This window comes from Micromonospora sp. NPDC023644 (assembly GCF_040640115.1).
In the GTDB taxonomy this organism is placed as follows: Bacteria; Actinomycetota; Actinomycetes; order Mycobacteriales; family Micromonosporaceae; genus Micromonospora.
Genome location: NZ_JBFABA010000001.1, coordinates 169931 through 224949 on the forward strand (window position 1 = coordinate 169931; position 55019 = coordinate 224949).

The following is a 55019-nucleotide window of genomic DNA, read 5'->3' on the forward strand; positions in this document are numbered from 1 at the left end:
GTCCGCTCCATCCGGCTGGCCTGCACGCACGGCCTCTTCTCCAGCGGCGCGTTGCGGCGGCTGAGCGAGCAGGAGGGCGTGCTGGAGATCGTCTGCACCAACACGGTGCCGATTCCCGCCGACAAGCGGGTGCCGAAGCTGGAGATCCTCTCGGTGGCGCCGGCCCTGGCCGAGGCGATGCGCCGGATCCACAACGGCGAATCGGTGAGCGCCCTCTTCGCCTGACCCGCCGCCGACCCGCCCCGCGTGCGTCCGCGCGCGGGGTCAGTCGCGGCGGTGGCGGCCGGTGTGCTGGGGGGCCGCGACGGCGGTGCTGATGCGGACCGTCGTGCCGCGCGCGCCGGTCTCGACGTCCATGCTGTCGCTCAGCTCCCGGGCCAGCCAGAGGCCCCACCCGCCGGCGGTGTCGGCGGCGGGGCGGCTCCGGTCGCCCAGCCGCTGCGTGCTGATTCCCTGCCCGTGGTCGGACACCTCGCAGAACAGCTGCCCCGACTGGCACCAGAGCCGCAGCCAGCCCCGGCCGCCGCCGTGCCGGACCGCGTTGGTGATCAGTTCGTTGACCGCCAGCACGAAGTCGTCCAAACGCTGCCCGGTCAGCCCCGCCGCATGCGCGCAGGAGGTGACCGAGTGTCGAAGCTCGGTCACCTGGGCCTGCTCGAAGGCCTCGGCGATGAGGAGGGAAGGTTCGATGGGCACAACCGTACGCTGTGCTCCGGGTTCCGCATTCGTCATGGCCCCGTCCCGACAGCGGATCGCGGAAGTTTTCGCGGCTTTTTCACCGTACGTCAGGGTTTCCCGGGGCGCATCCGCCGGGCCGCCGGCCGTCCTGGCTGTTGTGGCATCGTGACGGGCGTGCCGACGCCGCCCGGTGGTTTCGAGGTCCCGCTCTGGCGGGCCATCGCCGTGTTCCGGGTGGCCTCCCTGGCGTACGTCTGCGTGCTGGCGCTCCGGGACGCCGACCGGTACGCCCACCCGCTCGCGGCCGGCGGCCTGGTCCTGCTGATGGCGGCCTGGACCGGCGTGACCGCCGTCGGCTACGCCGACCCGGCCCGCCGGGGCTGGCCGCTGCTCCTGGCGGACCTGGGGGTCGTCCTCGGCATCATGCTGGCCACCCCCTGGGTGATCGGGCGGACGGCGCTCGCCGCCGGCGTGCCCACCCTCGCGGTGGCCTGGCTGGCCGGCCCGGTGCTGGCCTGGGCCGTCTCCGGCGGCCGGCGCCGGGGCACGGTCGCCGCCCTGGTGCTCGGCGCGGCGGACCTCGCCACCCGCGAACGGATCGGCGAGTCCTCGCTCACCGGGGTGATCCTGCTGCTGCTCGCGGGGGTGGTGGTCGGGCACGTCGCCCGGCTGGCCGTGACCGTCGAGGAGCGGCTGCACCGGGCGGTGGAGCTGGAGGCCGCCACCCGGGAGCGGGAGCGGCTGGCCCGGGACATCCACGACTCCGTGCTCCAGGTGCTCGCGCTGGTGCAGCGGCGCGGCGCCCACCTGGACGGCGAGGCCGGGGAACTGGCCCGGCTCGCCGGGGAGCAGGAGGCTGCGCTACGCGCCCTGATCGGCGGCGCCGCCCCGGTCGGGGTCGCCGCCGACGGCGGGCCGGTGGACCTGCGCGGGCTGCTCGGCCGGTACGCCTCGGCGACGGTCTCGCTGTCCGCGCCGGCCACCCCGGTGCCGCTGCCCGGACGGGTCGCCCACGAACTGGCCGCCGCGGCCGCCGCCGCCCTGGACAACGTGGCCCGGCACACGGACGGGCGGGCCTGGGTGCTCGTCGAGGACGAGGGGGCGACGGTGACCGTGTCGATCCGCGACGAGGGGCCGGGGTTTCCGGACGGCCGGCTGGAGCAGGCCGCCGCCGAGGGCCGGCTCGGCGTCGCCCGGTCGATCCGGGGCCGCCTCGCCGACCTCGGCGGCACGGTGCGGATCACCTCCGCGCCGGGCGTCGGCACGGAGCTGGAACTGACCGTTTCGAGGGAGGTGCTCCTGTGACAGGCGTACGGGTGATGGTGGTGGACGACCACCCGATGTGGCGCGAGGGGGTGGCCCGGGATCTCACCGAGGCCGGTCACCTCGTCGTCGCCGCCAGCGGGGAGGGTCGGCAGGCGGTCCGGGTCGCCGCCGCCGCCCGGCCGGACGTGGTGATCCTCGACCTGCAACTGCCGGACGTCTCGGGGGTGGAGGTGATCCACGGGTTGCGTGCCGTGCTGCCGGAGGTGCGGGTGCTGATGCTCTCGGCCAGCGGCGAGCAGCAGAGCGTGCTGGACGCGGTGAAGGCGGGCGCCACCGGTTACCTGGTCAAGTCGGCCGCCCCGGCGGAGTTCCTGGAGGCGGTGCGCCGCACGGCGGCGGGGGAGCCGGTCTTCACGCCCGGCCTGGCGGGGCTGGTCCTCGGCGAGTTCCGACGGCTCGCGGCCGACCCGGACGGCGCCGACCCCGGCAGTGGCCGGGACGCCCGGGGCGCGGGCCCGGCGCCCCGGCTCACCGACCGGGAGACCGAGGTGCTGCGCCTGGTCGCCAAGGGGATGTCCTACAAGCAGATCGCCGAGCGGCTCGGCCTGGCCCACCGCACGGTGCAGAACCACGTGCAGAACACGCTGGGCAAGCTCCAGCTGCACAACCGGGTCGAGCTGACCCGGTACGCGATCGAACGGGGCCTGGACGACTGAGCGGCCGCCGGGGAACCGCCCCCGAAGGGTTCCCCGATGGCCCCGGGCCGGTTCAGACCGAGTGCGGCGGGCGCGTCTCGTGGATGGCCAGCTCCTCGGCGCTCGCGCCGCCGCCGGCCGAACCGGCGTCGTACGCCACCGAGTCGGTCTCCTGGTCGGTGTGCGCCCCCTCGTCCGGCTCGACGAGCCGGCCGACCTGGCCGTCGGCGACGCTGCCGAGCTTGCCGTGGTCGTAGAGGGAGACCGGCGAGTCGGGGTCGGAGGTGGGACCGGGGTCGATCACGTCCGCGTCGAGCTGGGCCTGCGCCGCGGCCTCCTCGCTGTCGGCCTCGGCGGCGATGTCCGGGTCGACGGGGCCGGCGAGCGGGTCGTCGGCCGGGCGTTCGTGCTGCTCCCGGTCGAGCTTGTAGTCCAGCGACTCGCCGTCGAGCTGCTCCTCGGCGGTGGTCCCGTACCGGTCCACCGCGACCGGCGTCCGGTCGCCCGGCAACTGCGCGGGCTCCGGGCCGTCCGCCTCGCGCCCGGTCAGGACGTCGTCGTTGGCGGTCGAGTCGTCGTCGGCGGTGTCGGGCAGGCCCTCCGCCTCGGGGTCGGACACGGGGGTCGGGTACTCGTCGTCGCGCATGGCAGATCACTACCCACTGCCCTCCCGGCATAACCGGTGCCGCCCGTGGCCATCCGGGCGGAAGGGGTGCAACGGGGGACGTCGGGGCAGGAACGGGGCGGCGGTCAGCCCTGCCGGGCCGCGTCCTCGGTGTCCAGCACGCACCAGACGACCTTGCCGTCCGGCACCGGACTGCTGCCCCAGCTGTCGGCGACGGCGTCGATCAGCAGCAGGCCGCGTCCGCCCGCGGTGTCCAGCGGGGCCGGCCCGGTGAACGCCGGCTGCCGGGGCGAGTGGTCGCGTACCGCCAGGTGCAGGGTGCTGTCCCGGGGCGCCAGGCGGACCGTCATCGCGGTGCGCGCGTGGGCGACCACGTTGTTCACCATCTCGGTGACGGCGATGCAGGCCGGCTCGACCAGCTCGTGCAGGCCCCAGCGCCCGCACCCCTGGGCCACGAGGTGCCGGGCCTGCCGGGCGGCCTCGACGACGGGGGGAAGGTCGGCCTCGACCACCGCGGCCAGCGGCGCTGCGGCCAGCCCGGCCATCGCCCCGTCCAGGGTCGGCCAGGCCGGCACCCCCGCGACGGCGCCGGTCGGATCGCAGAGCAGCAGCTCGGCGGCGGGCCAGTCGCGCACCTCCCGGCGCACCTCGGCGAAGACGTCCCCGGCCGCCGGGTCGGCCACCCGCAGGCCAGTGAGGTCGGCCACCACCGGGCCGGGCCGGTCGCAGAGCCGGGCGAGCAGGCCGTCGCGTACGGTGTCGACGCCACAGCGGTCGAGCACCCCGGTCACCCGGACCACCCCGCTGGCCTCGTCCGTCTCCACCCGGCAGCGCACGTCGGTCGCCATGATCGGCCCATTGTGCACCGCCTGCCCCGACCGCGCACCCGACCGCTCGACGCCCGGCATCAGCGGTCCGTCCGCGCCCGGCGGGTCATCGCGGCGACCGTGCCGACGGCGGTCCCCGCCGCCGCCAGCCCGAAGGCGGCGGTCATCCGGACCAGGTGCCGCCGCCGGCCGTGCCAGCCGCCCTCGCGCCGGGCGGCCGCGTTGGCGTGGAAGACGTTGCCGGTGCTCTCCGGCCGCGCGGCGGGGCCGAACTGGGTGCGGTGCGCGTACCAGCCGAGGACCCGCTCGGCGAGCGCCGGGGCGAGCCGCCACTGCAGGCCGATCAGCCGGGCGGCCCCGCCGGCGTACGCCTCGCGGCGGGGGCGGCGCAGCAGCCGGATGATCGTCTCGGCGACCACCTCCGGCGGGTAGACCGGCGGCGGCGGCACCAGTTCCCGGCCGCTGTGGTTGGCGGCGTGCCGGAAGAACGGGGTGTCGATGGTGGCCGGCAGCACCGTGCAGATCGAGATGTCGCCCCGCCCGGTCACCCGCAGCTCCTGACGGACCGTGTCGGCCAGGCCGCGGATGCCGTGCTTCGCGGCGTTGTACGCCGACTGGTAGGGCATCGCCACCTCGGCCAGCACCGAGGCGTTGTTGACCAGCACCCCGCCGCCCGCCGCGCTCAGATGGGGCAGGGCGGCCCGGGTGCCGTACGCGGCGCCGAGCAGGTTCACCTCCAGCACCCGCCGGAACTCCTCCACCGGGATCTCGTCGAAGAGCCCGACCGCGCCGACCGCGGCGTTGTTGACCCAGCCGTCGATCCGGCCGAACTCGGCGACCGCGCGGGCGGCGAGCCGCTCGACGGCCGCCGGGTCGGTCACGTCGGTCGGCACCACCAGCGCCCGCCCGCCCAGCTCACGGCACCGCACGGCGACCTCCTCCAGGGCTGCCTCGCTCCGGGCGGCCAGCACGACGGCGGTGCCGCGCCGGGCGAGGGCGTAGGCGGTGGCCGTACCGATGCCGCTGGAGGCACCGGTGAGCACGACGGAGGCGTCGGCGAGGCTGCGGGTGAGTGGCATTCTTCGCCCGTACCCCCGTCAGCAGGGGTCATGCGACCGGCGCCGGTCGGATAGTCGTGGCCCGGGGCACGGGGTCTCGGCGTCCCTCGACAGTTGCCGTCGCGCAAGCACCCGCCCCGCTCTTCCCGATCTGCCAGGTTTCGGCTCCCGGGGGTTCGGTTAATGGGACCCTCTGACCGAGGACCACCGCTTGAGAAGATCGCATGGAGGTGACCCATGCGCGTCGGCCTCGTCTGCGCGCACGCCGGCCCACCCAGGGGCGCCGCCGGCCTGACCGTCGGCACCCACCAGCACGTCGCCCGGGTCGCCGCCGAACTCGCCGCGCGGGGCCACGACGTGCGGGTGTACGAACGCCGCGACGACCCGGGCCTGCCGGAGACGGCGACGGTCGACGGCTACCGGGTGGAGCGGGCGCCGATCGGCCCGGCCGCCCCGCTGCCGACCGCCGAGCTGGTCCCGCACGTGTCCGCGTTCGGCGCCTGGCTGGCCGACCGGTGGGCGGGCGAGTGGCGCCCCGAGGTGGTGCACGGGCACTACTGGGTCGGCGGGCTGGCCGCCGCGCACGCGGTCCGCGAGACGGACGTCCCGGTGGTGCAGACGTTCCACTCCCTCGGCGTCGAGCAGCTGCGCCACCTCGGCCGGCAGTACGACGGGCCGGGGGAGCGGATCCCGCTGGAGCGGGCGCTGACCCGGGCGGTGGACATCGCGGTGGCCCAGTGCAACGACGAGGTCGACGAGCTGACCCGGATGGGGCTGCAACGCGCCTCCGTGGCGATGGTGCCGGCCGGCGTCGACACCGCGCAGTTCCATCCCGAGGGTGAGGCCGCCCCCCGCGACCGGCGGGCCCGGATCCTCTCCGTCGGCGGACTGTCGGCCGGGCACGGCCAGGAGGACCTGATCCGGGCCATGCGGCTGGTCGGCGACGCCGAGCTGGTGATCGCCGGGGGCCCGCCCGTCGGGCAGCTCGCCAACCACGCCGAGGCCCGGCGGCTGCGCGAGCTGGCCGAGCGGAGCGGGGTGGCCGAGCAGGTGAAGCTGGTGGGCGCGGTGCCGCACGACCAGATGGCCACCTGGTACCGCTCGGCGGACGTGGTCGCCTGCACCCCGCACTACTCCTCCGCCGGCCGGGTGTCGCTGGAGGCGATGGCCTGCGGGGTGCCGGTGGTCGGCTACTCCATGGGCGGGATCGCCGACGCGGTGGTCGACGAGGTCACCGGCCGGTTGGTGCCGCCGGGCGACGTCCGCGCGCTGGGCGTGACGCTGCGCCGGCTGCTCGCCGACAACGCCGGGCGGTTCGCGTACGGGCACGCCGCGGTGGACCGGGTGCGGTGCAGCTACACCTGGGAGCGGACGGCGGGCGCGCTGGAGCGCCTCTACGAGCGCGTGGTCAGCCGCCGCAAGCCGGTCGAGGCGGCCTGACGGGCGGTCGGGTCGAGGCGGCCTGCCTGCCGGGCCTGCCTGCCTGCCGGGCCTGCCTGCCGGGCCGGCCTGCCTGCCGGGCCGGCCTGCCTGCCGGGCCGGCCTGCCTGCCGGGCCGGCCTGCCTGCCGGGCCTGCCGGGTCGAGGCGGCCTGAGCGCCGGCCGCCCTCAGAGCGGGCGGCCGGGCGCTCCCGCGCCGACCATGCCCCGGTCCCGTTCCCCGGCGACCGCGTGGTGGTGCTGGGGCTCGGCGTACCGGGTGAGACCGATGACCGCCGCGAGGGTGACCAGGAACCCGACGGCGGCGAGCCACTCCCGCCCGGGCCAGATCTTGTCGTTGAGCAGCAGCAGGCCGACGATCGCGGCGGGCACCGCCCCGGCGGCGTCCATCGCCGCCACGGCGGCCGTGGTCGAGCCGCGCTGCATGGCCAGGCCGAGCAGCAGCTGGCCGACGATCGAGTGGACGATCAGCAGGTAGAGCAGCGGGTCCTGGACGAACGCCTCCGGCGTCGGGGCGGAGGCGAGGGGCCGGGCGGCCACCGCGGCGGCGGAGAACGCCAGCCCGGCCAGCGCGCCGAGCGCCACCGAGCCGGGCGCCCCGTGCAGGCGTACCGCGAAGAAGCCGATCACGGCGATCACGCCGAGCGCCACCGCCAGGGCGATCAGGCCGGCGGTGCCGAGCGGCTTGGCCGGCGCGGGCTCGGCGGAGAGCACCAGCGCGGTGATCCCGGCGAACAGCAGCACCAGCAGGGCCACCTCGGCGGCCGGCAACCGCCACTTCAGCACCAGGACGCCGAGCAGGGCGGTGACCCCCAGCCCGGCGGCGACGCTGGACTGGACCAGGAAGAGCGGCAGGTCCCGGCGGGCGAGCAGGGCCAGCACGAAACCGGCCATCTGGCAGCCGAGCCCGACCAGGTAGGTGCGGTGACCCGCCAGCCGCAGCAGCAGGCCCGGGTCGAAGGTGTGGTGCACGGTGGTGCGGGCGGCGGCCACCGACTGGAGCAGGTTGGCGACGCCGTACGCGACGATCATGGCCGCAAGGAAGCACCAACCGGAGGAGACCACCTGGCGAGGATAGAGGCTGCCGGAGGTCAGTGCTCGGTTGGCCGACCCAGCCGGGCGAGGATGTCGGCGTGCAGCGCGCCGTTGCTGGCCACGGCGCTGCTCTCGGTGCCGACGTCGCCGGAGGGGGCGGGCCGGCCGGCCAGGTCGGTGAACGTCCCGCCCGCCTCGGTGACGATCGGCACCAGCGCGGCGACGTCCCACAGCGACAGCTCCGGCTCCACCATCACGTCCAGCGCGCCCTCGGCCAGCAGCATGTAGCCGTAGAAGTCGCCGTACGCCCGGCTGCGCCAGGTGTCCCGCATGAGCTGGAGCATCGCGTCCAGCCGGCCGGTGGACTCCCACCCGGTCAGCGACGAGTAGCAGAAGCTCGCGTCCGCGAGGTCCCGGACCGCGGAGACCCGGATCGGTGCGCCGCCGGCGGCGTCCGGCCCCGCGTACGCGCCCTCGCCGAGCGCGCCCCACCAGCGGCGGCCGAGCGCCGGCGCGGAGACCAGCCCGGCGACCGGCCGGTCGGACTCCAGCAGCGCGATCAGGGTGGCCCACACCGGCACGCCGCGGATGAAGTTCTTCGTGCCGTCGATCGGGTCGACCACCCAGCGCCGGCCGCCCGGGCCGCTGGCGGGCTCCTCGCCGTACTCCTCGCCGAGCAGGCCGTCGGCGGGCCGGTGGGTGGCCAGCAGCGCCCGGATCTCCCGCTCCACCGCGGTGTCCGCGTCGGAGACCGGGGTCAGGTCGGGTTTCGCCTCGACCCGCAGGTCGAGCGCGCGGAACCGGGCCGTGGAGACGGCGTCGGCGGCGTCGGCGAGCAGGTGGGCGAGGGCGATGTCGTCGGCGTAACCGGGCATGCCCAAACGGTAGCGGCGACCGGTTCAGGACCCCGCGAGCGGGTCGCCGGGATTCCGCTGGTCGGGCTCCCGCGTGTCGCCCTCACCCGACCGGGAGGCCAGCAGCCGGCGGTACGAGGCCAGCCGGCGCGCGTCGGCCTTGCCGGCGGCGACCCAGGCGTCCAGCCCGCAGGCGGTCTCGTCGGGCGTGTGCGGGCAGTTGGCGGGGCAGTCCACCGTCCCCTCGACCAGGTCGGGGAAGCCGTGCAGCAGGCTGTCGGCGGAGACGTGCGCCAGCCCGAAGCTGCGCACCCCGGGGGTGTCGACGATCCAGCCGGCGGCGGCTCCGGGCCGCGGCGCGGCGGCGGCCGCGCCTGGTCGGCGTCGCCGTGAGTCGTCGTCGCGGTCGGGCAGCCGGGGCAGTCGCAGCGCGACCGCGCTCGTGGAGGTGTGCCGGCCCCGGCCGATCGCGCTGACCGTGCCGACCGCCCGGGCGGCGTCCGGCACGAGGCGGTTGACCAGCGTCGACTTGCCCACCCCGGAGTGCCCCACCATGACCGAGATCCGTCCGGCGAGCAGGCTGCGCAGGGCGTCGAGGTCGGAATCCGGGCGGATCAGCACGTACGGCAGCTCCAGCTCGGCGTAGTAGCCGAGCACCGCCTCGGGGCCGGCCAGGTCGGCCTTGGTGAGGCAGAGCAGCGGCTCGATGCCGGCGTCGTACGCGGCCACCAGGCACCGGTCGATGAAGCCGGTGCGCGGTGGCGGGTCGGCCAGCGCGCTGACGATGACCAGCTGGTCGGCGTTGGCGACGACCACCCGCTCCAGCCGCCCCTCGGCGGTCGTTTCGTCGTCGTCGGCGGTGCGCCGCAGCACCGACGTGCGCTCGGCGATCCGGACGATGCGGGCCAGCGCCCCGGCCGCGCCGGAGGTGTCCCCGACCAGGCCGACGCGGTCGCCGACCACCACCGACTTGCGCCCCAGCTCCCTGGCCCGCATCGCGGTGACCAGGGGCGTGTCCGGCCCGGCGTCGGGCGGCACGCAGGTGTAGCGGCCCCGGTCGACGGCGATCACGAAGCCGTCCACCGCGTCGGAGTGTTGGGGTCGGGTACGGGTACGCGGGCGCGACGACCTGCCGGGACGGACCCGGACGTCGTCCTCGTCGTACTCCCGCCGTCTGGTCGTCAGGACCCGCCCCCCGTCGTGTCAGCTCTTGCCGGTCACCATCGCCGACCATAGTGCCGGAAACTCGGGCATGGTCTTCGAGGTGCACGCCACGTCGCTCAACTCGATGCCGGGAACGGCCAGCCCGGCCACCGCGGCGGCGTGCGCCATCCGGTGGTCGTGGTAGGTCTCGAACACCCCGCCGTGCAGCGGCCGGGGTCGGATCTCCAGCCCGTCGGGGGACTCGGTGATGTCGGCGCCGAGCGCGGCGAACTCCCGCGCCAGCGCGGTCAGCCGGTCGGTCTCGTGGCCGCGGATGTGGCCGACGCCGGTGAACACCGACGGCGAGTCGGCGAGCATGGCCAGCGCGGTCAGCGCCGGGGTCAGCTCGCTGACGTCGGAGAGGTCGGCGGTCAGGCCGTGCACCGCGCCGGTGCCGCGGACCGTCAGCCCGGCGGTGGAGAGGGTCACCTCGCCACCCATCCGCTGGAGCAGCGAGCGGAGCTGCTCGACGGGCTGGGCGCTGCTGCGCGGCCAGCCCTGGAGGGTCACCTCCCCGCCGGTGACCAGGGCGGCGGCGAAGAACGGCACGGCGCCCGACAGGTCGGGCTCGATCTCCCAGCCGCGCCCCGCCAGCGGGCCCGGCTCGACCACCCACACGTCGGGGGTGCCGTCGTCGACCGCCGCGCCGGCGGCCCGGAGCATCTGCACCGTCATCCGCAGGTGCGGCGCGGAGGGCACCGGCGGGCCCACGTGCCGGACCACGACGCCCCGGTCGAAGCGCGGCGCGGCCAGCAGCAGCCCGGAGACCAGCTGGCTGGACGCGGAGGCGTCGATCACCACCTCGCCGCCGGCCACCCGCCCGGCGCCGAGCACGGTCAGCGGCAGGCTGCCGGTGGCGGGGGCGTCCACGCGGGCGCCGAGGGAGCGCAGCGCCCCGATCAGCGGGCCGAGGGGCCGGGTGCGGGCCTGCGGGTCACCGTCGAAGGTGATCCGCCCGTCGGCCAGGCCGGCCACCGGCGGGACGAAGCGCATCACGGTGCCGGCCAGGCCCACGTCGACGTGCGCGGGGCCGACCAGCGGGTGGGGGCGGACCAGCCAGCGCTCGTCGTCGCTGATCGACATGTGCGCGCCCATCGCGCGCAGCCCGGCGGCCATCAGCTCGGTGTCCCGCGCGCGCAGCGGCCCGGCCAGGGTCGAGGGGCCGCCGGCCAGCGCGCTCAGCACCAGGGCGCGCGCGGTCATCGACTTGGACCCGGGCAGGCGCAGCGTCGCCGCGACCGGATCGGAGGCGGTCGGAGCGGTCCACGGCTGCGGCGGCCGGGTCGCGATCAGGTTCCCCACGCCTACATTCTGCCGCGTCCGACGGCCGGTGACGCCGGCCGGCACGCGTCCTCCCGGTCAGCGGGACAGCCGGGCGGCGCGCGGCGGGTTAGCGTGTGCGGCATGTGCGGGAGGTACGCGACGACCCGGAGCGCGGGCGACCTGAGCGCGCTGTTCGAGTCCCTTGACGAAACCGACGGCCGGGTCGACCCCGACCACAACGTCGCGCCCACGGATCCCGTGCCGTTGGTGCGGGTCAGCCCGGAGGGCCACCGCGCGCTGTCGGTGGGCCGCTGGGGGCTCGTCCCCTCCTGGTCCCGGTCGCCTGCGGGGGCCGCCCGCATGATCAACGCCCGCGCCGAGACGGTCGCCACCAGCCGGGCGTACGCCGGGGCCTTCGCCCGCCGCCGCTGCCTCGTCCCCGCCGACGGCTGGTACGAGTGGGTCCGCGGGGCGGACGGGCGCAAGCAGCCCTACTACATGACCCCGCTGGACGGCTCGGTGCTCGCCTTCGCCGGCATCTGGTCGGTCTGGGACGGCTCCGGCGGTCCGCTGCTGACCTTCAGCGTGCTCACCACCGCCGCGCTGGGCGAGCTGGCCGAGGTGCACGACCGGATGCCGCTGCTGCTGCCCCGCGAGCGCTGGGGGGCGTGGCTGGCGCCGACCGACGAGCCGGAGGGCCTGCTCGCGCCGCCCCCGTCCGACTGGCTCGCGACGCTGGAGATCCGCCCGGTGGGGACGGCCGTGGGGGACGTGCGCAACGACGGGCCGCGGTTGACCGAGCGGGTGCCGCTCGCCCGGGCCGCCGCGTCGGAGGAGATGACGCTTTTCTGACAGTCCGACACATTGTCGGGTGTGATTTGCCAGAGTTGCGGGCGAAACGTCGCACCGTTGTTCACCCATATTCGCCGTGAAGTCTTGTCCCGGTGTCCGGAAGTGCGATACAACACAGCGCCGGTAGTGGGTGTCGATTCGCACGGGGCGAACGACGCGCACCGATCTTGCCGGTCCCACGGGGGAGGTGGGTGGATGACACGGGCACGTATGCCCCGCCCGCACGAGGTGGCCGCCGCACGACGAGATCCGCGGCTGTTGCGGGCGTTGCGGGAGCGGCGACAGGACGAGGCGTGGCGAACCAGAGGAACCTGCCAGAACGTCGACCCGGAAACGTTCTTTCCGGCGCCGAACGAACCGGCTGACGCGGCCGTCGCGCTCTGCCGGAGCTGTGACGTGCAGGGCTCCTGTCTGGCCTGGGCGCTGGACGTGGGTGACTGCCACGGCGTCTGGGGCGGCACCACGCCGCGCGAACGGCGGGCGATGCTGGTCGCCTGGCGCGACGAGGTGCAACCGGATCCGGAGGCCGCCGGCGAGGCGGGTCCGCCGGTCCGCGACCGGCTGCTCACCCTGGTGCCGCTGAGCTGACCGTCGACTGAAGACCGGTCGCAGCCGGCCCGCCGCGTCGGCGGGCCGGCTGCCCGTCGTGCCCTTATCGGCCAGGTCGAGGTCGCCGAGGCCCGGGCAGGCCGCAGAATGGGCCGATGCCGCAGGACGACGACCTCTCCACCCCGCGCGGGCCCGCCCGGGTCGACACCGACCTGCCGGCGGGGGCGCCGAGCGCCCTGCTGGTACTCGGCCACGGCGCGGGCGGTGACGTCGACGCCCCCGACCTGTGCGCGCTGCGGGACGCGGCGGTCGGCGCCGGGCTGGTGGTGGCCCGGGTGACCCAGCCGTACCGCGTCGCCGGGCGGCGCGCGCCGGCCCCGGCGGGGCACCTCGACGAGGCGTGGAGCGCCGTGCTCGCCGTGCTGCGGGAGCGGCATCCCGGCGTACCCCTGCTGGTGGGCGGGCGGTCCAGCGGCGCGCGGGTGGCGTGCCGCACCGCGTCGGCGGTGGGCGCCGCCGGGGTTGTCGCGCTCGCGTTCCCGCTGCATCCGCCGGGCCGCCCGGAGCGGTCGCGGGCGGCGGAGTTGGCGACCGGCCTGCCGACCCTCGTGGTCAACGGCGACCGTGACCCGTTCGGGGTGCCGGAGCCGGGGCCGGGGGTGCACGTGGTGACCCGCCCGGGGGAGCGGCACGACCTGCGGGGGGACCCGGCCGGCACGGCCGCGGTGGTGCGCGACTGGCTGCGCGGGCAGGGCTGGGCGCGCGGCTGAGCGCCGCCCCGTCGCCCGCACCGCCCCTCGTCCCCACGCCCGGATCGGTGCTGGCCGCGGCCAGGATCGGTGCCTGACCCGGCCCGGCGCGGGTGTGGGCGCGTGCCCAGCGGACGGCGGCGGGCGCTCCGGCGGGCCGTGTCCGGTGGCCGCGGCGGGTCGTTGCATCGGATGGCGCCGGACGCCCGGTTCGGGCGGGCGGCGCCGGTCCTCCCAGGCCCTTCCTGGTCCCAGCGCCCGCCTCCGTCGGCGCCGGGACCGGGAACGGGGGAGGCCAGCGGAATGCTCCGGCCCGTCGGGGGCGTTGCACCCCCCGGGACGACATTTCTGGCGAGGGGGGAGACCGGTGCCGACCGAGACGCGGGTCCGGGAACGGGACGAGCGGGGAGCGCGGCAGCTGCGACGGCTGCTGGGCGGTCCGGACTGGCCCGCGGTGGTGCCGCCGGTCGGCCCCGCCGCGGTGAGTACGAGCACACCCGCCGGAAGTGAATCTGCGGGCACGTTCGTACGCGTATCCTCGGCGGGACAGCATCCGACGCGAGGGGATGTGCGGTTGACCACCGAGAAGACGGACGAGCGCAGGGCCCGCTTCGAGCGGGACGCGATGCCCTTCGTCGATCAGCTCTACGCTGCCGGGCTGCGGATGACCCGCAACCCGGCGGATGCCGAGGACCTGGTCCAGGAGACCTACCTGAAGGCGTACGCCGCCTTCCACCAGTTCGAGCAGGGCACGAACCTGAAGGCCTGGCTCTACCGGATCCTCACCAACACCTACATCAACTCCTACCGCAAGCGGCAGCGCCAGCCCATCCAGGCGCCGACCGACGAGATCACCGACTGGCAGCTCGCCGAGGCCGAGTCGCACACCTCCAGCGGGCTGCGCTCGGCCGAGACCGAGGCGCTGGACCGGCTGCCGGACAGCGACGTCAAGGAGGCCCTCCAGCAGTTGCCGGAGGAGTTCCGGTTGGCCGTCTACCTCACCGACGTCGAGGGCTTCTCCTACAAGGAGGTCGCCGACATCATGGGCACGCCCATCGGCACGGTCATGTCGCGTCTGCACCGGGGCCGACGTAATCTGCGCAAGCTGCTCGAGCAGTACGCCGCCGAGCGGGGCTTCAGCGCCGCGGCGTCGAAGAAGGGCTCGACCGCTTCCGCCGGCCGGGAGGTCTGACCATGAGCTGTGGGGATCCGCACGAGACGGACTGCCGAGAGGTCATCGCGGAGGTCTACCTCTACCTGGATCTGGAGTGCGGCGAGGAGCGGCGCACGCTGATCCGGCATCACCTCGACGAGTGCGGGCCGTGCCTGCGCGAGTACGGCATCGAGCAGGAGGTGAAGGCGCTGGTCGCCCGCTGCTGCGGCAACGAGACCGCGCCCGACCAGCTGCGGGAGCGGCTGCGGCTGCGCCTCACCGAGCTGGTCGTCTTCGAGAGCACCGAGTCGAAGGAGCTGGCCGACTGAGGTCGGGCCGGCGACGGCAGCCGACCTCGGTCGGCGCCCGCGAGACAGCAGAAGCCGGTGGCCCGGGTCGTCCGACCCGGGCCACCGGCTTCTCCGCCGACTGATCGACGCCGAGCCGCGGGGCCCGGCCGCCGGTCAGGAGTTGGGGCGCTTGCCGTGGTTCGCGCTGCTCTTCTTACGGGCCTTCTTCTTACGGGCCTTCTTCGCCATGGTGACCTCCTCGTGATGGTCGGACCCGCCTGCGCACGAGCTCGGCGCCGGTGCACGCACCGGTCCTCCCGGCGCCGGGGTCCGACCCGCTGATGCTAGTGCGGCCGGCACCCGCCGTCGTCCGCCGGGGCCGCCGGTCGTACGCCGCGCCGCCCGACACGCCGGAGGCCGCCGCCCGCCCCGCCGGGCCGCCCGCGGCCGGGACACTCCGGGGCGGGCCGCCCCGGAGTCGATCATCCACCCCACCCGGGCCGCTCCACGCCCGCCGGAGGCCGCCCGCATGATTGGATACGTCGGCAGGCAACCGCGAGAGGGAGGGCCCTGGACATGGCCGAGGAGATCCGCGCCGAGATGGTGGCGAACGTCTGGAAGGTCGTCGCGTCGGCCGGGGACACCGTGTCCGAGGGGGACACGCTGGTGATCCTGGAGTCGATGAAGATGGAGATCCCGGTCGTCGCCGAGTCCGACGGTGTCGTCAAGCAGCTCGCGGTCAACGAGGGCGACGTCGTGCAGGACGGTGACCTGATCGCGGTGATCGATTGACCGGCCTCTCGGTCCGCCTCGCCGGGCCGGGCGACTTCGCGGCGGTGGCCCGGCTGACGGTCGCCGCGTACGAGGCGGACGGCCAGCTGAAGAACGAGCACGGCTACGCCGCCGTGCTCGCCGACGTGGCGTCCCGGGCTCAGGACGGCGAGGTGTTCGTCGCCGCCGACGTCGCCACCGGCGAGCTGCTCGGCTCGGTGACCTTCGTCCTGCCCGGCACCCGCTACGCCGAGCTGTCCCGGGCCGGCGAGGCGGAGTTCCGGATGCTGGCGGTGGACCCCGCCGCGCAGGGGCGGGGCGTCGGCGCGGCGCTGGTCGAGGCCTGCGTGTCGCGGGCGGCCGGGCTGGGCTGCTCCGCCGTGGTCATCTGCGTCCGCAGCGGCTTCGCCGCCTCCGCCCAGCGGCTCTACCAGCGGCGCGGCTTCGTGCGAACGCCCGAGCGGGACTGGTCGCCCCTGGACGGCGTGGACCTGCTCGGCCTCCGACTGGAGCTCACCGGCGGGTGAGGCGCCGCCAGAGACGGCGCAGGCGGGAACGCGGCCGGGGAACCGGGTTGGTGGCGGTCAGCGAGGCGGCCAGGGCCGCCGTCTCCGGGTCCAGGGCCGGGCTCGCCAGGGACAGGTGCGCCAGGGACGGCGCGATCGGCACCGGACGCTTCCGGGCGACCGTCGCCACGTCGGTCAACCGCTCGGTCACCACGCGGGCCACGTCGGGGCGCACCTCCGGGTCGACCCAGGCGGCGGTGACCAGGGCGAACAGGGCCGCCTCGGTGACCCAGTCCTCGACCCCCCAGACCAGGTCCAGCAGCACCGCGCGCCGGGTCGACTCCGCCCACGGCTCGTCGGTGCGGTGGTGCAGCAGGCCGAGGCACGCCCACACCTGGACGCAGCGCACCCAGAGCGAGGGGTCCTGCCCGAGGACCCGGCCCAGCGCGGTGGGCGGCGCCTCCGGGGGGTGCGCCAGCAGGCCGAGCAGGTCGGCCAGTTCCAGGGTGGCCAGGCCCACCGCCGCGTCGTACGCCGCCGGCGGGTGCGGCCACGCCGGATGGGCGAGCTGCCGCAGCCGCGCCGCCGCCTCCGGCGAGGGCGCCGGCACGGCGGGCACGACGGTCGTCCCGTCGTGGCGCCAGAGCTGCCGGCCGGTCGCCCGCCGGGGCTCGCGCGGGTCCGGATCGGGCACGCCGGTCACCTCGATCCGCAGCCCGGGCGCGGCCGTCGCGGCGGTACGCATCGCGCTGGGCGGCGCGGGCGAGTCCAGCCGTACGGCGCCGAGGCCGACGTGCTCGTCGGTGACGGCCTGACGCAGCGCGTCCACCAGCGCCCCGGTCGCCGGGGTGACCTGCCCGAGCCAGGGCCGGCCCCGGCAGCTCTCGGCCAGGTCGCCGTGCTCGTGCGTGTCGTCGGGGTGGTCCCGGACGAAGTCGGCGAGCGCGACCAGGTGCGCCACGTCGCCGTCGCGCTGGTGCCGCAGCCGGTGCGCGGTGTGCACGGCGCACTCGAAGGAGGGGTCCCGGGCCAGCGCCCGGTCTATCCAGTCGAGCGCCTCGTCGAGCCGCCCGTTGTCGGCGAGGGTCCCGGCGATGTCGGCGTAGACGGTGAGGTCGTCGGGGTCGTGCGCGACGGCGCGACCGAGTGCCGCCAGCGCCTCGCGGGTCCGGCCGGCGCTGCGGTACGCGTACCCGAGCCACACCTCGCCGATCTTCGACGGCTTCGCGCGTACGCCCCGGGCGGCCCAGCGGATCGCCAGGTCGATCTCACCGACCCGCCTGGCCAGCGCGGACGCCGCGCCCAGCAGCAGGCCGTGCTCGGGATGGACGGTGACCGCGTTGCGGGCCAGCGCCAGGTAGGAGGCCAGGGCGGCGCGGTCGGCCCGGGGCACCGGGTCGGCCACGGCGGCGCAGACCTGCATCAGGATCCGGGCGGTCCGGTCCGGATCGAGGCGCTCGACGAGTTCCGGGGTGGTCACCCACGGCACCCCGGCCCAGTCCGTCCCCGGCGCGTGGCCGGTCGCCGCGACCAGCAGGTCCAGCCCTTCCGCGGGCCGGCCGGCGGCGGCGAGCAGGTGGGCACGGGCCACCACGGTGCCGACGAACGCGTGGCCCTGGAGCGGGAAGAGTTCGACGCCGCCCGCGCCGTCGGCGGCGGCGAGCCGGGCGAGGGTCTCGTGCGCCTCGGGCAGGGTCGGGGCCTGGGCCAGCGCCGCGGCGACGTGACCGGCCGCGTGTGCCAGGTCGCCGTCGTCCAGGGCGAGGCGGGCCAGGGCAAGTTCCTCGGCCGCGGGCAGCGGCCGGTCGTCCTCGGGCACGTGGTCCTCTCGCTCGTCGGGGCTCCGGTGGGGCCGGGCAAGCCTAGGTGATGTTGCGTCGAGATGGTGATCATCTGCGCACTACTGCTCGTTCGATTGCTCGGTCCAGATCAAACGTGCAAGACTGAGCAGGAAACGCGCGGCAATCGCGCAGTGGGAGGAGTTTCCGTGACGCGTGCAGGGGCTGGCATGGCCGCCGACATCGACGAGCAGCCGGCGGGCTACGAGCGGCTGCTCTCCGCCGAGCACGCCGGGGCGATCGCCCGGGTCGCGGCGGTCATCGCGGAGCGCCGCCCCCGGCACGTGGTCTTCACCGCCCGGGGCACCTCCGACCACGCCGCCCTCTACGGGGCGTACCTGACCGAGATCCGGCTCGGCCTGCCCGCCGGCCTCGCCTCGCCCAGCGTCGTCACCCTCTACGGCGCCCGGCCGGACCTCTCCGACGCGCTGGTCGTCGGCGTCAGCCAGAGCGGCGGCTCGCCCGACCTGGCCGAGGTGCTGCGGACCGCCCGCGCCTCCGGCGCGCTGACGCTCGCCGTCACGAACGCGCCCGACTCCCGGCTGACCGGCGTCGCCGAGCTCAGCGTCGACATCGCCGCCGGGCACGAGCGCGCGGTGGCCGCCACCAAGACCTACACCGCCGAGCTGCTCGCCCTGCTGATGCTCGTCGAGGGCATCCGGGCCGGCGACGGCGCGCTGCCCGCCGACGAGCGCGAGGCGCTCGCCGCCCTGCCCGAGCTGGCCGCCCGCACCCTGGAGGACCCCACCCCGGGCCAGCTCGCGCCCCGCTACCGGTTCGCCGGGCAGCTCGTCACGACCGGTCGCGGGTACGCGTACCCGACCGCCCGCGAGGCCGCGCTGAAGCTGATGGAGACCTCCTACCTGCCGGCGCTCGCGTTCTCCGGCGCCGACCTGCTGCACGGCCCCCTCGCCATGACCGACCCGGACGTGCCGGTGCTCGCCGTGGTCGGCTCCGGGCCGGGTGGCCGGTCGATGGGCGAGGTGCTGCCCCGGCTCGGCGAGCGCCGCGCCGACGTGGTGGTGGTCGGCTCCGCCGACGTCGAGGGAGCCACCCGGATGGCCGTCCCCGAGGTCGACGAGCGGTACGCGCCGCTGCTGGACATCCTGCCGTTGCAGCGCCTGGCGCTGGCGCTCGCGCTCGCCAGGGGCGAGGACCCGGACGCACCGCGCGGGCTGAAGAAGGTCACCGCGACGATGTGACGCCCGTCGTGGCACGCTGGTCAGCGTGTCCACGCTGCGCGACCTCGCCGAGGAGCACACCCGCCTCCGTCCGGCCGACATCGACCACCTGCACCGGATCGCCGGCGACTGGCAGTTGCTGTCCGATCTGTCCTTCGCCGACCTGCTGCTCTGGGTGCCCGTGGACGGTGACGGGGCGTTCCTCTGCGTCGCCCAGGTCCGGCCGACGACCGCACCCACCGCGTACCTGGACGACCAGGTGGGGCGGATCGTCGGCGGGCCCGAGGTGGCCCACCTGGAGGTGGCCCACCGGCAGGGCCGGATCTGGCGGGAGGGCGACCCGGTCTGGTACGGCGACGTGCCGGCCCGGCACGAGGCGATCCCGGTTCGGCTGCGCACCACCGACGGCGAGGCCGGCGAGGTGATCGCCGTGGTGGGGCGGGACACCAACCTCTCCACCGCGCGCACCCCGAGCCAGCTGGAGCTGAACTACCTCACCACCGCCGACGACCTGGCCCAGATGATCGCCGACGGGACCTTCCCGCCGCCGCGCCATCCCGGGGAGACCACGTCGGCCCCGCGCGTCGGCGACGGGCTGGTCCGGCTCGACGCCGGCGGCAAGGTCACCTACGCCAGCCCGAACGCGCAGTCGGCGTACCGGCGGCTGGGCTACGCCTCCCACCTGGTGGGCGAGGACCTGGCGGCGCTGCACCGCCGGCTGGCGAGCGACCCGCTGGAGGGCACGGACGCGGCGAACGGCATCCTCGCCGCGCTGCGCGGCGAGGCGCCGCCCCGCCGGGAGATCGACGCGCGCGGCGCGACGATGCTCACCCGGGCGCTGCCGCTGATGCCCGCCGGGGTGCCGATCGGCGCGCTGGTGCTGGTCCGCGACATCACCGAGGTACGCCGCCGCGACCGCGCCCTGATCACCAAGGACGCCACCATCCGGGAGATCCACCACCGGGTGAAGAACAACCTCCAGACCGTCGCCGCCCTGCTCCGGCTCCAGGCCCGCCGGGTGTCCATGCCGGAGGCCCGGGTCGCCCTGGAGGAGTCGGTACGCCGGGTCGCCTCCATCGCGCTGGTGCACGAGACCCTCTCCATGTCCAGCGACGAGGCGGTCGAGTTCGACGGCATCGTCGACCGGGTGGCCAGCGCCGCGACGGAGGTGGCGGCCACCGAGGCCACGGTCGGCATGCGCCGCGAGGGCAGCTTCGGCGTGCTTCCCGCCGAGGTCGCCACGTCGCTGGTGATGGTGCTGAACGAGTTGCTGCTCAACGCCGTCGAGCACGGCTTCCCGTCGAACGCCGAGACGCCCGCCAGCCCGGCCGGTCCCGGCACCCCTGCTGCGGCGACGCCTGCCGGGGCGACGCCTGCCTCGGCGACGTCTGCTGGGGCGATGCCCGCAGGGGCGACACCTGCCGGGGCCGCGCCTGCCTCGGCGACGCCCGCCGAGGTCGCGGCTGAGCCGCACACCCCGGGAGCGCCCGTTTCAGGAGCGCCCGTCTCGGCTGAGCAGCGCTTTCTGGGAGCGCCCGTTGCGGCCGTGGCGGAGGCGGCTGGTCCGGTCGCGCCGGAGGTGGTGGTGTCGGCGCACCGGTTCCGCAAGATGCTGCACGTCTCGGTCACCGACAACGGGCGCGGGCTGCCGCCCGGCTTCGACGCCGAGCGGGGCGGCAATCTCGGGTTGCAAATCGTCCGGGCGCTGGTCACCGGCGAGCTGCGCGGCACCATCGAGCTGCGCGACGGCGCGAAGGGCGGCACCGAGGCGACGCTCGTCGTTCCGCTGGTGCGCAACGCCCCGGAGGGCCGCTCCGCCGGCTGACCCGGGTGCACGGCGACGCCGGTGCGCGCTGCCGCTGCCGCTGCCGTCGTCGCCGTCGTTGTCGCCGTCGCCGCCACCGTCGGGCGCCATGATCAGTTGCTGGGAAACCGGTGTGGGAGCGCCCTTTACACCGGCTCACCGTCACACGATCAAGCCGGTGAAGGAGCCGGTGTCGGCGGGCGGCGACGAGCGGCGGGGACGAGCGGCGGGGACGAGCGGCGGGGACGAGGAACCGGGACCGGGGACGGAGGCCAGGGGAACGGGGCCAGGGGAGCAGGGGGGCAGGGGAGCAGGGGCGGGGCGGTGGGTCAGCGGGTGAGCAGGGCTACGGTCAGTCCCGGGCGTGGCCAGACCCGTTCGACGGTGAAGTCGGCGCGCAGCGCGTCGCCCTTCGCGCCGGGTACGGCGGCCAGCGGATCGTCGCGGCGGCCGGCCACGACCAGCCAGAGGCGTTCCGCGCCGGCCAGGCACTCGGCAGGGCGGGCGCACTCGGCGGCCCACAGGTCGCCCCGGCGGGCCTGGTCCTCCGTCGCCAGCACGTCGCGGGGGCGACGGTCGCCGAGGTGGTACGCGAGTCCCAGGTCGAGGAAGAGCCAGCTCTCCCGGGGGGAGTAGACGACCGCGTCGCCGGGCCGCTGACCGTCGGCGACGATCCGGGCCACGCCCCGGTAGTCCACCGTCGCGCTGCGCGGCCACTCGTGGGTGCGCCGCAGCGCCGCCTGGTCGGGCAGCCCGAGCAGCCCGGCCAGGGCGACGACGGCCAGCGCGGGTGGCAGCGGCACCGCCGTCAGCGCCGCGCCGGCCAGCAGGCAGGCGAAGGGCACCACGAAGACGAGGTACCGGGGCACCCAGAGCGGCACGACCAGCCCCGCGGCGAAGAGCAGCAGCACGGGCAGCAGGACGGCGAGCCCGGGCAGCAGGGCGCGTCGGCCCAACCGTGCCGCGCCGAGGGCCGCGAGCCCCACCAGCACCCCGCCCACCACCCCGCTCTGCGCCACCCCGCCCGCGAGCGCGGCCAAGTCGTCGGGACGGGCGGTCTCCACCCAACCGAGCTGCCGGGAACGCTGTTCCCTGGCGATCAGCACCAGCGGTGTCAGCAGCAGTACGGTCGGCAGCAGGACGAGCGCCCAGCGCAGCGGACGGCTCGGCGGCGCCGTACGGCGGGTGGCGAGCACCGTGACCGCGTGCGCGGCGAGCAGGGTGAGCGCGACCAGGTGGGTGAGCCCGAGCGCGGCCACGGCGGCGGCGTACCCGGCCCAGCGCGTCCACCGGGGTCGGGTGGTCGCCTCGACCAGCAGCAGGGTCGCCAGCACCGCCAGGAGGGTGGCCAGGGCGTACGGGCGGGCCTCCTGGCCGTACCGGGAGGTGCCCGGGAGCACCGCGAGGAGCAGCCCGGCGAGCAGCCCGGCGAGCAGCCCGGCCCGGGTGCCGAGCAGCCGCTGCCCGAGGACGGCGGTCAGCCCGGCCGTGGCGGCCATGGCCAGTGCGGCGGGCAGCCGCAGCGCGGTCACCGAGTCGCCGAAGACGGCCACCCAGGCGTGCATGAACAGGTAGTAGGGGCTGGTGGCGGCGTCGATGGTGCCGGCGAGCCGGACGAGGTCCCCGGGCGACCGGCTCGCGGCGCTCCAGGTGGCCAACTCGTCGCGCCACGGCTGCGCGTGGTCGATTCCGGTCAGCACGACGGCCAGGGTGAGCAGCGCCGGCCCGATCCAGATCACCCGGCCCGTGTGAGCCGGCCCGCCCACCGCCTCGTGCGTCGGCGGGACGCGGGCGCCGGGCAGGTCAGCGGAACCGGTCACGTACCGCAGCGTCACACAGTCCGGCCGTCCGATCCGCCGATCCGCCGATCCGCCGATCCGCCGATCGGGCACCGGCGTCACTCCTCGACCGTGACCCCGTGCTTCCCGCACGCGGCGACGAGCCGGGGCAACGTCTCGCGCAGCGACTGCCGGTAGAGCTCGGCCCCCGGACCGGTCTCGCCGCGCCTGAGCTGGACCCGTTCCACCAGACCGACCGTGGCCTAGCACCAGCCGTGGCCGGGGGGTGGCCCGTGATGTGGGATCCCGCACGCGCTCGTTGGCCGGCCCCTGGTGGGTGTGGCAGCATGACTTGCATGACCGCCGCTGTCGTCCGCCGCTTCGTGGCCCGCCGCCACGTCGATTACGGCCGCGTGCGCAGCGCGATCTGTCCGGCCCACTGACGACGCCCGACCAATCTGTCTCGGGCGCGCCTCGCGCCGGCTGCTCCGACACCGTTGTCGCCAGCCCGTTCCGACGGGTCGGCCGCGCGCCTTGCGTGTCTCTGAGGCACCGCAGACAACGGAGGACGCCGCCATGGCGGTCAGCAGCATTCCGGCCCGGGCCGGGGACCCGACGTCCCCCCGACCGGCCCGGGCCCCCCGCCGGCCCCGGGGGGAAGGTCAGTGGGCGCTCGGTCACCGCGAGCCGCTCAACCCGAACGAGCGGATCAAGAAGGACGACGACCCGCTGAACGTACGGGCCCGGATCGAGAACATCTACGCCCACCACGGGTTCGCCTCGATCGACCCGCAGGACCTCCGCGGCCGGTTCCGCTGGTGGGGCCTCTACACCCAGCGCAAGGCGGGCATCGACGGCGGTCGCACCGCCGTGCTGGAGCCGCACGAGCTGGAGGACGAGTTCTTCATGCTCCGGGTCCGGGTGGACGGGGGCGAGCTCAACCTGGCGCAGCTGCGGGTGGTCGCGGACATCTCCCGCGAGTTCGCCCGGGACACCGCCGACATCACCGACCGGCAGAACATCCAGTACCACTGGATCCGGGTCGAGGACGTGCCCGAGATCTGGCGTCGGCTGGAGTCCGTCGGCCTGCAGACCACCGAGGCGTGCGGCGACTGCCCCCGGGTCGTGCTGGGCAGCCCGGTCGCCGGGGTGGCGCGCGACGAGCTGGTCGACCCGACGCCGGCGGTGGACGAGATCGTCCGCCGGTACGTCGGCGACAAGGCGTACTCCAACCTGCCGCGCAAGTTCAAGACCTCCATCTCGTGGCTGGTCGACACCCCGTACGAGGCGAACGACATCTCCTTCCTCGGGGTGGACCACCCGGACCACGGCCCGGGCTTCGACGTCTGGGTCGGCGGCGGCCTCTCCACGAACCCCATGCTGGCCCAGCGGCTCGGCGTCTGGGTGTCCCTGGACGAGGTGCCGGACGTCTGGGCGGGCGTGGTCGGCATCTTCCGCGACTACGGCTACCGCCGGCTGCGCAACCGGGCCCGGCTGAAGTTCCTGGTCGCGGACTGGGGCGTGGAGAAGTTCCGCGAGGTGCTGGAGAAGGAGTACCTGGGCCGGGCCCTGCTCGACGGGCCGGCCCCGGAGCTGCCGGAGAAGCCGGTCGACCACATCGGCGTGCACCCGCAGCGCGACGGGCGCAACTACGTCGGGGCCGCCCCGGTGGTCGGGCGGGTCTCGGGCGGGCAGCTCGCCCGGCTCGCCGACGTGGTCGAGGCGCACGGCAGCGGGCGGGTGCGGCTCACCCCGTACCAGAAGCTGCTGGTGCTGGACGTGGCGCCGGAGCGGACCGACTCGCTGGTGCGCCAGCTGCGCGGGCTGGGCCTGGAGGCGCAACCGTCGGCCTGGCGGCGCGGCACCATGGCCTGCACCGGCATCGAGTACTGCAAGCTGGCCATCGTCGAGACCAAGGCGCGCGGCGAGGAGCTGGTGGCCCGGCTGGAGGAGCGGCTGCGCGACTTCGACGCCGACATCTCCATCCACCTCAACGGCTGCCCCAACGCCTGCGCCCGCACCCAGGTCGCCGACATCGGCCTCAAGGGCCAGCTGGTGGTCGGCCCGGACGGCACCCAGGTGGAGGGCTTCCAGGTCCACCTCGGCGGCGGGCTCGGCATGGCCGAGGGGCAGAAGGCCGGGTTCGGCCGCAAGCTGCGCGGCCTGAAGACCACCGCCGACGAGCTTCCGGCGTACGTGGAGCGGCTGGCCCGGCGTTACCTGGCCGGCCGGGCGGCGGGCGAGACGTTCGCCAACTGGGTGATCAGGGTCGACGAGGAGGAACTCCGATGAGCGAGCACAGCGAGCGAGTCAGCGGACTCCGTGTCCTTCGTCGCGGTGCCGGGCGTGGCGAGGTGACGCGATGAGCGAGACGCGTTCCGCGCCGCTGTACTGCCCGTACTGCGGCGAGGAGGACCTGCGGCCGAGCGAGGCCGGCCACGGCGCCTGGGAGTGCCACGCGTGCGCCCGGGTGTTCACGGTGAAGTTCACCGGCCTGCTCGGCCGGGCGGTGGCCCGGTGAGCGGGGGGACGGGCGACCGGCCCGGCCTCGTCTCCGCGGCGGGCCTGGGCCTGGTTGGCCCGGGCGGTCCGGCGCCGGCCGAGGAGACCCGGCGCGACCCCGGCGAGCTGCGCGCGCTGGCCGAGGAGGCCGGCCGGGAGCTGGAGGGGGCGCCGGCGCTGGAGATCGCGCGCTGGGCGGCCGAGACCTTCGGCGACCGGTTCTGCGTCACCTGCTCCATGGCCGACGCCGTGCTGGCCCACCTGGTCTCCCGGGTCGCCCCGGGGGTGGACGTGGTCTTCCTCGACACCGGACTGCACTTCCCGGAGACGCTCCGGGTCCGCGACGAGGTGGCCCGGACGCTGCCGGTCAACGTCCGGTCGATCCGGCCGCGACTGACCGTGGGCCAGCAGGACGGCCAGTACGGCCCGCGCCTGTTCAACAAGGCCCCGGACGACTGCTGCCAGCTGCGCAAGGTGGAGCCGCTGGAGCGGGCACTCGCGGGCTACGACGCCTGGGCCGCCGGGCTGCGCCGGGACGAGTCCCCGACCAGGGCGAACACGCCGGTGGTGACCTTCGACGCCCGGCGGGGCAAGGTCAAGGTCAACCCGATCGCGGCCTGGCGGCAGGCCGACGTGGACGCCTACGTCGCCCGCTGGAACGTGCCGGTCAACGAGCTGTTCAAGCAGGGCTACGGCTCGATCGGCTGCTGGCCGTGCACCCGCCGTACGAAGGCGGGGGAGGACCCCCGGGCCGGCCGCTGGGCCATGTTCGAGAAGACCGAGTGCGGACTGCACGTCTGACCGGGCCGGTCCCGGGCGCTCCCGCGTGGGCAGCGCCCGGGCCGTCGGGGGCGGCCGACCCGGTGGTCCTGGTCGCCCACGGCAGCCGGGACCCGAGGGCCGCCGAGGCGACCCGGGCGCTGGCCCGGGCCGTGTCGGCCGCCCGGCCGGGCACGCCGGTGCTGGCGAGTTGGCTCGATCACACCGAGCCGGGACCGACGAGCGTGCTGCGGAGCCTGGCCGCCGCCGGGCACCCCCGGGCGGTGCTGGTGCCGCTGCTGCTCACCGCGGCGTACCACCGGCGGGTGGACGTCCCGGCGGCGGTCGCGGCCGCCCGGGAGGCGGGACCACCGATCGCGGTACGGGTGACCGACGTGCTCGGTCCCGCCGACGGCGAGGTGGACGCCGGCCTGCTGGCGGGGCTGCGCCGACGGTTGGGCGAGGCGGGGCCGGGGCGGTTCGACGCGCTGGTGCTGGCGGCGGCCGGCACGAGGGACGCCCGGGCGCGCGGGTCGGTGGGGCGGGTGGCCGCCGCGCTGCGCGTCGGTCTCGGTGTGCCCACCCGTGTGTCGTACGCCTCGGCGGCCCCGCCGGCCGTCGCGGCGGCGGTGGCGCGGCTGCGGGCCCGGGGCGCCGAGCGGGTGGCCGTGTCGGCGTACTTCCTGGCCCCGGGCCTGTTCCACGACGCCGTTTCCGTGGCGGCGCGGGGTGCCGGGGCGGTGGCGGTGTCGGCCCCGCTGACCGACGCGCCGGAGCTGGCCGACCTGGTCCTGCGGCGCGTGGACGCCGCCGGCCGGGTGGCCGGGCTCACGGCCCGTCCATGATCAAAAGAGGCGTCCGGCGGGTACGAAGACCGGTGTGCGGACAGCGGAGACGGGTGTGCGGACAGCGAGACGCCCCGGCGGGCGTACCCGGCCGGGGCGTCTCGCTGGTGCGTGGGGATCAGGCGGAGTGAGCGCGCAGCACCCGGAGGCCACCGCGGCGCTTGACAGCCCGCCGCTCCTCCTCGCTCATCCCGCCCCAGACGCCGGCGTCCTGACCGGACTCCAGCGCCCACTGCAGGCACTGGTCGGTCACGGAGCAGCGCCGGCAGACGGCCTTGGCCTGCTCGACCTGCAGGAGAGCCGGCCCGGACGTCCCGATCGGGAAGAACAGCTCCGGGTCCTCGTCGCGGCAGACAGCATGGTGACGCCAGTCCATGGCGGCAACACTCCTCATTCTGGGTGGGTGGCAGATATTGCTTCTGTTGCTTTTCCTATATGCATCCGCAGCGCCGAATGGTTACGGTTCGCGTACGCCTATTCGGCAGTGCGTGAGCAGGCTGTGTCGGCCCCGCGGACCTGCTGGAACAGCTCAACCTGACGAGCGTATCCAGGCAATGTCCCGGTAACTCAAGTTCGCTTGTGAATACTTTCACGAACGCCCGGGATGTCAAGGGTGACGCTCGGAAAAACTCCGGGCGGTGAGCAAGCCCACAACCCCTTTGTCCGGATTCCAGCGCCTTCCTGGTTACCCGGCGTACCACTGTCGAGGATCAATATAGTACAGTCCGCGTGACATTGCTGACATTTCCGGCACCTGCCCCTCGGTGTGGCGGCCGTCGCATCGGTCTGGTGTCGCGACCGCGTCGACCTACGGCAGTACCCGAGACCTAGCAGATTACTCTCAGTGCGGCGGGAATGGATGTGAATCTGACTTTCTCCCGCTCGCCAAGGTAGTCGCCGTCGAGCTGGAACGCCTGCGGCCGGGCCGAGACCAGGGTGAACTCCGCGACATCGTGCAGCCGCAGCACCTGGCGGCCGTGCGGATCCGGCGTCCGGGAGAAGAACTGCGTCACTGTGCGTGTCGTGCTGGCCACCCGCAGCTGTCGCAGGGCGAGCACGTCCAGGCCCAGATCGAACGACGCCTCCGGGTTCGGGTTGACCTCGCGGTCGCCCAGGTACGTCCACGGCGCGGTGTTCTGGATGATGACCGTCGCCAGCTCGCCCTCCGCCAGCTCGCCCGGGCGCTCCAGGCTGATCGCCGGGTGGCGGCGGTCGGAGTTGAGGAAGTACTGGGCGACGGTGGACCGGAAGTAGAGGGCGGGCGTCGACACCCGGCCCCGCCGGCGGGCCTGCTCCACCCGGTGGATGACCGCCGCGTCGACGCCGAAGCCCGCGCAGAAGGTGAAGTAGCGGTCGTCGGCCCGGCCGAGCCCGATCGTCCGGTACCGGCCCAGCCGCAGGCCCTCCAGGATCATGCTGGTGCCGTCCGGCCAGTCCCGGGGCAGGCCCAGCGCCCGCGCGAAGACGTTCGTGGAGCCGCCCGGCACGGTCGCGAGGGCGGGCAGCCGTTCGGCCGGCGTGATGCCGGTCGGCATGGTCGGCGGCTGCGCCGTCATCAGGCCGTTGACCACCTCGTTGACCGTGCCGTCGCCACCGAGCGTGACGACGACGTCGACGCCCTCCTCGGCCGCCTCGCGGGCCAGCGCGGTCGCGTGCCCCCGCCGACGGGTGTAGCGCACGGAGAGATCGACTTCGCTGCGCAGTGCCCGGACCAGGACGTCCCGGCTGCGCTCGCTGGTGGTGGTGGCCTTCGGATTGACCACCAGGACGGCCCGCATGGGCGGCACTGTACCGCGCACCGCCACGGGTATCGTGGCGCGCGTGACCATCGACTCCGACCCGATCCCCGTCACCCTCCGCTGGGCGGTCCGGTTGCTGCGGGCAGAGGCGGTCGCCGTGGGACTGGTCGCCGCGTGGCTGCTCTGGGCCGACCTCACCGCCACCACCACCGACCTCACGTCGGCGTTGCTGGTGACCGCGTTCGCGATCGGCGCGGCGGCGGCCCTCTGGGCGCTGGGCGGCGCGCTGACGCGCCGGCGGGCGGGAGCCCGGGCCCCGGCGATCGTGCTCCAGCTGATGCTGCTGCCGATCGGGTGGTTCATGGTCCAGGGCGGAATGGCGTGGCTCGGCGTACCGCTGATGGCGCTCGGCCTCGGCGTGACCGCCCTGATGGTCAGCACCCCCACCACCCGGGCCCTCGGTTTCGAGTGACCCCCCGCCGGGCCCGTCCCGGGCGCGGCGCCGGGCGGGCGGCCGGTCAGTAGTGGGAGGCGCGCCGGGTGAGCAGCGAGATGGTGGCCCGGCCGTCGCCGGCCGTCGCGGCCGCCGACGTGGTCAGCGCGGTGAGCACCTTCCAGGCGAAGGACGACTCGGCGGGGAGCGTGGCGCCGCGGACGGTCGGCACGGTCACCTCCACGGTGAGCGCGTCGTCGGTGACCGCGAAGCGGCAGTCGAGCTCCGCGTCGCGGGTGGCGATGGCGAGCAGCATGGCGCACGCCTCGTCGACGGCGATGCGCAGGTCCTCGATCTCGTCGAGGGCGAACTGGAGCCGCGCCGCGAGCCCCGCGGTCGCGGTACGTAGCACCCCGAGGTAGCCCCCGTCCGCGGGCACGGTGAGGTGCACGACGTCGTCGTCGGTCGTCGGCTGCCCGGTCAGTTGAGTCACCACTCATCCCCCCGGTCGGGGACTCTACCCGCTCGGTCGCCCGGACGTGTGGGGACCGCCACGTCCCTGTGCGGCGAGGGCGGTCAGGGCGTCCCCGCTGAGGCGGTAGGGGACCCACTCGTCCGTCGGCCGCGCGCCGATCGAGGCGTAGAAGCCGGCGGCGGGGTTCCAGTCGATCATGCTCCACTCCAGCCGCTGGTAGCCCCGCTCCACGCAGATCGCGGCGAGGGTGGCCAGCAGCGCCCGACCCGCCCCGGTGCCGCGCGCGGCCGGGCGGACGTAGAGGTCCTCCAGGTAGATGCCGTGCACGCCGGCCCAGGTGGAGAAGTTGAGGAACCAGAGCGCGAACCCGAACGGCTGGTCCCGGCCGTCCACGGCCACGTGGCCGTGCAGCGCCGGGCCACGACTGCTCCGGCTCGGCGCGTCCGACGCCGCGCCGCCCGGAGCGGTCCCGAACAGGGCGGCGGTGAGCTGCTCCTCGGTGAGGTGGCACTGGTCGGCGGCGCGTTCGTACTCCGCCAGTTCGTGCACCATCGCGACGACGGCCGGCACGTCCTCGGGACGTGCCGGCCGGATCGTCGGCGGACCGGTGAGGGTCACGCCTGCTTGGTCTCCCAGAAGATCTTGGAGATCTCGTCGATCTTCTGGAGCAGCTCGTCGGCCTTGGACGGGTCGGTGCCGCCCTTCGCGCCGGCGGCGCCGGCCAGCTTGGTGGCCTCGTTGAACAGCTGGTGCAGGTGCGGGTACTTCTCGAAGTGGGCCGGCTTGAAGTAGTCGGTCCACAGCACCCACAGGTGGTGCTTCACCAGGTCGGCGCGCTGCTCCTTGATCAGGATGGCGCGGGTGCGGAACTCGGGGTCGGTGTTGGCCTGGTACTTCTCGCAGATCGCCTTCACCGACTCGGCCTCGATCCGGGCCTGGGCCGGGTCGTAGACGCCGCAGGGCAGGTCGCAGTGGGCGCTGGCGGTCACGCGGGGCGTAAGGATGCGCGGAAGTCGCATCAGGATCCTCCATGGGAAGTTTGCGATGATCCAAGACGACATTACTCCTGGACGCGCTCCGGGGAGGCCGGGTGGAGGGGAAACCGATGGGGACCGATTACCCGGCGGTGGGCCCCCGGTTGCGGTGGCCGCTGACCGCCGTGCTGGTGACCGGTCCGTCCATGTCGCCCACGCTGCGGCACGGCGACGCGGTGCTGGTCCGCCCCGGCGGCCGGGCCGTGCGCCCCGGCGACGTCGTGGTTGCGGTCTTCCGCAGCCGCCCTGACCTGCTCGTCGTCAAACGCGCCGTCCGCGCCCAGGACGGCGGCTGGTGGCTGCGCGGCGACAACGACCTGGTCACCGACGATTCCCGGGCGTACGGGGTGGCCGACGTGCGGGGCCGGGTGGTCGCCCGCTACTGGCCCCGGCCCGCGCGGGTGCGCCCGCGGCGGATATGACCCCGCTCACATCAATGTGACGGTGGCGACACTATGCTCGAAACGTGCCCGGGTGACCCCCGCACCGCGTGCCGTTGCTCGGCGCTTCACCTCGCGCCCGCGCCGGCCGCTCCGTCTGCTCGACAGATCCTGGAGTCACCATGTCGTCCACCGTGGACCCCGCTGATCCCGTCTTCCGACTGCACCGGGGCGGCAAGATGGCCGTCGCCTCGACCGTCCCGCTGACCAGCCGGGAGGACCTCTCCCTCGCGTACACCCCGGGCGTGGCCCGGGTGTGCGAAGCGATCGCCGCCGACCCGACGCTCGCCGACGACTACACCTGGGTGTCGCACACCGTCGCGGTCGTCACCGACGGCTCGGCCGTACTCGGGCTGGGCAACATCGGCCCGCGCGCGGCGCTGCCGGTGATGGAGGGCAAGGCGGTGCTGTTCAAGCAGTTCGCCGGGGTCGACGCGGTGCCGGTCTGCCTGGACACCCAGGACGTGGACGAGATCGTGGCCGTGGTGCGCGCGCTCGCCCCGTCGTTCGGCGGGATCAACCTGGAGGACATCAGCGCCCCGCGCTGCTTCGAGGTGGAGCGCCGCCTGGACGAGGCCCTGGACATCCCGGTCTTCCACGACGACCAGCACGGCACCGCGATCGTCGTGCTCGCCGCCCTGCGCAACGCCGCCACGCTGCTCGACCGCAAGCTCGGCGACCTGCGGGTGACGGTCAGCGGCGCCGGCGCGGCCGGGGTCGCGGTGACGAAGATGCTGATCGCCGGCGGGGTGAACCCCGACCAGGTGGTCGTCTGCGACTCCAAGGGGATCATCGGCCGGCACCGGTCCGGGCTGACCGGCACCAAGGCCGACCTGGCGGCGAGCACGAACGCCGGCGGTCGCGAGGGCGACGTCACCGAGGCGCTGCGCGGCGCGGACGTGCTGATCGGCGTCTCGGGCGGGCAGATCCCGGAGGCGGCGATCGCCGGCATGGCCCCCGGCGGCATCGTCTTCGCGCTGGCCAACCCGACGCCCGAGGTGCACCCGGAGGTGGCCGCCCGGCACGTGGCGGTCGTCGCCACCGGCCGCAGCGACTACCCGAACCAGATCAACAACGTGCTGGCCTTCCCGGGCGTGTTCCGGGGCGCCCTGGACGCCCGGGCCACCCGGATCACCGACGGGATGAAGGTCGCCGCCGCCGACGCCATCGCCGGCGTGGTGGCCGAGTCGCTCACCGCCGAGGCGATCGTCCCGTCCCCGCTCGACCCCCGGGTCGCCCCCGCGGTGGCCGCGGCCGTGGCCGAGGCCGCCCGCCGCGACGGCGTCACCCGCTAGAGGACGCGTAAGGGGCTCCTTCCTGCCGCCCGGGTGGCAGGAAGGAGCCCATCCCACACCCGTGTGCCCTTCTTGTCGGGGGCTCGGCTTGTTACCGTGCCGATCATGCGTGCCGCCTTCGTCTCCCGCTTCGACGACGCCAACCCGCTCGCCGCGCTCGCCGTCGGCGAGCAGCCCGAGCCGACCCACCCGGCCGACGACTGGGTGACCGTGCAGGTGCGGGCCAGCTCCCTCAACCACCACGACCTCTGGTCGCTGCGGGGGGTCGGGCTGCGCGCGGAGCAGCTGCCCATGATCCTCGGCTGCGACGCCGTCGGGGTGGACCCGGACGGCAACGAGGTCGTCGTCTACCCGGTGATCCCCACCCCGGGCGACCCGCGCGGCATCTCCATCCTCTCGGAGCACTTCCCCGGCACGCTGGCCGAGCGGGTGGCCGTACCCCGGTCGAACCTGCTGGCCCTGCCGGCGGGGCTGGCGGCGGCGGACGCGGCCTGCCTGCCGACCGCCTGGCTGACCGCGTGGCGGATGCTGACCACCAAGGGGCGGGTCGACGAGGCCGACGCCGTGCTGGTCCAGGGCGCCGGCGGGGGCGTGGCCACGGCGGCCGTCGCCCTCGCCGCCGCGATGGGCAAGCGGGTGTACGCGACCAGCCGCGACGCCGCCAAGCGGGAACGGATCGCCGAGCTGGGCGCCACCGCCGTCGAGCCCGGCGCGCGGCTGCCGGAACGGGTCGACGTGGTCGTCGAGACGGTCGGGGCGGCCACCTTCGACCACTCGCTGAAGTCCGCCGCGCCGATGGCCCGGATCGTGGTCTCCGGCGCCACCGCCGGGCACGAGCCGAAGGTCAACCTGCGCCGCGTCTTCGCCATGCAGCTGGAGATCCTGGGCACCTCGATGGGCACCCCCGACGAGCTGGCCGCCCTGCTCGCGTTCTGCGCCGAGCGCGGCGTGCGCCCGGTGGTGGACACGGTGGTCCCGTTCAGCAGGGTCGCCGACGCCTTCGCCCGCCTGCACTCCGGCGACGTCTTCGGCAAGGTCGTCGTCGACCACACCGCCTGAGGCCGGGACCGCTCGCCTCCCCGGCCATGACGACCGGGACCGGCCGGCACGGTGGTCGCCCGCGGGGCGGCCACCGTCGGTCTAGAGGCGGTTGTCGAGGGTGGCGATGTCGTCGCGGGCGGCGTCGGTGAGGATGCGGCCCTTGGCGGCCTGGTCGCCGTAGAGCGACCAGCGCAGGAACTCGACCGTGGTGTCCGAGACCACCCGCAGCGCGGCGCCGTCGCTGAGCAGCGCCCGGCCGTGGTCGCCCTTCGGCAGGCTCAGCATCGCCTTCGGCCAGGGCACCTTGTCGTAGGCGGCCTTGCCGGCGGCGTACTCGACCACCTCGTCGGCCTCGCCGTGCACGAAGAGCTGCGGGGCGGCGGCGCCCGCGAAGGCGGTGCCGACCCCGAGCGCCGTGCCGGCGAAGACCACCCCGGCGTCCAGCCGCTCGTCCCGGCCGGCGGTGAAGAGGCCAATGGTGGTCACCCCACCGGCCGAGTGCCCGGCCGCCGCCACCCGGTCCGTGGCCAGCCGGCCGCGCAGCGGGTCGCCGGCGCGGGCGTCGAGTGCGAGCACCTCGGTCAGCACGTACGACACGTCGGCCGGCTGGTTGAGCACGTCGAGCACGTTGCCGTCGCCGCCCCGGGCGGTGTGCGGGAAGGTCGGCGCGGCCACCACGAACCCGGCCGCCGCCCAGCGCGTCAGCAGCGTCCCGTAGTCCGCCGGTCGACCGTTGAGCCCGTGGCTGAACATGACGACGGGGAACTTCCCCGTGGCGGCGTCCGCCGACCGCTCCGGCTGCCCACCGGGCCTCCCGGCCGCCGGGTACCAGACGGTCACCGGCAGCGGCCGGCCGCCGTCGCGGTTCAGCTTCAGCTGACGTACGCCGACGGCGAAGGCCCGGTCGGGCGCGGTGCCGGCGGGCACCCGCGGGGTGGGGGCGACCGCCTGTGTGGGCGGCGCCGGGGCCGTGGCCTGCGGGACCGCCGCCTTCGGGGCAGACCCGGCGTCGTCGGAGCAGCCGACCAGACCGGCGGTGAGCAGCGCGGAGGCGAGCAGGGCAGGGGTGACACGACGGGGCATGGGAACGATTGTGCCTCGCGGTGCGCCCCCGCCCGCCGAGGATCGACGCGGTGACCCCGCCCACATCCCGCCCCGTCTGGCCGGGGTCCACGGGCCCGTCCCCATGATCCGTTGACGTCGGCCCGGGCGGTACGCGGCTCCGAGCCCGGCGGAGCGTCAACCGATCATGAATGCCGCTCGGCAGCACCGGTGGCGCGCAGGCGGGTCAGGTCGGCGGCGTCCTTCGCCCGGCGGGGCCGGTCCGGCATCCAGACGGGGAACATCTCCTTGAACTCGATCTGGGCGGCCACCGAGATCATCGGGACGGTCAGCGGGCCGATTCGACCGGGCGGACCGGTCAGCATCCCGTCCGGCAGCGCCGTCCCCGTCCACGGGCCGGCGCCCACCACCACCTGCCCCGTCGCGTCCCGCGCCAGGTACGCGAGGCTCATCTCGACGTCGTCGCGGATCAGGTCGAGCTGCACGTCGACGGGCATCCGCGGGTCGGGCCGCCAACCGTGCCCGCGCAGCAGGCCGGCCAGCCGGTCGGCGTCGGCGCGCCAGCAGTACCAGTCGACGTCGACGTGCGGCCTGGTCACCTCGCCCAGGTGGAAGTCCATCGCCCAGCCGCCCCGCAGCCACACCTCGATGCCGGCCGCCGACGCCAGCCCGGCCAGCTCGGCGATGCCATCCAGTTGCCGCCCCGCGAGACCGTCCACGGCGGCACCGTAGCCCGGCGGTCCGCCCCGCGCCACGGCGTTACGCGCCCGGTCGCCACACCCGCCTGGCCCGCGCCCGGGGCCGGGACGGCGGGTCAGCCGGTGGGGCGGGTCTCGAACGCCGTCACGCCGGGGGAGTGGGCGTCGCCGGGCAGGCGGCGGCCGGCGGCCTGGTCGCCGTAGAGCGTCCAGCGAAGGAAGTCGGTGGTGGTGGCGAGGACCTGGTCGAAGCCCGGCAACCCCGGCGTCAGGTACTCGCCGTGGCCCTGCCCGAGCAGGCTCAGGAAGGCGGTCGGGCCGGTCGTGCGCTGGTAGGCGGCGCGGCCGACCGTGAACGGCACGATCCGGTCCGCCGTGCCGTGCACGAAGAGCAGTGGGGCCGCCGGCCCGGCGAAGCTGCCGGCCATCCCGCCCCCGGCGATCACCATGCCGGCGCGCAGCCGCCCCGACCGCCCGGAGGTGAACATGCCGGCCGTGGTGAAGCCGCCCGCCGAGTGGCCCGCGGCGGCGACCCGGGCGACGTCGAGGTGCCCGGCGAGCGGGTCCCCGGCCTGGGCGTCGAGCCGCACCAGGTGCCGGATCAGCCGCCAGCCGTCGGCCGGCTGGTGGCGTACGTCGGCGCGGCTGAACCGGGCCGTGCCGCGCCGCGTGTGCGGGTAGGCGGGGGCGGCCACCACGAACCCGGCGGCGGCCCAGCGGGCGGTCAGCCCGGCGTGCAGCTCGGGCAGGCTGTGCAGCCCGTGGCTGTAGACCACCACGGGGAAGCGCCCGGCGGCCACCGCGCCGCCGTCGGCCGGGTACCAGACGGTCACCGGCAGGGGGCGCGCCGAGGCCGGGTCGACGGTGAAGGTGCGTACGCCGACGGCGTAGGCCGCCGTGGGCGCCGGACGGGCCGGCGGCGGTGCGCCGGGCGCGGCGGTGGCCGCCGGGGCGCAACCGGCCAGCAGCGTCATCGTCAGCACGGCGACCAGCCGCTTGATCCCCACCGCTTCACGGTAGGTGCCCGACGGCCCGGACCGGCCCCGCCGTCCGGACCGGACGTCCCCGCCACCTGGCCGGATCGTCTCCACCGGCCGGCTCGACCTGACGCCGGGGCGCGCGCGGTGGACGGCGGCGCGGAGAGGGCTTGGCTAGGGTCACCGCCATGCCTGAGAACCAGACCGACCCGAGCGGCAACACCGCGGCGTTCCGCGCCTTCGCCCACACCGCCGAGCCCGAGGCGCCGGCCGGCGCGTCCCGGACGCCGATGCTCGTCGGCGCGGCGGCGGTCGCCGTCGTGGTGGTCGCCCTGCTCGCCTGGCTCGCCCTGAGCTGACCGGGGCGACCCGCGGTGCGCCCCGGGCGACCCGTGGCAAGTCCGGGGCGACCCGTGGCAAGCCCTGGGTGACCCGTGGTGGGCCCCGGGGGCGACCCGGGGCGGGCGCCAGCCTGGCCGGCCCGGACTGACGCGCGCGGGCGGGGCGGTCAGCCGGCCGCGTCGACCACCGCGCGGGTCTGGAGGGCGATCTCGCGCTCCTCGTCGGTGCCGACGACGCAGACGGTCACCTCGGCGCCCTCGGGCGAGATGACCCGGTCGCCGGCGGCGGCGTTGCGCTCCGGGTCCACCGCGATGCCGAGCCGGTCCAGGCCGGCCAGGGCGGCGGCGCGGACCGGCGCGGCGTGCTCGCCGACGCCGGCGGTGAAGGTGACCGCGTCCACCCGGCCGAGCAGGGCGTAGTACGCCCCGACGTAGCCGGTGATCCGCCGGCAGTAGACGTCGAAGGCGAGCGCCGCCGCCGGGTCGCCGTCCGCCCGGCGCGTGAGCACCTCGCGCATGTCGTTGGCGCCGGTCAGCCCGAGCAGGCCGCTGCGGTGGTTGAGCAGGTCGTCGATCTCGTCGACGGAGAGCCCGCCCTCCCGGCGCAGGTGGAAGATCACGGTCGGGTCCAGGTCGCCGCTGCGGGTGCCCATCACCAGGCCCTCCAGCGGGGACATCCCCATCGAGGTGGCCACACTCCGGCCCCCGGCCACCGCGCAGGCGCTCGCGCCGTTGCCGAGGTGCAGGGTGATCGTGTTCACCTCCGCGTACGGGCGGCCGAGCAGCTCGGCGGTGCGCCGCGACACGTACGCGTGGGAGGTGCCGTGGAACCCGTAGCGCCGGATGCCGTACCGCTCGGCGGTGTCCCGCTCGATCGCGTAGGTCGCGGCGGCCTCGGGCAGGGTGTGGTGGAACGCGGTGTCGAAGACGGCGACCTGCGGCACCTCCGGCAGCGCCGCCCGGGCGACCTCGATGCCGGTCAGGTTGCCGGGGTTGTGCAGCGGCGCGAGCGGGACCAGGTCGCGGATCGCGGTCAGCACCGCGTCGTCGATCAGCACCGGCTCGCCGAACCGCTTCCCGCCGTGCACCACCCGGTGCCCGACGGCGGCCAGCCCGGTCAGGTCCAGCCCGTCGAGGATGCCCCGGACGGCGGTCTCGTGGTCGGCCGGCCCGCCGCCAGCCTCGCCGACCCGCTCCACGGTGCCCTTGTCGACCACCCGGTCGCCGTCGAAGAGCCGGAACTTCACCGACGACGACCCGCAGTTGAGGACGAGGACCCGCTCCTGCGGGGCGGCGGGACCGTTCATGACGACTCCTCGGTGGCGGCGGCCTGGATGGCGGTGATCGCCACGGTGTTGACGATGTCCGGCACGGTGGCGCCCCGGGACAGGTCGTTCACCGGTCGGCGCAGGCCCTGCATCACCGGCCCGACGGCCACCGCCCTGGCCGAGCGCTGCACCGCCTTGTACGTGTTGTTGCCGGTGTTCAGGTCCGGGAAGATGAAGACCGTGGCCCGGCCGGCGACGTCGCTGCCGGGCAGCTTGGTCGCCGCCACCGCCGGGTCGATGGCCGCGTCGTACTGGATCGGCCCCTCGACGAGCAGGTCGGGCCGGCGCTCGCGGACCAGCTTGGTGGCCGCCGCGACCTTCTCCACGTCGGCGCCCGCCCCGGAGCTGCCGGTGGAGTAGGAGAGCATCGCGACCCGCGGCTCGATGCCGAACCGGGCGGCGGTCTCCGCCGAGGAGATGGCGATGTCGGCGAGCTGGGCGGCGTCCGGGTCGGGGTTGACCGCGCAGTCGCCGTAGACCAGCACCCGGTCGGCGAGCAGCATGAAGAAGACGCTGGAGGCGACCGAGACGCCCGGCACGTTCCGGATGATCTCGAACGCGGGCCGGATGGTGGCGGCGGTGGTGTGGGTCGCGCCGGAGACCATCCCGTCGGCGTGGCCCGTCTGCACCATCAGGGTGCCGAAGTAGTTGGGCTGGGCGACGATGTCGTGGGCCAGGTCGAGGGTCACGCCGCGGTGCGCGCGCAGCTCGGCGTACGTGGCGGCGAACTCGTCGCGCCACTCGCTGGTGACGGGGTCGACCACCTGCGCGCCGGTGATGTCGATGCCCAGTTCGCGGGTGCGCCGCGCGATGTCGTCCGGGCGGCCGAGCAGGGTGATGTCGGCGACGCCCCGGCGCAGCAGGATCTCCGTCGCCCGCAGGATCCGTTCCTCCGCCCCCTCGGGCAGCACGAGGTGCCGGCGCCGGGCCCGGGCGCGGTCGATCAGGTCGTACTCGAACATCAGCGGGGTGACCCGCTCGGAGCGGCTGACCCGCAGCCGGCGGGCCAGGTCGTCGGTGTCCACGCAGCGCTCGAACGCGCCGAGCGCGGCCTCCACCTTGCGCGGGTTGGCCGCGCTGGGTCGGCCCTCGATCCGGCTGGACGCGGCGACGGTGTCGTAGCTGTCGCTGGGCACGGAGAGCACCGCGAGCCCGGTGTTGAGCCCCTCGACCAGCCGCATCGCCCGCGGGTCCGGCTGCTCGCCGAGGGTCAGCACCAACCCCGAGACCGAGACCTGCCCGGCCACGTGCGCGGCGCTCGCCGCCACCAGCAGGTCGGCCCGGTCGCCCGGGGTGATCACCAGCGCGCCCTCGGTCAGGTGGTCCAGCAGCGTCGGCACGTGCGCCGCGCCGACCACGTAGTCGAGCACGTCGCGGCTGAGCGCGTCGTCGTCGCCGGCGAGCAGGGTGGCGCCGAGCGCCGCCGCCACCTCGGCCACCGTCGGCGCCGAGACGGTCGGCACCTCCGGGATGGCGTACGTGGGGACGGGCAGCTCGGGCAGCGTCATCGGGCCGGGAACCCGGTTGGCGATCACCGCCAGCACCGTCGCCCCGAGGTCCTCCAGATCGTGGTACGCCCCGCGCGCGGCGGCCGCGATCGCCGCCGGCTCCTGCCCGAAGCCGTCGACGACGGGCACCACCACGCTGCCGAACTCGGTGGCCAGCCGGGCGTTGAAGGCCAGCTCGCGGGGACCGGCCCCGTCGCCGCCGTCGGCGAAGTCGCTGCCCACCACGACCACGGCGGGGCAGCGCCGCTCGACCTCCCGGTACCGCTCGACGATGCCGGTGACGAGCTCTTCCCGCCGCCCGTCGGCGACCAGCGCGGTCGCCTCGGCGTAGCTGGTGCCGCTCAGGTCGGCCAGCGGCAGCTCGATCCGGTAGCGGTCACTGAGCAGGGCGAGGATCGGGTCGGGACCGTCCCCGCGCACCAGCGGCCGGAACGCGCCGATCCGCTCGACCTGCCGGGACAACAGCTCCGCCAGGCCGAGGGCGATTGTCGACTTCCCGCCGCCGGACCCCACGCTGGTCAGGTACACACTCCGCGCCACGCACCCACCCTAGAAGATCGCCGGGCACCCGGCTCGGGTCCAGGTACCCGTTGATCACGGAAACATGGCCCTGTCGTGGCCGGGCTACTCGTCGTCGGGGTCGTCGAGGCGGGCGAGCCAGGTGGCGAAGCGCTCGATCGGGGTCTCGAACTCGGGGTTCAGGTCGACGAAGTCGCGCAGGCGCTCGCCGAGCCACTCGACGCTGACGGACTCCTCGCCGCGCCGCTGCACCAGCTCCTCGATCCCGCGGTCCGTGAAGTACATGCTGTCGTTCCTCGCTCGTCTGTGGGGCGTCCGGGTCGTCCGACCCGTGCCGTGGACACCGGCCGGACCGCCCGGGCGGGGGGAGGCCGGACGCCGACCGGGGCAGAGCCGTCGTCGTGACGGTCCCTGCCCCGGTCGGCGGTGGTGCGTCAGGTCACGGGCGGGGCAGGGCCGCCTCGATCAGCGCGGTCTGCTCGACCTCGTGCATCTTCGCCGAGCCGACGGCCGGGGCCGCCGCCGCCGGGCGGGAGATCCGGCGCAGCCGGACGTCCGCCAGGTGCTCCAGCAGGTTGAGCGCGACGAACGACCAGGCTCCCTGGTTGGCCGGCTCCTCCTGCACCCAGGCGAAGTCCTCGGCGTTCGGGTACGCCGCCAGGGCGGCCCGGATCTCCTCGACCGGCATCGGGTAGAGCTGCTCGATCCGGATGATCGCGGTGTCGGTGACGCCGCGCTCGTTGCGGGCCTGGAACAGGTCGTAGTAGACCTTGCCCGAGCAGAGCAGCACCCGCTTCACCTGCTCCGGCGCCGGGGCACCCGAGTCGGGCAGCACCGGCTGGAAGGTGCCGGTGGTGAAGTCCTCCACCGGGGAGACGCAGAGCTTGTGCCGCAGCAGCGACTTCGGCGTGAACACCACCAGCGGCTTGCGCTTCGGCGACAGCGCCTGGCGGCGCAGCAGGTGGAAGTAGTTCGCCGGGGTGGTCGGGATGGACACCCGCATGTTGTCCTCGGCGCACATCTGCAGGAACCGCTCCGGGCGGCCGGAGGTGTGGTCCGGGCCCTGGCCCTCGTGGCCGTGCGGCAGCAGCAGGGTGACCGCGGAGCGCTGGCCCCACTTGACCTCGCCGGAGGAGATGAACTCGTCGATCACCGACTGGGCGCCGTTGACGAAGTCGCCGAACTGCGCCTCCCAGCAGACCAGCGCGTCGATGTTCTCCACCGAGTAGCCGTACTCGAAGCCCATCGCCGCGTACTCGCTGAGCAGGGAGTCGTGCACGAAGAACCGGGACCGCTCCCCGTCGCCGGTCAGCGACTGCAACGGCAGGTAGTCGTTGCCGGTCTGGGCGTCCACCACGGAGGCGTGCCGCTGCACGAAGGTGCCCCGGCGGGAGTCCTGCCCGGCGAGCCGGACGGTGACCCCGTCGTGCAGCAGCGTGCCGAACGCGATGATCTCGCCGAAGCCCCAGTCGATGTTGCCCTCGACGGACATCTTGGCCCGCCGGTCGAGCAGCTGCTGGATGCGCTTGTGCGGGGTGAAGCCCTCCGGCAGGTTGACGTGGGCCTCGCCGACGGCCCTGACGACGGCGGCGACGGTGGCGGTCTCCACCTGCGGCTCCGGCTCGTCCTCCCGCTTGGGGCGGCTGAGCTGCCGGGGCGTGGTGGCCGCGTCGCGGGTGGCCTTGAAGACCCGCTCCAGCTGCGACTGGTAGTCGCGCAGCAGCTCCTCCGCGTCCTCCACAGTAATGTCGCCGCGCCCGATCAGCTCCTCGGTGTAGAGCTTCCGGACGGACCGCTTCGAGTCGATGATCTTGTACATCTGCGGGTTGGACATCGACGGGTCGTCGCCCTCGTTGTGCCCGCGCCGGCGGTAGCAGACCATGTCGATGACGACGTCCTTGTTGAACGTCTGCCGGTACTCGAAGGCCAGCCGGGCGACCCGGACCACGGCCTCGGGGTCGTCGCCGTTGACGTGGAAGATCGGCGCCTGGATCATCCGGGCGACGTCGGTGCTGTAGAGGCTGGAGCGGCTGTACTCCGGGGCGGTGGTGAAGCCGACCTGGTTGTTGACCACCACGTGGACGGTGCCGCCGGTGCGGTAGCCGCGCAGCTGCGAGAGGTTGAGGGTCTCGGCGACCACGCCCTGGCCGGCGAAGGCGGCGTCACCGTGCACCGCCAGCGGCAGCACGGTGTAGCCCTCCAGCTTGAGGTCTATCCGGTCCTGCTTGGCCCGGACGATGCCCTCCAGCACCGGGTCGACGGCCTCCAGGTGCGACGGGTTCGCCACCACCGAGACCTTGACCGCGTGGTCGCCGTCGGGCGTGGTGAACTTGCCGTTCTGGCCCAGGTGGTACTTCACGTCGCCGGAGCCCTGGGTGGAGCGCGGGTCCAGGTGCCCCTCGAACTCCGAGAAGATCTTCTCGTACGGCTTGCCGACGATGTTGGCCAGCACGTTGAGCCGGCCACGGTGGGCCATGCCGATGACGACCTCGTCCAGCCCGCCCTCGGCGGAGGCCTCCAGCACCTCGCCGAGCAGCGGGATCAGCGACTCGCCGCCCTCCAGCGAGAAGCGCTTCTGCCCGACGTACTTGGTCTGGAGGAAGGTCTCGAACGCCTCGGCGGCGTTGAGCCGGTTGAGCACGTGCTTCTGCTCTTCGGGCGACGGCTTCTCGTACTTGCGCTCGATCCGCTCCTGGATCCAGCGCCGCTCCTCCGGGTCCTGGATGTGCATGTACTCGATGCCGACGCGCCGGCAGTACGAGTCGCGCAGCACGCCGAGGATGTCGCGCAGCTTCATCCGCTGCTTGCCGGCGAAGCCGTTGACCGGGAACTCGCGGTCGAGGTCCCAGAGGGTCAGCCCGTGCTGGAGCACGTCCAGGTCGGGGTGCTTGCGGATCTTGAACTCGAGCGGGTCGGTGTCGGCCATCAGGTGGCCGCGCACGCGGTAGGCGTGGATCAGCTCGTGCACCCGGGCGGTCTTGTTGATCTGGCCCTCATTGTTGACCGCCACGTCGCGCATCCAGCGCACCGGCTCGTAGGGGATGCGCAGCGAGGTGAAGATCTGGTCGTAGAAGTTGTGCTCGCCGAGCAGCAGCTCGTGCATGACCTTGAGGAACTCGCCGGACTGGGCGCCCTGGATGATCCGGTGGTCGTACGTGCTGGTGAGGGTGATGACCTTGCTGACGGCCAGCTCGGCCAGGGTGGCCTCGGACATGCCCTGGTAGGGGGCCGGGTACTCCATCGCCCCCACGCCGATGATCGCGCTCTGGCCCTGCATGAGCCGCGGCATCGAGTGCACGGTGCCGATGCCGCCCGGGTTGGTCAGCGAGATCGTCGTGCCCGAGTAGTCGTCCATGGTCAGCTCGTTGCGGCGGGCGCGCCGGACCACGTCCTCGTACGCCTGCCAGAACTGCCGGAAGTCCATCTGCTCGCAGGCCTTGATGGAGGGGACCACCAGGTTGCGGCTGCCGTCCGGCTTGGTCAGGTCGATCGCGATGCCCAGGTTGACGTGCTCCGGCCGGACCATGGTCGGCTTGCCGTCGACCTCGGCGAAGGAGTTGTTCATCTCCGGGTGGGCGACCAGGGCGCGGACCATCGCGTACCCGATGAGGTGGGTGAAGCTGACCTTGCCACCGCGCCCACGGGTGAGGTGGTTGTTGATCACGATGCGGTTGTCGACCAGCAGCTTGGCCGGGACGGCGCGCACGCTCGTGGCGGTCGGCACGGCCAGCGAGGCGTCCATGTTCTGGACGATCTTCGCCGCCACGCCGCGCAGCGGGGTGGTCTGCGGGCCGGTGGCGGTCGGCTTGGCCGCCGCGGGCTTGGCGGGGGCCGCCTTCGCGGGCGCCGGCCTGGCCGGGGCGGCCTTGGCGGCGGGCTGCGCGGGCTTGGGCTCCGCCTTGGGCTCCGGCTTCTTCTCCGCCGGCTTCTTCTCCGCCGGCTGCGCGACCGCGGTGGCCGCCTCCTGCTGCCCGGCGGGCTCCGGCTTGGCGGCCGGCTTCGGGGCCTGCTCAGCTCCGCGCGGCTTCCCGGCGCCGGGCGCCGGGCGGTAGTCCGCGAAGAAGTCGTGCCAGGCCGAATCGACGCTGGTGGGGTCGGCGAGGTAGCGCTGGTACATCTCCTCGACGATCCACTCGTTCGGGCCGAAACCCGCCAGTGGGTTCTCCTGCGAAGTCTGCTGGGTCGACACGGCCGGTAATCGCCTCTTTCACGCGGGTTTGTGTGTCACGCGGTGTCCGGTGACGCCCTGCCTTCGAGCGCGCACGAGACGGCTCCCAGGCTACGCCGTACGGATGGCACAGGCATTTCCGCCTCCACCGGGTGGCCGGTTTCACAGAAGATGCCAGAAGTTCACCAAACGCTGCGTGTTCGGGCGACTGCTGGTAAGGCCCGGTGTGGGGATCGGCCCCAGTCGCGCGGCGGCGGGAGTGGTGTCCGGCACCACCCCCGCCGCCGCCCGGACGCGTCAGGAGATGTCGCGCCGCCGGGTGATCAGGACGCCGACGACCCCGCTCACCACCGCGTAGCCGATCAGCACGAGCGCGCCGACCCACCACGCCGGGGTGAAGTCCGTCTGCCCCTCGCTGACCATGACCGTCGAGGCGACGGCCGGCCAGATCACCTGCCACTTGACCACGGCCTGGCTGTCCAGCACGTTCGCCAACAGCATGAACAGCAGCCCCACCACCTGCGTGCCGACGAGGTAGAGCACCGCGGCGGTGATCACCGCGCCGAGCTGGTTGGTGATCAGCGTGCCGATGCCGATGCCGAGGACCGTCCAGATCGCGTACGCCAGCAGGTTGAGCAGCAGCGCCCGCTGCACGGCCCACTCGCCCAGCAGGGTGCCGTGGCCGTTGGCCGACAGGAACACCGCGCCGGCGGCCAGGTCGATCAGCGTGGTCACCAGCCAGAAGCCGACGCCCAGCAGGCTGGCCGCGACCAGCTTGCTGAGGATCACCGACGTGCGCCGCGGCGTCGCCAGGAACGTCGTGGTCGCCGTCTGGTGGAAGAACTCGTTGGTGACCATCAGGATGCCGATGAGCATCACGAACATCAGGCCCAGGTACTGCCCGGAGGTGTAGAGGTTCGCGGCCTGCGCCCCCGCGGAGGCCTGGTCGCCCGTGACGCCCAGGTTGTCGCCCTTGCCGCTCAACGTCTCGTTGGCGACCCAGGCGTTGAACGCGAAGGCCAGCACGATCGACAGGAACGCGGCGATGGCCAGCCACCACCACGTGCTGGTGGTGCGGATCTTGAGAAGCTCGGACCGGACGAGGTTCATCGGATGCCCGCCTTTCCGGCCGTCAGCTCCAGGAAGACCCGTTCCAGGTCGGGCCGTTCCGTGGTCAGTTCGTGCAGTTCGACGCCCGCCGTCAGGGCGACGCGGCCCACGGTCGGGGCGTCCACCCCGCCCACCAGCAGGACGCCGTGCTCGTCGACGTCGACGATGGCCGGCCCCTCCTTGAGGGCGGCGGTCAGCGCGTCGGCCTGCGGGGTGCGGACCCGGACCCGGATGCCCTGCGCCATCGAGCCGATCACCTGCTCGACCGTGCCCTGCCGGACCAGCTGCCCGGCCGCGATGATCACCACGTCGTCGGCGAGCAGCTGCATCTCCGACAGCAGGTGGCTGGAGACCAGCACCGTGCGGCCCTCGTGCGCGAGGTTCTTGAGGAACCCGCGCATCCACCGGATGCCCTCCGGGTCGAGCCCGTTGGCGGGCTCGTCGAGGATCAGCACGCGGGGGTCGCCGAGCATGCCGGCGGCGATGCCGAGCCGCTGCTTCATGCCGAGCGAGTAGCCCTTGAACTTGCGCTTCGCCGCCGGGGTCAGCCCGACCTGCGCCAGCACCTCATCGGCCCGGTGCTTCGGCAGCCCGGCCGCCGCGGCGATCACCCGCAGGTGGTTGATGCCGGTGCGGCCCTTGTGCGCGCTTGACGCCTCCAGCACGGCGCCGACGTGCCGCAGCGGGTCGGTCAGGTCGGCGTACCGCCGCCCGCCGATGGTCGCCGTCCCGCTGGTCGGCGTGACCAGGTTCAGCAGCATCCGCAGCGTGGTGGTCTTGCCGGCGCCGTTGGGGCCGAGGAAGCCGGTCACCCGCCCCGGTTGGACGGTGAACGACAGGTCGTTGACGGCCCGGACGTTCTTGTACTGCTTCGTCAGGCCGGACACCACGATCTGACCGTCACCGGTGGGGCTTCTCTGCCCGTCAGTCATTGCTCTCCTTCGTGCGGTGGCGTCGGGGTACGCCGTGACACAGCGTGGCGGGCGCGCGCAACCAGGTCAATCAGGCGCACTTCCTAGATCCACCTCCGCCTCAGGCAGGAGGCCCTCATCCCCAGGGACGATTATCCGACGTCGTCCGCCACGGCGATCCAGGTCGCCCGGGCCCAGGCCAGCAGGGTGCCGTCGGGGGCGTACAGGCTGGTGTGCACGATCGCCTTGCGCCCCTCGCCGCCGACCGTCACGCCGGTCACCACGCACTCGTCGCCCGGCTCCGGCAGCGCCGCGACCACCGCCGCGATCCGGCCCAGGACGTACGGCCGGCCGGGGGCGATCACGGCCCAGCCGCCGGGGCAGTCCAGCGCGGCCCAGACGGTGGGCGTGGTGACCGGACCGGGCACGCGGAACGGCGCGGCGGTGCGGCCGTCCGGCAGGCGACCCGGAAAGATCCGCAACCCGTCGGCGCGGTCCGGGCCGCAGACGTAGCAGCCCGGGAAGGGATGGTCGACCAGCCCGGGGTACGCCGCCGAGGCGGCCCGCGCGGCCGGCAGGTCCACCGGCGGCACCACCGCCCGGGGGTCCTCCGCGGGGCGGACCTGGGCGACGACCAGGCCCTCCGGGTCGCGGACCTCCCCGTCGCCGAGAGTGAGCGGGGTCTCCAGCGGGGGCGGGCGACGCAGGGTCACCTCGACCGGCCCCGGGCCGCCGGCGCCGGCGGCGAAGACCCCGGCGCTCCAGCCGCCGTTGCCCGAGCCGGGTGGCCCGTTGAAGCGCGACTCGATGATCATCAGACACCTCCGGCGAGGGCGCCCGGCCCCGTCGCCGGTGCGCCCCCGGCAGCCTCGCACGCCGTCGGCCCCGGTGTTCGTCCGGCGCTGTGCCACTGTTGGCCCGTGCCCAGGACCTACCTGCCGGCCAGCCCGACCCGCGAGGCGGCCCGGCGTCGGCTCCGCTCCCTCGCCGGGTGGGAGCTGCTGAACGTCCCCCTGCAGGCGTGGCTGTGGTTCCAGCTGGTGGGCCTGCCGCTGACGGCGGTGAACCTCGCCGGCTTCGGGGCGCTCGCGGCCCTGCTCGTGGTGGGCGCGGCGTACTGGGCGCTCAAGCTGCGGCAACTGCGCCGCGGGGAGCCGCGCCTGCCCGGCCGGCGGCACTTCGCCACCGCGCGCGCCGCCCTGCCGGTCCTCCTGGCCGCCGTGGTCGCCGCGTGCGCCGTGGCCGCCGTGCGGGCGCCCGGCGCGCAGTCGTACCCGGGCCTGGCCTTCGGCATCTTCGCCGCGCTCGAGTACGTCAACTACTTCCACGTCCAGCTCATGCACGACAACCGGGCCGACCTGCGGCGCCTGGCCACGGTGGGGTTCCGGCGCTCGCATCTCGCCCGGGACCTGCGCGCCACCCGCTGAGACGAGCGCCAGCCCCGCCGCCGCGACACCGGCACGGGCCGTTCACCTCATCGACACCCCTCACCCCGCCGGCCGGCAACCCGGGGCGCCTACACAGGTCCCATGGCCGTTCTGCACGCCGCTGGCGCACCCCTGACGACCAGCGGTTACACCCTGCTGATCGCCGACGACCCGAGCGAGGTCGCGGCCGCGCAACGCCTCCGGCACGAGGTGTTCGCCAGCGAACTCGGCGCCGTCCTGCGCCCGGGCTCCGCCGGGCTCGACGTCGACGACTTCGACCCGTACTGCGACCACCTGATCGTCCGGCAGGAGAGCACCGCGGAGGTGGTCGGCACGTACCGGCTGCTCCCGCCGGGGCGCACCGACCGGCGGTACGCGGAGACCGAGTTCCACCTCGCCGCGCTCGCCCCGCTGCGCGACGACCTGGTCGAGGCCGGCCGGTCCTGCGTGCACCCCGACCACCGCTCCGGGGCGGTGATCAACCTGATGTGGGCCGGCATCGTCCGCTACCTGCACCTGCGCGGCTCGCGCTGGCTCGGCGGCTGCGCGTCGGTGCCGGTGGCCGACGGGGGAGGGGCCGTCGCGCGGGTGTGGGACGAGGTCTCCGCCCGGCACCTGGCTCCGCCGCGGCTGCGCGTACGGCCGAGGCGCCCCTGGTTCGCCGAGCCGGGTGCGGCGACCGGGCCGGCGGCGGTCGACGGCCCGGCGGCGGGAGCCCTGCCGCCGCTGCTGCGCGGCTACCTGCGCCTCGGGGCCTGGGTCTGCGGCGAGCCGGCGTACGACCCGGACTTCGGGGTGGCCGACTTCTACGTGCTCTTCTCCCTGGACCGGATGAACCCCCGCTACCTGCGGCACTTCCTCGGCGGGGCCGGGCGGTGAGCGCGGTCGGACGCCTCTGGCTGCCCGCGTCGGGGTGCGGGCCGGGATGTCTCCCGGTCGACGGCGAGGTGCCGGCCGTGTCGCCGGCCCAGCGGGTGGGTCGGCTGCTCGCGGTCCTCGGGATGCTGGCGGCGGGGACGGTGCTGGCGGCGCTGCTGCCGGTGCTGCCGGCCGGCGGCCGGGCGGCGGCCCTGCGCGGCTGGGCCCGGTGGACGCTGCGCGCGTTCGGCGTGCGCCTGGTGGTGCGCGGCCGGTCGCCCCGGCGGCGGGCGCTGCTGGTCGCCAACCACGCCTCGTGGCTGGACGTGCTCGCGCTGCTGGCCGTCGCGCCGGCCCGGATGGTGGCCAAGCGGGAGGTCCGGTCCTGGCCGCTGGTCGGGCTGCTCGCGGCCGCGGCCGGCACCGTCCTCGTCGACCGTTCCCGCCCCCGCGACCTGCCCGCGACGGTGGCCCGGGTCACCGCCGCGCTGCGCGCCGGTCGCCCGGTGGCGGTCTTCCCGGAGGGTACGACCTGGTGCGGCACCGCCGACGCGGTCGGCTGCCGGCCCGGCCGGGGGTTCCGCCCGGCGCTGTTCCAGGCGGCGATCGACGCCCGGGCGCCGGTGGTGCCCCTGCGAATCGGCTACCGGTGCGCCGCGACGGGCGCGCCGACCACGGCGACGGCCTTCGTCGGCGACGACGACCTGCTCCGCTCGGTGCGTCGGGTGCTCGCCGCCCGGGGCCTGGAGGTCCGGGTGACCGTCTCCGCCGCCCTGCATCCCGCCCCGGACGCGGACCGGCGGCTGCTCGCGCGCGCGGCCGAGTCGGCCGTGCACCTCGCCGCCGCCGCGCCGGGCGGGCGCCGACGGGGGCTCGACCTGGCCGCCTGACCTCGGGCGACCGCCTTGTCGCGTCGCGATGTATCGCGTTAGTGTCCGGTCATCCGACGGGCCCGCGACGGCGGCACGTCGCCGAGGGAGGACACCCGATGGCCGACTGGGTCGTGCACGCCCCGCAGCGGATCGGCTTCCCGCAGGCGCGGGGCAGCGCCGCCTCGGGGGCCATGGTCGACAGCGAGGGCGTGCTCGGCGCGGGTGGAGGTACGCTCTGCGCGTCCGCCACCTCGGGCAGCATCGCGCTGCTCGCCCGGCCGGCGGACCACGACGAGGAGGAGCTGCCGTGACCGCCGTGTTCAGTCACGGGCGGCTCCGGCTCTACCTGCTCAAGCTCCTCGACGACGGCCCGAAGCACGGCTACGAGCTGATCCGCCTGCTGGAGGAACGCTTCCTCGGCCTCTACGCGCCCAGCGCCGGCACCATCTATCCCCGGTTGCAGCGGCTGGAGGCCGACGGGCTGGTCACCCACACCGCCGCCGGCGGCCGCAAGGTCTACGGGATCACCGAGGCGGGCCGGGCCGAGCTTCGGCAGCGGGCCGGCGAGCTGACCGCCCTGGAGGCGGACATCGCCGCCTCGGTCGAGGACCTGTCCGCCCTCGCCGGGGAGATCCGGAACGAGGTACGCGGCTCCGTCCGCGACCTGAAGCGGGAGCTGCGCGAGGCGGCCCGGCAGACCCGCCGTACCCGCTGGGCGCCCCCCGGCTTCGGCCCGACGCCCGCCCCCTCGCCCGGCCCCTCACCCACGCCCCCCACCGGCGCGTCACCGGCGCCCGGTCCCACAACCGCGCCCGGGTCGACGCCGCTGGACGAGTTCGACCAGCGGCTGGCCGCCTTCGCCGTCGAGGTGGGCGCCCTGGTCCGCGCCCGCCGGCCGAGCGACTCGCAGCTGCGTACGGCCGTCCGGTTGCTCGACGGCGCGCTGGACGGGCTGCGTCGGCTGCTGCGCTGAGCCCGGCGGCCGCTCACAGGTTCTTTCCAGCGACCGCCCAGCGCGGACGCAGCGAGAGCACGGATGATGGGCGGCATGGCCGCTACCCAGACCGAGGCGCGACTGCTCGTCGTCGAGGACGATCCCAACATCCTCGAACTGCTCTCCGCGAGCCTGCGCTTCGCGGGCTTCGACGTGGCCACCGCGACGAGCGGCAGCGCCGCCCTCAACGCCGCCAAGGACCACCGGCCCGACCTGGTGGTGCTCGACGTGATGCTGCCCGACCTGGACGGCTTCGAGGTCATCCGGATGCTGCGCGAGGGCGGCACCCGTACGCCGGTGGTCTTCCTCACCGCCCGGGACGCCACCGACGACAAGATCCGCGGGCTCACGCTCGGCGGGGACGACTACGTCACCAAGCCGTTCAGCCTGGAGGAGCTGACCGCCCGGATCCGGGCGGTGCTGCGGCGGACCAGCAGCGGCGAGCAGGCGCCCTCCCGGCTCACCTTCGCCGACCTGGAGCTGGACGAGGAGACCCACGAGGTGCACCGGGCCGGCCAGCGGGTGCAGCTCTCGCCGACCGAGTTCAAGCTGCTGCGCTACCTGATGCTGAACGCCAACCGGGTGCTGTCCAAGGCGCAGATCCTCGACCACGTGTGGAACTACGACTTCCGGGGCGACGACAACATCGTCGAGTCCTACATCTCCTACCTGCGACGGAAGGTGGACAACACCCAGCCCCGGCTGATCCACACGCTGCGGGGTGTCGGCTACGTCCTGCGCAAGCCGGCGGCGTGAACCCGCTCCACCAGGGCAAGGCGTGGCTGCGCGGCGTACCGCTGCGGGTGAAGCTGGTCGCCTCGGTGCTCGCCCTGGTCGCCGTCGCGCTGCTGGTGATCAGCTCGCTGACCGCCTTCTTCCTCCGCGACTACCTGGTCGGCCAGGTCGACGGCCAGATCAAGTCGGCCAACGAGGGCCTCGGGCAGGCGCTTCCCGGGCTGCGCAGCCGCCAGGTCCAGGCGATGCTGCCCAGCAGCTACGTCGTCGCGATCGCCGACGAGAACCAGGTGTACCCGACGGTCTACGACGTCAAGAGCCTCGACCCCGAGCAACTGCCGAGCTTTCCCACGGACTGGAGCGGGTTCGCGGCGCGGGTGGGCGAGCCCCGCACCGTCCTGTCCCGGGACGGCCACACCCGCTGGCGGGTGGTCTACGCGGGGCAGAAGGACGGCTCGGTGTTGGCCGTGGGTCAGCCGCTCATCCAGGTGGACCGCGCCGTGAAACAGCTGGTCTGGATAGACCTGCTGGTCGGCGGCGCGGTGCTGATCCTGCTCGCCTCCATCGGCGCGGCGATCGTCCGGACCAGCCTGAAACCGCTGGTGGAGATAGAGCGTACGGCTGCCGCCATCGCCGGTGGCGATCTCACCCGGCGGGTGCCCGACCCGGAGGAGGGCCAACCCTGCCCGACCTCGGAGCTGGGTCGGCTCTCCCGGGCGCTGAACGCGATGCTGACGCAGATCGAGGTCGCCTTCACCGCGCGGGCCGCCTCGGAGACCGCCGCCCGGTCCGCCGAGGCCGCCGCCCGGGACGCGGCCGGCGCGGCGCTGGCCTCCGAGACGCGGGCCCGGCGCTCCGAGGAGCGGATGCGGCAGTTCGTCGCGGACGCCTCGCACGAGCTGCGGACCCCGCTGACGACCATCCGGGGCTTCGCCGAGCTCTACCGGCAGGGCGCGGCGAGCGCGCCGGAGCAGACCGCGGACCTGCTGCGCCGCATCGAGCAGGAGGCGGCCCGGATGGGGCTGCTGGTGGAGGACCTGCTGCTGCTCGCCCGGCTGGACCGGGAGCGACCGCTCTCCCTCGCCCCGGTGGAACTGCCCGTGCTGGCCAGCGAGGCGGTCGAGGCCGCCAGGGTGATGGCGCCCGCGCGCCGGATCGAGCTGGAGGTCAGGCCCGGCTCCGGCCCGCTGGTGGTCTTCGGCGACGACGCCCGGCTGCGTCAGGTCATCGGCAACCTGATGACCAACGCCCTCACGCACACCCCGCCGGAGGCCTCGGTGACCCTGCGGCTGCGGTCCGAGCCCGGGAACCTGGCCGTGGTGGAGGTGGCGGACACCGGCCCCGGGCTCACTCCGGAGCAGGCGGAGCGCGTCTTCGAGCGCTTCTACCGGGTGGACGCGGCGCGGACCCGGCGGGCCGGCGGCAACACCGGCACCGGGCTCGGCCTGGCCATCGTCGCGGCGCTGGTGCGCGCCCACCACGGCACCGTCGAGGTGGCCGGGACCCCCGGCGGGGGATCGACCTTCCGGGTCCGACTCCCGCTCGTGCCGGGGGCCGAGGGTGATGGCGAGTGACTTTCAGCCAACATTCAGGTGCGTTCCAGGCGGATCGCAGTGCCGCGCGTCAAGGTGGACGCATGACCGAGCACGAGTCCGACCCGCAGCGCCGGCCGGCCCACCCCGACGCCGAGCCGTCGCACCCCACCGCCGAGCTGCCGCGCGCCGAGCGCGCGCAGTCCGACTCCGCCCCGACCGCCCCGGCCGGCGGCGACTCCGCCCCGACCGTCGGCTTCACCACTGCGCCGGGCAGCGAGTCCGCCCCGACCGTCGGCTTCACCACCGCGCCGGCCGGCGAATCCGCCCCGACCGTCGGCTTCGCCACCGCGCCGGCCGGCGACGTTGCCCCGGCCGCCGGTGGCTCCGCCCCGGCCGGCGGCGAGGTGCCCCGTACCGCTGAGTCGGGCCCGGTCGCCGACGGCCCGGTCGCCGGCGACGGCGCCTGGCGCGCCGCCGAGCCGGCCCGCGCCCCCGAGGCTGCCGGCTCGCCCGACCGGCCCACGCCGCCGGGCCCCTTCGCCCCCGCCCCGGCCGTTCCGCAGTACCCGGTCCCCGGGCAGCCCCAGCAAGGGCAGCCGCAGGCCGGCGGCCAGCCCGGTCAGCCGCAGGTCGCGGGCCAGCACGGCTACCCGCACGCCGCCGGCCAGCCCGGTTATCCGCAGCCCGGCCACGCGCAGGCCGCCGGTCACCCCGGCGCGCCCTGGTACGGCCAGCAGTCCGGCTGGAGCGGCGGGGGACAGCCGGGACAGCCGTACGGTCACCAGCCGCACCCCTCCGGCCAGCCGGTGCCGCCCTGGGCGGCCCCGCAGACGGCGGGCCCCCGGCCGGGCCGGATCGCCAAGCTCGCCGGCGCCGGCGTCGCGGTGTTCGCGCTGATGCTCGGCTCGGGCGTCGCGGGCGGGGCGCTCGCGCTCGCCGTCGACGGCGACTCGGGCATCACCCGCACCTACTCGGCCGCGCCGGTCATCAACAGCGCCGACCTGCCCCGGATCGCCGCCGCCGTGCAGCCCAGCGTCGTCTCGATCGCCACGGACAACGGCGAGGGCTCCGGCGTGATCCTCACCGCCGACGGCTTCGTGCTCACCAACAACCACGTGGTCGCCTCCGCCACGGACGGCAGGGTGGTGGTGACCTTCGCCGACGGCAAGACCGCCCAGGGCCAGGTCCGGGGCACCGACCCGAAGACCGACCTGGCGGTGGTGAAGGCCACCGGCGTCAGCGACCTGAAGCCCGCCACCTTCGGCGACAGCGACGCGATGCAGGTCGGCGACCAGGTGCTCGCCCTCGGCAGCCCGCTGGGCCTGCAGGGCTCGGTCACCGCCGGCATCCTCAGCGCCCGGGACCGCACCATCCAGGCGGGCAGCGGCGAGCAGCGGCAGGAGCCCAGCCAGGGAGCCAGCTCGATCGCGGGGCTGCTCCAGACCGACGCGCCGATCAACCCGGGCAACTCCGGCGGCGCGCTGGTCAACACCCGGGGCGAGGTGATCGGCATCAACACCGCGATCGCCACCGCCGGGCAGGGCAGCAGCGGCAACATCGGCGTCGGCTTCGCGATCCCCAGCAACAAGGCCAAGGACGTCGCCGGCAAGCTCCAGCGGGGCGAGAAGGTCAGCCACCCCTCGCTCGGGGTCAGCGTGACCGCCGCCGAGGGCGGCGGCGCCCTGGTCGCCACCGTCACCCCGGGCAGCCCCGCCGAGAAGGCCGGGTTGCAGCGCGGCGACGTGGTCACCCGGTTCGGCGACAAGGTGGTCAACGACTCGGACGACCTGGTCGGCGCCGTGCAGGCCGGCAAGGTCGGCGACCGGGTCGAGGTGACCTACAAGCGCAACGGCACCGAAGCCAGGGCAACCGTGACGCTCGCCGAGACGTCGTAACCGGTAACCGAAGACTTTCCTCCTCCCTCCGGCGGCGGGTGGCGGGGCCAAGGGGGTTGGCTCCGTCACCCGCCGCTCCCTCTCGACGGCGGTTCACCCGGTCCGGGTGAACCGCCGTCACCCGTCGCGCCGGCACCGTCGGACAGGCAGGACCCGGCGAGGCGTACGGAGGGGTGCGATGACCACGGCAGCGGCCGTTCGGACCGACGAGCGGATCCAGCGGGACGTGCTCGACGAACTGGCCTGGGACGCCCAGGTGCAGCCGAACGAGATCGGGGTGACCGTCCACGACGGCGTGGTGACCCTGACGGGCTGGGTCGACGGGTACGCGCGGAAGTGGGCGGCGCAGCGCTGCGCGCAGCGCGTACGGGGGGTGCGGGCGGTCGCCGACGACGTCGGGGTGCACCTGCCCGGCGAGCCGGGGCGTACGGACGCCGAGATCGCCATCGCGGCGAGCCGGGCGCTGGAGTGGGACAGCTTCGTCCCGGCGGAGCGGCTGGACGTCACCGTGGCCAACGGCTGGGTGATGCTGCGCGGCCAGGTGGAGTTCGGCTGGCAGCGGCGCACCGCCGAGCACGAGCTGCGCCGGCTGCGGGGCGTACGGGGGGTGACCAACCTGGTCGAGGTGCGGCCCGCCACCCGTCCCGACCCCGAGCGGACCCGGCGCGACCTCCAGCGGGCGCTGGCGCGTGGCGTCGGCACGGAGCGGGTGAGCGTCGAGCTGGACGGGGACACGGTCGTGCTCACCGGAGTCGTGCGCTCCTGGTGGGAGCGGGACGAGGCGGAGCGGGTGGCCTGGTCCGGCGAGGGGGTGCGGGCGGTGCGGGAGCGGCTCCTCCTGGGCGGTGAGCGCCCGGATCGTCCGGTTTAGTGGTGCCGCCGACGGGAAACCGTCGCCGATCCCGCCCGCGCAGCGGGGAACCGGTCGCGACGAGGCCGGCCCGGTGCTCCACAGCAGTGACCGACAGGGAGGTGTCCGTGGCCGTCGACCGTCCGTCGCCCGACCGATCGGCAGAGCGGCCGTTGCGGATCGCGATGGTGCTGCCGCCGTGGTTGTCGGTGCCACCGCCCGGCTACGGCGGGCTGGAACAGGTGGTGACCGG

At 74.9% G+C, this 55019-nt stretch carries 57 protein-coding genes and 2 pseudogenes (2 of these 59 running past the window's edge); 33 read left to right on the forward strand and 26 right to left on the reverse strand.

Translation table 11 applies throughout. The features are described from left to right. Positions 1 to 225, forward strand: the end of a protein-coding gene (locus AB0G08_RS00780; protein WP_358081184.1) for a ribose-phosphate pyrophosphokinase. It extends 714 nt beyond the left edge of the window; 225 of the gene's 939 nt are visible here — the last part of the coding sequence; the start codon falls outside the window, past its left edge; its stop codon occupies positions 223 to 225. A gap of 39 nt (positions 226 to 264) precedes the next feature. On the opposite strand, the gene AB0G08_RS00785 is transcribed toward AB0G08_RS00780, so the two are convergent. After that, positions 265 to 732 (reverse strand): ATP-binding protein, encoded by a 468-nt coding sequence (locus tag AB0G08_RS00785; protein ID WP_358081187.1) that lies wholly within the window; start codon positions 730 to 732, stop codon positions 265 to 267. Positions 733 to 852: 120 nt separating this feature from the next. Here AB0G08_RS00785 and AB0G08_RS00790 point away from each other — a divergent pair, with 120 nt between their 5' ends. Continuing rightward, positions 853 to 1983: a DUF5931 domain-containing protein gene (locus AB0G08_RS00790; protein ID WP_358081189.1), complete on the forward strand. Its 1131-nt coding sequence runs from the start codon at positions 853 to 855 to the stop codon at positions 1981 to 1983. Between the two features lie 14 nt (positions 1984 to 1997). Then, positions 1998 to 2660, forward strand: coding sequence for a response regulator transcription factor (locus tag AB0G08_RS00795; RefSeq protein WP_358081563.1), 663 nt, complete (start codon positions 1998 to 2000; stop codon positions 2658 to 2660). A gap of 52 nt (positions 2661 to 2712) precedes the next feature. Here the strand turns inward: AB0G08_RS00795 and AB0G08_RS00800 are convergent, their stop codons facing one another. The 3 genes from AB0G08_RS00800 to AB0G08_RS00810 form a co-directional block, all read right to left on the reverse strand. Continuing rightward, positions 2713 to 3285, reverse strand: a complete 573-nt coding sequence (locus AB0G08_RS00800; RefSeq protein WP_357870562.1) for a DUF5709 domain-containing protein — start codon at positions 3283 to 3285, stop codon at positions 2713 to 2715. 104 nt (positions 3286 to 3389) lie between these two features. Beyond that, positions 3390 to 4112 (reverse strand): ATP-binding protein, encoded by a 723-nt coding sequence (locus AB0G08_RS00805; RefSeq protein ID WP_358081191.1) that lies wholly within the window; start codon positions 4110 to 4112, stop codon positions 3390 to 3392. A gap of 59 nt (positions 4113 to 4171) precedes the next feature. Further along, positions 4172 to 5170 carry an SDR family oxidoreductase gene (locus AB0G08_RS00810; RefSeq protein ID WP_358081193.1) on the reverse strand — a complete coding sequence of 333 codons (999 nt, stop codon included), beginning with the start codon at positions 5168 to 5170 and terminating at the stop codon, positions 4172 to 4174. Positions 5171 to 5386: 216 nt separating this feature from the next. Here AB0G08_RS00810 and AB0G08_RS00815 point away from each other — a divergent pair, with 216 nt between their 5' ends. Further along, the gene (locus AB0G08_RS00815) at positions 5387 to 6589 is read left to right on the forward strand and encodes a glycosyltransferase (RefSeq protein ID WP_358081196.1); all 1203 of its coding nucleotides are present in this window, start codon (positions 5387 to 5389) and stop codon (positions 6587 to 6589) included. A 168-nt stretch (positions 6590 to 6757) separates the two neighbouring features. Here the strand turns inward: AB0G08_RS00815 and AB0G08_RS00820 are convergent, their stop codons facing one another. The 4 genes from AB0G08_RS00820 to aroA all read right to left on the reverse strand — a co-directional run bounded on the left by AB0G08_RS00820 (position 6758) and on the right by aroA (position 10983). After that, a complete protein-coding gene (locus AB0G08_RS00820) occupies positions 6758 to 7621 on the reverse strand; it encodes a hypothetical protein (protein WP_358081566.1) in 864 nt (287 codons plus the stop codon). A gap of 59 nt (positions 7622 to 7680) precedes the next feature. Further along, on the reverse strand, positions 7681 to 8499 hold the full coding sequence (gene hisN, locus AB0G08_RS00825; RefSeq protein WP_358081198.1) for a histidinol-phosphatase: 819 nt from the start codon (positions 8497 to 8499) through the stop codon (positions 7681 to 7683). A 24-nt stretch (positions 8500 to 8523) separates the two neighbouring features. Further along, positions 8524 to 9516 (reverse strand): ribosome small subunit-dependent GTPase A, encoded by a 993-nt coding sequence (locus AB0G08_RS00830; RefSeq protein ID WP_358081568.1) that lies wholly within the window; start codon positions 9514 to 9516, stop codon positions 8524 to 8526. Between the two features lie 165 nt (positions 9517 to 9681). Then, on the reverse strand, positions 9682 to 10983 hold the full coding sequence (aroA, locus tag AB0G08_RS00835) for a 3-phosphoshikimate 1-carboxyvinyltransferase (protein ID WP_358081201.1): 1302 nt from the start codon (positions 10981 to 10983) through the stop codon (positions 9682 to 9684). 102 nt (positions 10984 to 11085) lie between these two features. On the opposite strand from aroA, the gene AB0G08_RS00840 reads away from it, so the two are divergent. From AB0G08_RS00840 to AB0G08_RS00870, 7 genes are all read left to right on the forward strand, one after another. Next, entirely contained in the window at positions 11086 to 11796 is a 711-nt protein-coding gene (locus AB0G08_RS00840) for an SOS response-associated peptidase (RefSeq protein ID WP_358081204.1), read from the forward strand. A 195-nt stretch (positions 11797 to 11991) separates the two neighbouring features. Next, entirely contained in the window at positions 11992 to 12384 is a 393-nt protein-coding gene (locus AB0G08_RS00845; protein WP_357870541.1) for a WhiB family transcriptional regulator, read from the forward strand. Positions 12385 to 12500: 116 nt separating this feature from the next. Beyond that, a complete protein-coding gene (locus tag AB0G08_RS00850; protein WP_358081207.1) occupies positions 12501 to 13115 on the forward strand; it encodes an alpha/beta family hydrolase in 615 nt (204 codons plus the stop codon). Between the two features lie 346 nt (positions 13116 to 13461). Further along, complete coding sequence (locus AB0G08_RS00855) at positions 13462 to 14286, forward strand: sigma-70 family RNA polymerase sigma factor (RefSeq protein ID WP_358081210.1); 825 nt, start codon at positions 13462 to 13464, stop codon at positions 14284 to 14286. A gap of 2 nt (positions 14287 to 14288) precedes the next feature. Continuing rightward, on the forward strand, positions 14289 to 14576 hold the full coding sequence (rsrA, locus tag AB0G08_RS00860; protein ID WP_357870534.1) for a mycothiol system anti-sigma-R factor: 288 nt from the start codon (positions 14289 to 14291) through the stop codon (positions 14574 to 14576). A gap of 531 nt (positions 14577 to 15107) precedes the next feature. Then, positions 15108 to 15329 carry a biotin/lipoyl-binding carrier protein gene (locus tag AB0G08_RS00865; protein WP_172896635.1) on the forward strand — a complete coding sequence of 74 codons (222 nt, stop codon included), beginning with the start codon at positions 15108 to 15110 and terminating at the stop codon, positions 15327 to 15329. Next, entirely contained in the window at positions 15326 to 15835 is a 510-nt protein-coding gene (locus AB0G08_RS00870) for a GNAT family N-acetyltransferase (protein WP_358081213.1), read from the forward strand. Before AB0G08_RS00865 ends, AB0G08_RS00870 begins: the two co-directional genes overlap by 4 nt. Here AB0G08_RS00870 and AB0G08_RS00875 read toward each other — a convergent pair. Continuing rightward, the gene (locus AB0G08_RS00875; protein ID WP_358081215.1) at positions 15822 to 17633 is read right to left on the reverse strand and encodes a tetratricopeptide repeat protein; all 1812 of its coding nucleotides are present in this window, start codon (positions 17631 to 17633) and stop codon (positions 15822 to 15824) included. The genes AB0G08_RS00870 and AB0G08_RS00875 overlap by 14 nt on opposite strands. Before the next feature lie 189 nt (positions 17634 to 17822). Between AB0G08_RS00875 and AB0G08_RS00880 the strand changes: the two genes are divergently transcribed. From AB0G08_RS00880 to AB0G08_RS00890, 3 genes and pseudogenes are all read left to right on the forward strand, one after another. Next, a complete protein-coding gene (locus AB0G08_RS00880) occupies positions 17823 to 18854 on the forward strand; it encodes an SIS domain-containing protein (RefSeq protein WP_357870640.1) in 1032 nt (343 codons plus the stop codon). Positions 18855 to 18879: 25 nt separating this feature from the next. Continuing rightward, positions 18880 to 20133 (forward strand): annotated as a pseudogene (locus AB0G08_RS00885) (histidine kinase N-terminal domain-containing protein); the annotation flags it as partial. A 270-nt stretch (positions 20134 to 20403) separates the two neighbouring features. Next, positions 20404 to 20658 (forward strand): annotated as a pseudogene (locus AB0G08_RS00890) (ATP-binding protein); the annotation flags it as partial. Positions 20659 to 20966: 308 nt separating this feature from the next. On the opposite strand, the gene AB0G08_RS00895 reads toward AB0G08_RS00890, so the two are convergent. Next, the gene (locus tag AB0G08_RS00895; RefSeq protein WP_358081571.1) at positions 20967 to 22403 is read right to left on the reverse strand and encodes a glycosyltransferase family 39 protein; all 1437 of its coding nucleotides are present in this window, start codon (positions 22401 to 22403) and stop codon (positions 20967 to 20969) included. A gap of 131 nt (positions 22404 to 22534) precedes the next feature. Continuing rightward, positions 22535 to 22663 (reverse strand): hypothetical protein, encoded by a 129-nt coding sequence (locus tag AB0G08_RS00900; protein ID WP_358081218.1) that lies wholly within the window; start codon positions 22661 to 22663, stop codon positions 22535 to 22537. 328 nt (positions 22664 to 22991) lie between these two features. Between AB0G08_RS00900 and AB0G08_RS00905 the strand changes: the two genes are divergently transcribed. The 4 genes from AB0G08_RS00905 to AB0G08_RS00920 all read left to right on the forward strand — a co-directional run bounded on the left by AB0G08_RS00905 (position 22992) and on the right by AB0G08_RS00920 (position 26521). Beyond that, entirely contained in the window at positions 22992 to 24707 is a 1716-nt protein-coding gene (locus AB0G08_RS00905) for a nitrite/sulfite reductase (RefSeq protein WP_358081221.1), read from the forward strand. A 70-nt stretch (positions 24708 to 24777) separates the two neighbouring features. Continuing rightward, a complete protein-coding gene (locus tag AB0G08_RS00910; protein ID WP_121399684.1) occupies positions 24778 to 24936 on the forward strand; it encodes an IS1 family transposase in 159 nt (52 codons plus the stop codon). Next, positions 24933 to 25718: a phosphoadenylyl-sulfate reductase gene (locus AB0G08_RS00915; RefSeq protein WP_358081224.1), complete on the forward strand. Its 786-nt coding sequence runs from the start codon at positions 24933 to 24935 to the stop codon at positions 25716 to 25718. The genes AB0G08_RS00910 and AB0G08_RS00915 overlap by 4 nt, the downstream gene beginning before the upstream one ends. A 62-nt stretch (positions 25719 to 25780) precedes the next feature. After that, entirely contained in the window at positions 25781 to 26521 is a 741-nt protein-coding gene (locus AB0G08_RS00920; protein WP_358081574.1) for a CbiX/SirB N-terminal domain-containing protein, read from the forward strand. Positions 26522 to 26639: 118 nt separating this feature from the next. Here the strand turns inward: AB0G08_RS00920 and AB0G08_RS00925 are convergent, their stop codons facing one another. Further along, a complete protein-coding gene (locus AB0G08_RS00925) occupies positions 26640 to 26897 on the reverse strand; it encodes a WhiB family transcriptional regulator (RefSeq protein ID WP_007072794.1) in 258 nt (85 codons plus the stop codon). Between the two features lie 451 nt (positions 26898 to 27348). Then, on the reverse strand, positions 27349 to 28299 hold the full coding sequence (locus AB0G08_RS00930) for a diacylglycerol kinase family protein (protein WP_358081227.1): 951 nt from the start codon (positions 28297 to 28299) through the stop codon (positions 27349 to 27351). A gap of 43 nt (positions 28300 to 28342) precedes the next feature. On the opposite strand from AB0G08_RS00930, the gene AB0G08_RS00935 reads away from it, so the two are divergent. Beyond that, positions 28343 to 28732 carry a hypothetical protein gene (locus AB0G08_RS00935; RefSeq protein WP_357870517.1) on the forward strand — a complete coding sequence of 130 codons (390 nt, stop codon included), beginning with the start codon at positions 28343 to 28345 and terminating at the stop codon, positions 28730 to 28732. Positions 28733 to 28778: 46 nt separating this feature from the next. Here the strand turns inward: AB0G08_RS00935 and AB0G08_RS00940 are convergent, their stop codons facing one another. The 3 genes from AB0G08_RS00940 to sodN all read right to left on the reverse strand — a co-directional run bounded on the left by AB0G08_RS00940 (position 28779) and on the right by sodN (position 30187). Continuing rightward, positions 28779 to 29186 (reverse strand): ATP-binding protein, encoded by a 408-nt coding sequence (locus tag AB0G08_RS00940; protein WP_357870514.1) that lies wholly within the window; start codon positions 29184 to 29186, stop codon positions 28779 to 28781. Positions 29187 to 29210: 24 nt separating this feature from the next. Then, the gene (locus AB0G08_RS00945) at positions 29211 to 29720 is read right to left on the reverse strand and encodes a GNAT family N-acetyltransferase (protein WP_358081577.1); all 510 of its coding nucleotides are present in this window, start codon (positions 29718 to 29720) and stop codon (positions 29211 to 29213) included. A 62-nt stretch (positions 29721 to 29782) separates the two neighbouring features. Further along, on the reverse strand, positions 29783 to 30187 hold the full coding sequence (gene sodN / locus AB0G08_RS00950) for a superoxide dismutase, Ni (protein ID WP_088998581.1): 405 nt from the start codon (positions 30185 to 30187) through the stop codon (positions 29783 to 29785). 86 nt (positions 30188 to 30273) lie between these two features. Here sodN and AB0G08_RS00955 point away from each other — a divergent pair, with 86 nt between their 5' ends. From AB0G08_RS00955 to AB0G08_RS00965, 3 genes are all read left to right on the forward strand, one after another. Further along, on the forward strand, positions 30274 to 30624 hold the full coding sequence (locus AB0G08_RS00955) for a S24 family peptidase (protein ID WP_121399681.1): 351 nt from the start codon (positions 30274 to 30276) through the stop codon (positions 30622 to 30624). A gap of 140 nt (positions 30625 to 30764) precedes the next feature. Next, the gene (locus AB0G08_RS00960; protein WP_358081230.1) at positions 30765 to 31937 is read left to right on the forward strand and encodes an NADP-dependent malic enzyme; all 1173 of its coding nucleotides are present in this window, start codon (positions 30765 to 30767) and stop codon (positions 31935 to 31937) included. Positions 31938 to 32033: 96 nt separating this feature from the next. Continuing rightward, positions 32034 to 32996, forward strand: coding sequence for a zinc-binding dehydrogenase (locus tag AB0G08_RS00965; protein WP_358081232.1), 963 nt, complete (start codon positions 32034 to 32036; stop codon positions 32994 to 32996). A gap of 81 nt (positions 32997 to 33077) precedes the next feature. On the opposite strand, the gene AB0G08_RS00970 is transcribed toward AB0G08_RS00965, so the two are convergent. The 3 genes from AB0G08_RS00970 to AB0G08_RS00980 all read right to left on the reverse strand — a co-directional run bounded on the left by AB0G08_RS00970 (position 33078) and on the right by AB0G08_RS00980 (position 35745). Further along, positions 33078 to 34061, reverse strand: a complete 984-nt coding sequence (locus tag AB0G08_RS00970) for a chlorophyllase (protein ID WP_358081235.1) — start codon at positions 34059 to 34061, stop codon at positions 33078 to 33080. A gap of 164 nt (positions 34062 to 34225) precedes the next feature. Beyond that, complete coding sequence (locus AB0G08_RS00975; RefSeq protein WP_357870503.1) at positions 34226 to 34759, reverse strand: aminoglycoside adenylyltransferase; 534 nt, start codon at positions 34757 to 34759, stop codon at positions 34226 to 34228. A 95-nt stretch (positions 34760 to 34854) separates the two neighbouring features. Beyond that, entirely contained in the window at positions 34855 to 35745 is an 891-nt protein-coding gene (locus tag AB0G08_RS00980) for an alpha/beta hydrolase (protein WP_358081238.1), read from the reverse strand. A gap of 158 nt (positions 35746 to 35903) precedes the next feature. Between AB0G08_RS00980 and AB0G08_RS00985 the strand changes: the two genes are divergently transcribed. Further along, positions 35904 to 36074, forward strand: a complete 171-nt coding sequence (locus AB0G08_RS00985) for a hypothetical protein (protein ID WP_358081241.1) — start codon at positions 35904 to 35906, stop codon at positions 36072 to 36074. Positions 36075 to 36223: 149 nt separating this feature from the next. On the opposite strand, the gene AB0G08_RS00990 is transcribed toward AB0G08_RS00985, so the two are convergent. From AB0G08_RS00990 to AB0G08_RS01020, 7 genes are all read right to left on the reverse strand, one after another. Further along, positions 36224 to 37363 (reverse strand): acetate kinase, encoded by a 1140-nt coding sequence (locus AB0G08_RS00990; RefSeq protein WP_358081244.1) that lies wholly within the window; start codon positions 37361 to 37363, stop codon positions 36224 to 36226. Continuing rightward, positions 37360 to 39432, reverse strand: a complete 2073-nt coding sequence (pta, locus tag AB0G08_RS00995) for a phosphate acetyltransferase (RefSeq protein WP_358081247.1) — start codon at positions 39430 to 39432, stop codon at positions 37360 to 37362. The genes AB0G08_RS00990 and pta overlap by 4 nt, the downstream gene beginning before the upstream one ends. 84 nt (positions 39433 to 39516) lie before the next feature. Beyond that, on the reverse strand, positions 39517 to 39696 hold the full coding sequence (locus tag AB0G08_RS01000; RefSeq protein ID WP_358081249.1) for a DUF6104 family protein: 180 nt from the start codon (positions 39694 to 39696) through the stop codon (positions 39517 to 39519). A gap of 154 nt (positions 39697 to 39850) precedes the next feature. Further along, complete coding sequence (locus AB0G08_RS01005) at positions 39851 to 43600, reverse strand: multifunctional oxoglutarate decarboxylase/oxoglutarate dehydrogenase thiamine pyrophosphate-binding subunit/dihydrolipoyllysine-residue succinyltransferase subunit (RefSeq protein ID WP_358081252.1); 3750 nt, start codon at positions 43598 to 43600, stop codon at positions 39851 to 39853. A 276-nt stretch (positions 43601 to 43876) separates the two neighbouring features. Further along, a complete protein-coding gene (locus AB0G08_RS01010; protein ID WP_358081255.1) occupies positions 43877 to 44689 on the reverse strand; it encodes an ABC transporter permease in 813 nt (270 codons plus the stop codon). Beyond that, the gene (locus AB0G08_RS01015) at positions 44686 to 45621 is read right to left on the reverse strand and encodes an ATP-binding cassette domain-containing protein (RefSeq protein ID WP_358081258.1); all 936 of its coding nucleotides are present in this window, start codon (positions 45619 to 45621) and stop codon (positions 44686 to 44688) included. The genes AB0G08_RS01010 and AB0G08_RS01015 overlap by 4 nt, the downstream gene beginning before the upstream one ends. Positions 45622 to 45752: 131 nt before the next feature. Continuing rightward, complete coding sequence (locus AB0G08_RS01020) at positions 45753 to 46415, reverse strand: hypothetical protein (protein ID WP_358081261.1); 663 nt, start codon at positions 46413 to 46415, stop codon at positions 45753 to 45755. A 105-nt stretch (positions 46416 to 46520) separates the two neighbouring features. On the opposite strand from AB0G08_RS01020, the gene AB0G08_RS01025 reads away from it, so the two are divergent. The 10 genes from AB0G08_RS01025 to AB0G08_RS01070 all read left to right on the forward strand — a co-directional run. After that, on the forward strand, positions 46521 to 47027 hold the full coding sequence (locus AB0G08_RS01025) for a hypothetical protein (RefSeq protein ID WP_358081263.1): 507 nt from the start codon (positions 46521 to 46523) through the stop codon (positions 47025 to 47027). A gap of 102 nt (positions 47028 to 47129) precedes the next feature. Continuing rightward, a complete protein-coding gene (locus AB0G08_RS01030) occupies positions 47130 to 47906 on the forward strand; it encodes a GNAT family N-acyltransferase (protein WP_358081266.1) in 777 nt (258 codons plus the stop codon). Continuing rightward, a complete protein-coding gene (locus AB0G08_RS01035) occupies positions 47903 to 48775 on the forward strand; it encodes a lysophospholipid acyltransferase family protein (protein ID WP_358081269.1) in 873 nt (290 codons plus the stop codon). The genes AB0G08_RS01030 and AB0G08_RS01035 overlap by 4 nt, the downstream gene beginning before the upstream one ends. Positions 48776 to 48873: 98 nt before the next feature. Further along, positions 48874 to 49068: a hypothetical protein gene (locus tag AB0G08_RS01040; protein ID WP_358081271.1), complete on the forward strand. Its 195-nt coding sequence runs from the start codon at positions 48874 to 48876 to the stop codon at positions 49066 to 49068. Beyond that, positions 49065 to 49730 carry a PadR family transcriptional regulator gene (locus AB0G08_RS01045; protein WP_358081273.1) on the forward strand — a complete coding sequence of 222 codons (666 nt, stop codon included), beginning with the start codon at positions 49065 to 49067 and terminating at the stop codon, positions 49728 to 49730. Before AB0G08_RS01040 ends, AB0G08_RS01045 begins: the two co-directional genes overlap by 4 nt. Before the next feature lie 75 nt (positions 49731 to 49805). Further along, a complete protein-coding gene (locus AB0G08_RS01050; protein ID WP_089003225.1) occupies positions 49806 to 50507 on the forward strand; it encodes a response regulator transcription factor in 702 nt (233 codons plus the stop codon). Then, entirely contained in the window at positions 50504 to 52060 is a 1557-nt protein-coding gene (locus tag AB0G08_RS01055; protein ID WP_358081276.1) for a HAMP domain-containing sensor histidine kinase, read from the forward strand. Before AB0G08_RS01050 ends, AB0G08_RS01055 begins: the two co-directional genes overlap by 4 nt. A gap of 62 nt (positions 52061 to 52122) precedes the next feature. Then, positions 52123 to 53916, forward strand: coding sequence for a trypsin-like peptidase domain-containing protein (locus tag AB0G08_RS01060; RefSeq protein WP_358081279.1), 1794 nt, complete (start codon positions 52123 to 52125; stop codon positions 53914 to 53916). A gap of 178 nt (positions 53917 to 54094) precedes the next feature. Continuing rightward, on the forward strand, positions 54095 to 54787 hold the full coding sequence (locus tag AB0G08_RS01065) for a BON domain-containing protein (RefSeq protein WP_358081282.1): 693 nt from the start codon (positions 54095 to 54097) through the stop codon (positions 54785 to 54787). A 164-nt stretch (positions 54788 to 54951) separates the two neighbouring features. Then, on the forward strand, positions 54952 to 55019 hold the 5' end (the start) of the coding sequence (locus AB0G08_RS01070; RefSeq protein ID WP_358081580.1) for a glycosyltransferase family 4 protein. It continues 994 nt past the right edge of the window; the window shows 68 of its 1062 coding nt (coding positions 1-68); its start codon is at positions 54952 to 54954; its stop codon lies off the right edge, out of view.

Coding starts and splice junctions, on each gene's coding strand:
- AB0G08_RS00785 (WP_358081187.1), bottom strand. CDS start 732: ATGACGAATGCGGAACCCGGAGCACAGCGTACGGTTGTGCCCATCGAA.
- AB0G08_RS00795 (WP_358081563.1), top strand. CDS start 1,998: ATGGTGGTGGACGACCACCCGATGTGGCGCGAGGGGGTGGCCCGGGAT.
- AB0G08_RS00800 (WP_357870562.1), bottom strand. CDS start 3,285: ATGCGCGACGACGAGTACCCGACCCCCGTGTCCGACCCCGAGGCGGAG.
- AB0G08_RS00805 (WP_358081191.1), bottom strand. CDS start 4,112: ATGGCGACCGACGTGCGCTGCCGGGTGGAGACGGACGAGGCCAGCGGG.
- AB0G08_RS00810 (WP_358081193.1), bottom strand. CDS start 5,170: ATGCCACTCACCCGCAGCCTCGCCGACGCCTCCGTCGTGCTCACCGGT.
- AB0G08_RS00815 (WP_358081196.1), top strand. CDS start 5,387: ATGCGCGTCGGCCTCGTCTGCGCGCACGCCGGCCCACCCAGGGGCGCC.
- AB0G08_RS00820 (WP_358081566.1), bottom strand. CDS start 7,621: ATGATCGTCGCGTACGGCGTCGCCAACCTGCTCCAGTCGGTGGCCGCC.
- hisN (WP_358081198.1), bottom strand. CDS start 8,499: ATGCCCGGTTACGCCGACGACATCGCCCTCGCCCACCTGCTCGCCGAC.
- AB0G08_RS00840 (WP_358081204.1), top strand. CDS start 11,086: ATGTGCGGGAGGTACGCGACGACCCGGAGCGCGGGCGACCTGAGCGCG.
- AB0G08_RS00845 (WP_357870541.1), top strand. CDS start 11,992: ATGACACGGGCACGTATGCCCCGCCCGCACGAGGTGGCCGCCGCACGA.
- AB0G08_RS00850 (WP_358081207.1), top strand. CDS start 12,501: ATGCCGCAGGACGACGACCTCTCCACCCCGCGCGGGCCCGCCCGGGTC.
- rsrA (WP_357870534.1), top strand. CDS start 14,289: ATGAGCTGTGGGGATCCGCACGAGACGGACTGCCGAGAGGTCATCGCG.
- AB0G08_RS00880 (WP_357870640.1), top strand. CDS start 17,823: ATGGCCGCCGACATCGACGAGCAGCCGGCGGGCTACGAGCGGCTGCTC.
- AB0G08_RS00905 (WP_358081221.1), top strand. CDS start 22,992: ATGGCGGTCAGCAGCATTCCGGCCCGGGCCGGGGACCCGACGTCCCCC.
- AB0G08_RS00910 (WP_121399684.1), top strand. CDS start 24,778: ATGAGCGAGACGCGTTCCGCGCCGCTGTACTGCCCGTACTGCGGCGAG.
- AB0G08_RS00925 (WP_007072794.1), bottom strand. CDS start 26,897: ATGGACTGGCGTCACCATGCTGTCTGCCGCGACGAGGACCCGGAGCTG.
- AB0G08_RS00930 (WP_358081227.1), bottom strand. CDS start 28,299: ATGCGGGCCGTCCTGGTGGTCAATCCGAAGGCCACCACCACCAGCGAG.
- AB0G08_RS00945 (WP_358081577.1), bottom strand. CDS start 29,720: ATGGTGCACGAACTGGCGGAGTACGAACGCGCCGCCGACCAGTGCCAC.
- sodN (WP_088998581.1), bottom strand. CDS start 30,187: ATGCGACTTCCGCGCATCCTTACGCCCCGCGTGACCGCCAGCGCCCAC.
- AB0G08_RS00955 (WP_121399681.1), top strand. CDS start 30,274: ATGGGGACCGATTACCCGGCGGTGGGCCCCCGGTTGCGGTGGCCGCTG.
- AB0G08_RS00960 (WP_358081230.1), top strand. CDS start 30,765: ATGTCGTCCACCGTGGACCCCGCTGATCCCGTCTTCCGACTGCACCGG.
- AB0G08_RS00970 (WP_358081235.1), bottom strand. CDS start 34,061: ATGCCCCGTCGTGTCACCCCTGCCCTGCTCGCCTCCGCGCTGCTCACC.
- AB0G08_RS00985 (WP_358081241.1), top strand. CDS start 35,904: ATGCCTGAGAACCAGACCGACCCGAGCGGCAACACCGCGGCGTTCCGC.
- AB0G08_RS00990 (WP_358081244.1), bottom strand. CDS start 37,363: ATGAACGGTCCCGCCGCCCCGCAGGAGCGGGTCCTCGTCCTCAACTGC.
- AB0G08_RS01000 (WP_358081249.1), bottom strand. CDS start 39,696: ATGTACTTCACGGACCGCGGGATCGAGGAGCTGGTGCAGCGGCGCGGC.
- AB0G08_RS01010 (WP_358081255.1), bottom strand. CDS start 44,689: ATGAACCTCGTCCGGTCCGAGCTTCTCAAGATCCGCACCACCAGCACG.
- AB0G08_RS01015 (WP_358081258.1), bottom strand. CDS start 45,621: ATGACTGACGGGCAGAGAAGCCCCACCGGTGACGGTCAGATCGTGGTG.
- AB0G08_RS01020 (WP_358081261.1), bottom strand. CDS start 46,415: ATGATCATCGAGTCGCGCTTCAACGGGCCACCCGGCTCGGGCAACGGC.
- AB0G08_RS01030 (WP_358081266.1), top strand. CDS start 47,130: ATGGCCGTTCTGCACGCCGCTGGCGCACCCCTGACGACCAGCGGTTAC.
- AB0G08_RS01040 (WP_358081271.1), top strand. CDS start 48,874: ATGGCCGACTGGGTCGTGCACGCCCCGCAGCGGATCGGCTTCCCGCAG.
- AB0G08_RS01050 (WP_089003225.1), top strand. CDS start 49,806: ATGGCCGCTACCCAGACCGAGGCGCGACTGCTCGTCGTCGAGGACGAT.
- AB0G08_RS01060 (WP_358081279.1), top strand. CDS start 52,123: ATGACCGAGCACGAGTCCGACCCGCAGCGCCGGCCGGCCCACCCCGAC.
- AB0G08_RS01065 (WP_358081282.1), top strand. CDS start 54,095: ATGACCACGGCAGCGGCCGTTCGGACCGACGAGCGGATCCAGCGGGAC.